Source organism: Pantoea sp. Mb-10 (genome assembly GCF_021272205.1).
In the GTDB taxonomy this organism is placed as follows: Bacteria; Pseudomonadota; Gammaproteobacteria; order Enterobacterales; family Enterobacteriaceae; genus Pantoea.
On record NZ_JAJSDX010000003.1, the window covers coordinates 114,264 to 171,934 of the forward strand.

Annotated in this window: 49 protein-coding genes and 1 other RNA gene (1 of these 50 only partly in view); 15 read left to right on the forward strand and 35 right to left on the reverse strand. The window is 57.2% G+C overall.

Annotation, left to right across the window (positions count from 1 at the left end; all coding sequences use genetic code 11):
• Together ptsP and rppH are read right to left on the reverse strand one after the other, a co-directional pair.
• Positions 1 to 1,970 carry the 5' portion of a phosphoenolpyruvate--protein phosphotransferase gene (ptsP, locus tag LU196_RS06600; protein WP_232758735.1) on the reverse strand. 277 nt of this gene lie to the left of the window's left edge, so the window shows 1,970 of its 2,247 coding nt (coding positions 1-1,970); its start codon is at positions 1,968 to 1,970; its stop codon lies beyond the left edge, outside the window.
• Positions 1,971 to 1,982: 12 nt separating this feature from the next.
• A complete protein-coding gene (gene rppH, locus LU196_RS06605; RefSeq protein WP_232758733.1) occupies positions 1,983 to 2,513 on the reverse strand; it encodes an RNA pyrophosphohydrolase in 531 nt (176 codons plus the stop codon).
• A gap of 683 nt (positions 2,514 to 3,196) precedes the next feature.
• On the opposite strand from rppH, the gene mutH reads away from it, so the two are divergent.
• The 4 genes from mutH to LU196_RS06625 all read left to right on the forward strand — a co-directional run bounded on the left by mutH (position 3,197) and on the right by LU196_RS06625 (position 6,216).
• Positions 3,197 to 3,883, forward strand: a complete 687-nt coding sequence (gene mutH / locus LU196_RS06610; protein ID WP_232758732.1) for a DNA mismatch repair endonuclease MutH — start codon at positions 3,197 to 3,199, stop codon at positions 3,881 to 3,883.
• A 103-nt stretch (positions 3,884 to 3,986) separates the two neighbouring features.
• Positions 3,987 to 4,700 (forward strand): TerC family protein, encoded by a 714-nt coding sequence (locus LU196_RS06615; RefSeq protein ID WP_232758730.1) that lies wholly within the window; start codon positions 3,987 to 3,989, stop codon positions 4,698 to 4,700.
• A gap of 116 nt (positions 4,701 to 4,816) precedes the next feature.
• The gene (locus tag LU196_RS06620; protein ID WP_232758728.1) at positions 4,817 to 5,035 is read left to right on the forward strand and encodes a YgdI/YgdR family lipoprotein; all 219 of its coding nucleotides are present in this window, start codon (positions 4,817 to 4,819) and stop codon (positions 5,033 to 5,035) included.
• A gap of 140 nt (positions 5,036 to 5,175) precedes the next feature.
• Complete coding sequence (locus LU196_RS06625; RefSeq protein ID WP_232758727.1) at positions 5,176 to 6,216, forward strand: NADP(H)-dependent aldo-keto reductase; 1,041 nt, start codon at positions 5,176 to 5,178, stop codon at positions 6,214 to 6,216.
• 65 nt (positions 6,217 to 6,281) lie between these two features.
• Here LU196_RS06625 and lplT read toward each other — a convergent pair whose 3' ends face one another.
• The 4 genes from lplT to LU196_RS06645 form a co-directional block, all read right to left on the reverse strand.
• Positions 6,282 to 7,472, reverse strand: a complete 1,191-nt coding sequence (lplT, locus tag LU196_RS06630; protein ID WP_232758725.1) for a lysophospholipid transporter LplT — start codon at positions 7,470 to 7,472, stop codon at positions 6,282 to 6,284.
• Positions 7,469 to 9,619 (reverse strand): bifunctional acyl-ACP--phospholipid O-acyltransferase/long-chain-fatty-acid--ACP ligase, encoded by a 2,151-nt coding sequence (aas, locus tag LU196_RS06635; RefSeq protein WP_232758723.1) that lies wholly within the window; start codon positions 9,617 to 9,619, stop codon positions 7,469 to 7,471. Before aas ends, lplT begins: the two co-directional genes overlap by 4 nt.
• Before the next feature lie 401 nt (positions 9,620 to 10,020).
• Positions 10,021 to 11,751, reverse strand: a complete 1,731-nt coding sequence (locus tag LU196_RS06640) for a penicillin-binding transpeptidase domain-containing protein (RefSeq protein WP_232758721.1) — start codon at positions 11,749 to 11,751, stop codon at positions 10,021 to 10,023.
• Positions 11,752 to 12,024: 273 nt separating this feature from the next.
• A complete protein-coding gene (locus LU196_RS06645; RefSeq protein ID WP_232758719.1) occupies positions 12,025 to 14,298 on the reverse strand; it encodes a molybdopterin-dependent oxidoreductase in 2,274 nt (757 codons plus the stop codon).
• Positions 14,299 to 14,491: 193 nt separating this feature from the next.
• On the opposite strand from LU196_RS06645, the gene galR reads away from it, so the two are divergent.
• On the forward strand, positions 14,492 to 15,496 hold the full coding sequence (galR, locus tag LU196_RS06650; RefSeq protein WP_232758718.1) for an HTH-type transcriptional regulator GalR: 1,005 nt from the start codon (positions 14,492 to 14,494) through the stop codon (positions 15,494 to 15,496).
• A gap of 1,431 nt (positions 15,497 to 16,927) precedes the next feature.
• Here galR and LU196_RS06655 read toward each other — a convergent pair.
• On the reverse strand, positions 16,928 to 17,383 hold the full coding sequence (locus LU196_RS06655) for a GNAT family N-acetyltransferase (RefSeq protein WP_232758717.1): 456 nt from the start codon (positions 17,381 to 17,383) through the stop codon (positions 16,928 to 16,930).
• Positions 17,380 to 18,633 carry a diaminopimelate decarboxylase gene (gene lysA, locus LU196_RS06660; RefSeq protein WP_232758716.1) on the reverse strand — a complete coding sequence of 418 codons (1,254 nt, stop codon included), beginning with the start codon at positions 18,631 to 18,633 and terminating at the stop codon, positions 17,380 to 17,382. Before lysA ends, LU196_RS06655 begins: the two co-directional genes overlap by 4 nt.
• Before the next feature lie 110 nt (positions 18,634 to 18,743).
• Here lysA and LU196_RS06665 point away from each other — a divergent pair, with 110 nt between their 5' ends.
• The gene (locus LU196_RS06665) at positions 18,744 to 19,664 is read left to right on the forward strand and encodes a LysR family transcriptional regulator (RefSeq protein ID WP_232758715.1); all 921 of its coding nucleotides are present in this window, start codon (positions 18,744 to 18,746) and stop codon (positions 19,662 to 19,664) included.
• Here LU196_RS06665 and LU196_RS06670 read toward each other — a convergent pair.
• Complete coding sequence (locus LU196_RS06670) at positions 19,661 to 20,824, reverse strand: MFS transporter (protein WP_232758713.1); 1,164 nt, start codon at positions 20,822 to 20,824, stop codon at positions 19,661 to 19,663. The two genes, LU196_RS06665 and LU196_RS06670, sit on opposite strands and share 4 nt — an antisense overlap.
• 286 nt (positions 20,825 to 21,110) lie before the next feature.
• On the opposite strand from LU196_RS06670, the gene LU196_RS06675 reads away from it, so the two are divergent.
• A complete protein-coding gene (locus LU196_RS06675; RefSeq protein WP_232758711.1) occupies positions 21,111 to 21,737 on the forward strand; it encodes a serine protease in 627 nt (208 codons plus the stop codon).
• A 43-nt stretch (positions 21,738 to 21,780) separates the two neighbouring features.
• Here the strand turns inward: LU196_RS06675 and lysS are convergent, their stop codons facing one another.
• From lysS to xerD, 5 genes are all read right to left on the reverse strand, one after another.
• A complete protein-coding gene (lysS, locus tag LU196_RS06680) occupies positions 21,781 to 23,301 on the reverse strand; it encodes a lysine--tRNA ligase (protein WP_232758709.1) in 1,521 nt (506 codons plus the stop codon).
• A 9-nt stretch (positions 23,302 to 23,310) separates the two neighbouring features.
• A protein-coding gene (prfB, locus tag LU196_RS06685) for a peptide chain release factor 2 (RefSeq protein ID WP_232758707.1) occupies positions 23,311 to 24,409 on the reverse strand; the annotation gives its coding sequence in 2 pieces (ribosomal slippage) (positions 23,311 to 24,333 and positions 24,335 to 24,409; 1,098 coding nt in all).
• Between the two features lie 132 nt (positions 24,410 to 24,541).
• The gene (recJ, locus tag LU196_RS06690; RefSeq protein WP_232758911.1) at positions 24,542 to 26,266 is read right to left on the reverse strand and encodes a single-stranded-DNA-specific exonuclease RecJ; all 1,725 of its coding nucleotides are present in this window, start codon (positions 26,264 to 26,266) and stop codon (positions 24,542 to 24,544) included.
• A gap of 9 nt (positions 26,267 to 26,275) precedes the next feature.
• Positions 26,276 to 26,989, reverse strand: a complete 714-nt coding sequence (dsbC, locus tag LU196_RS06695) for a bifunctional protein-disulfide isomerase/oxidoreductase DsbC (protein WP_232758705.1) — start codon at positions 26,987 to 26,989, stop codon at positions 26,276 to 26,278.
• Positions 26,990 to 27,012: 23 nt separating this feature from the next.
• On the reverse strand, positions 27,013 to 27,939 hold the full coding sequence (gene xerD / locus LU196_RS06700; protein ID WP_232758703.1) for a site-specific tyrosine recombinase XerD: 927 nt from the start codon (positions 27,937 to 27,939) through the stop codon (positions 27,013 to 27,015).
• 68 nt (positions 27,940 to 28,007) lie between these two features.
• On the opposite strand from xerD, the gene fldB reads away from it, so the two are divergent.
• Positions 28,008 to 28,526 (forward strand): flavodoxin FldB, encoded by a 519-nt coding sequence (gene fldB, locus LU196_RS06705; protein WP_232758702.1) that lies wholly within the window; start codon positions 28,008 to 28,010, stop codon positions 28,524 to 28,526.
• On the opposite strand, the gene LU196_RS06710 is transcribed toward fldB, so the two are convergent.
• Together LU196_RS06710 and sdhE are read right to left on the reverse strand one after the other, a co-directional pair.
• On the reverse strand, positions 28,523 to 28,882 hold the full coding sequence (locus tag LU196_RS06710) for a protein YgfX (RefSeq protein ID WP_232758701.1): 360 nt from the start codon (positions 28,880 to 28,882) through the stop codon (positions 28,523 to 28,525). The genes fldB and LU196_RS06710 overlap by 4 nt on opposite strands.
• A gap of 34 nt (positions 28,883 to 28,916) precedes the next feature.
• On the reverse strand, positions 28,917 to 29,183 hold the full coding sequence (gene sdhE, locus LU196_RS06715; RefSeq protein WP_232758700.1) for an FAD assembly factor SdhE: 267 nt from the start codon (positions 29,181 to 29,183) through the stop codon (positions 28,917 to 28,919).
• A gap of 228 nt (positions 29,184 to 29,411) precedes the next feature.
• Between sdhE and ygfZ the strand changes: the two genes are divergently transcribed.
• The gene (gene ygfZ, locus LU196_RS06720) at positions 29,412 to 30,395 is read left to right on the forward strand and encodes a tRNA-modifying protein YgfZ (RefSeq protein WP_232758699.1); all 984 of its coding nucleotides are present in this window, start codon (positions 29,412 to 29,414) and stop codon (positions 30,393 to 30,395) included.
• A gap of 31 nt (positions 30,396 to 30,426) precedes the next feature.
• On the opposite strand, the gene LU196_RS06725 is transcribed toward ygfZ, so the two are convergent.
• Positions 30,427 to 31,080 carry a hemolysin III family protein gene (locus LU196_RS06725; RefSeq protein WP_232758698.1) on the reverse strand — a complete coding sequence of 218 codons (654 nt, stop codon included), beginning with the start codon at positions 31,078 to 31,080 and terminating at the stop codon, positions 30,427 to 30,429.
• A 160-nt stretch (positions 31,081 to 31,240) separates the two neighbouring features.
• Between LU196_RS06725 and LU196_RS06730 the strand changes: the two genes are divergently transcribed.
• Positions 31,241 to 31,972: a MurR/RpiR family transcriptional regulator gene (locus LU196_RS06730; protein WP_232758696.1), complete on the forward strand. Its 732-nt coding sequence runs from the start codon at positions 31,241 to 31,243 to the stop codon at positions 31,970 to 31,972.
• Between the two features lie 135 nt (positions 31,973 to 32,107).
• Positions 32,108 to 33,535 (forward strand): 6-phospho-beta-glucosidase, encoded by a 1,428-nt coding sequence (locus LU196_RS06735; protein ID WP_232758910.1) that lies wholly within the window; start codon positions 32,108 to 32,110, stop codon positions 33,533 to 33,535.
• 43 nt (positions 33,536 to 33,578) lie between these two features.
• Here LU196_RS06735 and LU196_RS06740 read toward each other — a convergent pair whose 3' ends face one another.
• The 8 genes from LU196_RS06740 to LU196_RS06775 all read right to left on the reverse strand — a co-directional run bounded on the left by LU196_RS06740 (position 33,579) and on the right by LU196_RS06775 (position 43,675).
• Positions 33,579 to 34,322 carry an SDR family oxidoreductase gene (locus LU196_RS06740; RefSeq protein WP_232758908.1) on the reverse strand — a complete coding sequence of 248 codons (744 nt, stop codon included), beginning with the start codon at positions 34,320 to 34,322 and terminating at the stop codon, positions 33,579 to 33,581.
• Between the two features lie 75 nt (positions 34,323 to 34,397).
• Entirely contained in the window at positions 34,398 to 37,271 is a 2,874-nt protein-coding gene (gcvP, locus tag LU196_RS06745) for an aminomethyl-transferring glycine dehydrogenase (protein ID WP_232758694.1), read from the reverse strand.
• A 96-nt stretch (positions 37,272 to 37,367) separates the two neighbouring features.
• The gene (gene gcvH, locus LU196_RS06750; RefSeq protein ID WP_232758692.1) at positions 37,368 to 37,754 is read right to left on the reverse strand and encodes a glycine cleavage system protein GcvH; all 387 of its coding nucleotides are present in this window, start codon (positions 37,752 to 37,754) and stop codon (positions 37,368 to 37,370) included.
• Positions 37,755 to 37,773: 19 nt separating this feature from the next.
• Entirely contained in the window at positions 37,774 to 38,871 is a 1,098-nt protein-coding gene (gcvT, locus tag LU196_RS06755) for a glycine cleavage system aminomethyltransferase GcvT (RefSeq protein ID WP_232758690.1), read from the reverse strand.
• Between the two features lie 453 nt (positions 38,872 to 39,324).
• Entirely contained in the window at positions 39,325 to 40,527 is a 1,203-nt protein-coding gene (gene ubiI, locus LU196_RS06760) for an FAD-dependent 2-octaprenylphenol hydroxylase (RefSeq protein ID WP_232758689.1), read from the reverse strand.
• Positions 40,528 to 40,547: 20 nt separating this feature from the next.
• Positions 40,548 to 41,726: a 2-octaprenyl-6-methoxyphenyl hydroxylase gene (gene ubiH, locus LU196_RS06765; RefSeq protein WP_232758687.1), complete on the reverse strand. Its 1,179-nt coding sequence runs from the start codon at positions 41,724 to 41,726 to the stop codon at positions 40,548 to 40,550.
• Entirely contained in the window at positions 41,723 to 43,045 is a 1,323-nt protein-coding gene (gene pepP / locus LU196_RS06770; protein ID WP_232758686.1) for a Xaa-Pro aminopeptidase, read from the reverse strand. The genes ubiH and pepP overlap by 4 nt, the downstream gene beginning before the upstream one ends.
• 48 nt (positions 43,046 to 43,093) lie before the next feature.
• On the reverse strand, positions 43,094 to 43,675 hold the full coding sequence (locus LU196_RS06775) for a YecA family protein (RefSeq protein ID WP_232758685.1): 582 nt from the start codon (positions 43,673 to 43,675) through the stop codon (positions 43,094 to 43,096).
• A 170-nt stretch (positions 43,676 to 43,845) separates the two neighbouring features.
• On the opposite strand from LU196_RS06775, the gene zapA reads away from it, so the two are divergent.
• The 3 genes from zapA (at position 43,846) to LU196_RS06790 (ending at position 45,074) form a co-directional block, all read left to right on the forward strand.
• Positions 43,846 to 44,175 carry a cell division protein ZapA gene (zapA, locus tag LU196_RS06780; RefSeq protein ID WP_232758684.1) on the forward strand — a complete coding sequence of 110 codons (330 nt, stop codon included), beginning with the start codon at positions 43,846 to 43,848 and terminating at the stop codon, positions 44,173 to 44,175.
• Between the two features lie 38 nt (positions 44,176 to 44,213).
• Positions 44,214 to 44,397: non-coding RNA, 6S RNA (gene ssrS / locus LU196_RS06785), on the forward strand.
• 71 nt (positions 44,398 to 44,468) lie between these two features.
• Positions 44,469 to 45,074 carry a 5-formyltetrahydrofolate cyclo-ligase gene (locus LU196_RS06790; RefSeq protein ID WP_232758683.1) on the forward strand — a complete coding sequence of 202 codons (606 nt, stop codon included), beginning with the start codon at positions 44,469 to 44,471 and terminating at the stop codon, positions 45,072 to 45,074.
• 27 nt (positions 45,075 to 45,101) lie between these two features.
• On the opposite strand, the gene serA is transcribed toward LU196_RS06790, so the two are convergent.
• Positions 45,102 to 46,340 (reverse strand): phosphoglycerate dehydrogenase, encoded by a 1,239-nt coding sequence (serA, locus tag LU196_RS06795; RefSeq protein WP_232758682.1) that lies wholly within the window; start codon positions 46,338 to 46,340, stop codon positions 45,102 to 45,104.
• A 290-nt stretch (positions 46,341 to 46,630) separates the two neighbouring features.
• The gene (gene rpiA / locus LU196_RS06800) at positions 46,631 to 47,290 is read right to left on the reverse strand and encodes a ribose-5-phosphate isomerase RpiA (RefSeq protein ID WP_232758680.1); all 660 of its coding nucleotides are present in this window, start codon (positions 47,288 to 47,290) and stop codon (positions 46,631 to 46,633) included.
• Positions 47,291 to 47,469: 179 nt separating this feature from the next.
• Between rpiA and LU196_RS06805 the strand changes: the two genes are divergently transcribed.
• Positions 47,470 to 48,375 carry a LysR family transcriptional regulator ArgP gene (locus LU196_RS06805; RefSeq protein ID WP_232758678.1) on the forward strand — a complete coding sequence of 302 codons (906 nt, stop codon included), beginning with the start codon at positions 47,470 to 47,472 and terminating at the stop codon, positions 48,373 to 48,375.
• A 69-nt stretch (positions 48,376 to 48,444) separates the two neighbouring features.
• Here LU196_RS06805 and LU196_RS06810 read toward each other — a convergent pair whose 3' ends face one another.
• The 8 genes from LU196_RS06810 to tkt all read right to left on the reverse strand — a co-directional run bounded on the left by LU196_RS06810 (position 48,445) and on the right by tkt (position 57,634).
• Positions 48,445 to 49,173, reverse strand: coding sequence for an oxidative stress defense protein (locus LU196_RS06810; RefSeq protein WP_232758676.1), 729 nt, complete (start codon positions 49,171 to 49,173; stop codon positions 48,445 to 48,447).
• Positions 49,174 to 49,328: 155 nt separating this feature from the next.
• Positions 49,329 to 50,030, reverse strand: coding sequence for an IclR family transcriptional regulator (locus tag LU196_RS06815; RefSeq protein WP_232758675.1), 702 nt, complete (start codon positions 50,028 to 50,030; stop codon positions 49,329 to 49,331).
• Positions 50,031 to 50,074: 44 nt separating this feature from the next.
• On the reverse strand, positions 50,075 to 50,704 hold the full coding sequence (gene argO, locus LU196_RS06820) for an arginine exporter ArgO (RefSeq protein ID WP_232758673.1): 630 nt from the start codon (positions 50,702 to 50,704) through the stop codon (positions 50,075 to 50,077).
• Between the two features lie 128 nt (positions 50,705 to 50,832).
• Positions 50,833 to 51,708, reverse strand: coding sequence for a small-conductance mechanosensitive channel MscS (gene mscS / locus LU196_RS06825; protein ID WP_232758672.1), 876 nt, complete (start codon positions 51,706 to 51,708; stop codon positions 50,833 to 50,835).
• Between the two features lie 188 nt (positions 51,709 to 51,896).
• On the reverse strand, positions 51,897 to 52,976 hold the full coding sequence (gene fbaA, locus LU196_RS06830) for a class II fructose-bisphosphate aldolase (RefSeq protein ID WP_232758671.1): 1,080 nt from the start codon (positions 52,974 to 52,976) through the stop codon (positions 51,897 to 51,899).
• 101 nt (positions 52,977 to 53,077) lie between these two features.
• Entirely contained in the window at positions 53,078 to 54,241 is a 1,164-nt protein-coding gene (pgk, locus tag LU196_RS06835) for a phosphoglycerate kinase (RefSeq protein ID WP_232758670.1), read from the reverse strand.
• Positions 54,242 to 54,292: 51 nt separating this feature from the next.
• Positions 54,293 to 55,312: an erythrose-4-phosphate dehydrogenase gene (epd, locus tag LU196_RS06840; protein WP_232758669.1), complete on the reverse strand. Its 1,020-nt coding sequence runs from the start codon at positions 55,310 to 55,312 to the stop codon at positions 54,293 to 54,295.
• 330 nt (positions 55,313 to 55,642) lie between these two features.
• Positions 55,643 to 57,634, reverse strand: coding sequence for a transketolase (tkt, locus tag LU196_RS06845; protein ID WP_232758668.1), 1,992 nt, complete (start codon positions 57,632 to 57,634; stop codon positions 55,643 to 55,645).
• Positions 57,635 to 57,671 lie beyond the last annotated feature (37 nt).

A 57,671-nucleotide genomic window follows, 5' to 3' on the forward strand; every position in this document is an offset into this window, starting at 1 on the left:
TCGAGAGCAATGCTTTGCAGCGCGCGCAGCATGGCGGGATGGAGCGGATCGTAAAGATTTGCCACGCGCGTGTTATTGCGATCGACCGCCAGCAGATATTGGGTTAAGTCATTGGTGCCGACCGAAATAAAGTCAACGCGTGCGGCCAGATGCGGGATCATAAACAGCATGGACGGCACTTCAATCATCACACCAATGCGTGGCTGCGGGATGGCATAGCCGAGCATGTCTTCCACCTCCCGTCCGGCACGATCGATCAGGCGACGCGCGTCGTCGATCTCATCGATATGGCTGATCATGGGCAGCAGAATACTGAGGTTGCCGGAGGCGGCATTCGCACGCAGCATGGCGCGCACCTGCACAAGAAAAATTTCTGGCTGATCGAGCGTAAGGCGGATGCCGCGCCAGCCCAGACACGGGTTTTCTTCACTGATGGGCATATACGGCAGCTGCTTGTCGGCACCGATGTCCAGCGTGCGCAGCGTCACCGGCTTGTTATAGAACAGCTGTAGCATGCCCTGGTACTGCGCAACCTGCTCTTCCTCAGAAGGAAAGCCGTTTTGCAGCATGAAAGGAATTTCGGTGCGATAAAGGCCGATGCCGTCCACCCAGCTGTCCAGCGCCTGCTCATGCTCGGGGCTTAAGCCTGCATTCAACATCACCTGCACACGCTGGCCGCTTTTCAGTTCCCCAGGCTGCTCGACCACGCCTTCGGCCATTTTGCTCAGTGCATTCTCTTCACTGATAAGACGCTGGTACTCTTGAACTAAAACCGGTTCGGGATCGATTAATACTTCGCCGCGATAGCCATCGACAATCAGCAAACGTTTATTGAGCTGCGCCGGTAAAATATCGGCGCCCATGACGGTGGGGATCCCCATGGCGCGCGTCAGAATGGCGGCGTGCGAGTTGGCGGCACCGTCGCGGACCACGATGCCGGCTAAGCGCTCCTGCGGCACTTCCGCCAGCGAGGTCGCGGTAAGTTCATCGGCCACCAGCACAAAGCGCTCGGGCCAGGCATTGGTGCCCACCAGCGTATCGTCGAGGTGAAACAGCAGGCGCTGCCCCAGCACACGGAGATCGCCCGCGCGCTCGCGCAGGTACTGATCCTGCAAATTGGCAAACTGTTCAGCGAACTTTTCAATGACCGTCTTAACTGCCCATTCCGCCACCGATCCGCGGTCGATCTCCGCAAAGAGATCTTTTTTGAGCCGCGCATCGGTAAGCAAATGCGAGTAGAGATCGAAAATTGCCGCACTCTCTTTTTGCACGCTGGCCGCAAAGCGCTTGCTAAAGCGGCGAAATTCATTTGCCGCTTCACTCATCGCCAGGCTCAGGCGCTCGCGCTCGCGCTGCACATCCAGCGTGGAGGCTGCGGTAACCTGATCAAGCTGTGGCTGAATTTGATCGACCCAGCCGGGCGCCACGGCCACGCCTGGCGCAGCCGCGATCGCTTTAACGCGCGTTTGACGAAACTGGCCAAACAACTGACCCAGCTGGGACTGCGACAGCAATCCCGCCATCTGCGTGGCAAGCGTGACCAGAAAAGACTCTTCGCTCTCGTCGAATTGACGATGTTCCCGCTGTTGCACCACCAGCACGCCCAGCAGCTGGCGACGGCTGATGATCGGAACACCGAGGAAGGAGCGATAGCGCTCTTCTTTAACGGCAGGAATATATTTGAAGCTGGGATGGCTCTGCGCATCGGCCAGGTTGATAGGCTCAGCAAGGCGGCCTACTAATCCCACGATGCCCTGATCGAATGCCAGTGTGACGGTGCGACCGCGCGGTTTTTTTAACCCGCGCGTGGCCATCAGGTAATAGCAACGGCGGTCGTGATCGGCCAGATAAACCGAGCAGACCTCCGTTTCCATCGCCAGGCAGATTTCATTCACCAGAATGTCGAGCGCTTCATTCAGGCGCGGTGCGCTCGCCACTTTCTCTACAATTTCGCGCAACTGAGTGAGCATAAAGGGCGTGGCCTATCCTCTTTTACGTCGATGGGCGGCGTGATTATTGCGCTGCCCCGCACTCTCCTGCATAGACATTACCACGCCAGCAAACTCCTTCATGACGCGACGATAAACATCACGCTTGAACGAGACCACTTGACGTACCGGATACCAAAAGCTGACCCAGCGCCAGCCATCGAACTCCGGCGTGCTGCTGTGTTGCACGTTGATATCCGCATCACTGCACATCAATTGCAGAAGAAACCACTTCTGTTTCTGGCCGATACACACCGGCTTTGTATCCCAACGCACCAAACGTTTTGGCAATTTGTAACGTAACCAGTTACGGGTCGAAGCAAGTATACGAACATCTTTGCGGTGCAAACCCACTTCTTCAAACAGCTCACGGTACATGGCCTGTTCAGCGGTTTCACCCGGATTGATGCCTCCTTGAGGAAATTGCCAGGAGTGCTGTCCAAAGCGCCTGGCCCATAACACTTGTCCCTGCCTGTTACAGATTACGATACCCACATTTGGGCGGTAGCCATCATCATCGATCACTGGACTACCTCAAAGCTAAATTTGAATGGCTTGATTGTTTCACACTCCTTACAGACGGTAAACCACTGGATATCAGGGGAGTTAGCCTATTAACAGTGGGATAACTCACAGAATGTTGCCAACTTATAAACAGCCCAAGGCTTTTAAGGTCGATCTTATTCACCTTTTCTGTGGATAGCTATGTGTAGAACACGGGAATGCATTGAATAACCGCTTCGGAAAATTCTCATTGAGAACTATCATGACACAAAAAAAACCATTATTTGTCATATAAATAAATAAAAATCTCATCACCATTTTTACTCACACCTTCTGCGAACAGCCGCTTGCCCTACGCAAGCGGCTAAATAGTAACCAGCGTCGTATTTATCCACAGAGAATGTCCTAAACCTGGTCAAAAAAAGGAAAAAAAGCGCGCAGGTCGATAAAGTCAAGGCTGTAAATGGAAACAGGGGTCACTTCTGTGTGCGGTTATCCCACCTTTCTGTGGATAACTGCGTGTAAGATCCTGTTCATTGTCGATGACAAGCTGGGATAACCCCGCCTTACTGCATCTGCCTTGCAGACAATTCCCCAAAAAAAGCATGCCGAATCATGCTATTATCAGCTTCATTCTTGTAGGCTCAGTGTGGAAAACTGTCCCATCACCACGCTGTATGATATTTAACCAGGCCAGTATCACCATGAATAGCTCACCTTCCCTGCCCACCGCGCCGCATCATGAGGAAGAACTGTTGCAGCGCGCCCATCAGTTAGCTGGCCAGACGTTATCTGCCCTGGCTATGCAGTTGGGCCTGCCGGTTCCCGCCGATCTCAAACGCGATAAAGGGTGGGTGGGCACGCTACTGGAACTGCACTTGGGTGCCAGTGCAGGCAGCAAGGCCGAGCAGGATTTCGCGCATCTCGGCATTGAGTTAAAGACCATACCGGTGGATGCCCAAGGTAAACCGCTGGAAACCACATTTGTGTGCGTGGCGCCGTTAACGGGCAACAGCGGTGTCACATGGGAAACCAGCCATGTGCGACACAAGCTGGCGCGCGTATTGTGGATTCCCGTAGAGGGCGATCGCGCATTGCCGCTGGCCGAGCGCCGTGTGGGCTCGCCGCTGCTGTGGCAGCCCAGCCAGGAAGAGGAGCAACAGCTGCGCGAAGATTGGGAAGAGCTGATGGACATGATTGTGTTGGGAAAAGTCGAGCGCATCACCGCGCGGCACGGCACCTGGCTGCAGCTTCGTCCTAAAGCAGCGAACAGCAAGGCGCTCACCGAAGCTATTGGCGAGCAGGGTGAACCCATTCTGACCTTACCGCGCGGCTTTTATCTCAAGAAAACCTTTACTGGTCCCCTGCTAGCGCGCCACTTTCTTCTCTAACACACCCGCTTTGCCACACCGCTTCACGCGCAGCGCACCGCTGCAAGTTGCTGCGCGACGTGTATAATCGCCGTTTAACTTTCGTTTAGGAATGAACTCTCACATGTTTGACTGGATTGCAGATCCCAACGCCTGGCTGGCACTGGGAACGTTGACCATTCTGGAAGTGGTTCTGGGCATTGATAATATTATCTTCCTGTCGCTGGTGGTGGCCAAGCTGCCTAAACATCAGCAAAGCAGCGCACGCCGTATTGGCCTGATGGGTGCCATGCTGATGCGTCTCGCCCTGCTGGCCTCTATTGCCTGGGTGGTACGCCTGACCAATCCGCTGTTTTCCCTCATGGACCACGCGTTTTCGGTGCGCGACTTGATTTTGCTGTTTGGCGGGCTGTTCCTGCTGTGGAAATCCAGCATGGAGATTCATGAAACGATAGAGGGCGGCGAAGAGGAGCACAAAACCAACGTGCACTCTTTCTTCGGGGCCATCGTCCAGATCATGCTGCTCGATATTATTTTCAGTCTCGACTCCGTGATTACGGCGGTGGGCCTATCGGATCACCTGTTTATCATGATGGCGGCGGTGGTCATCGCAGTGCTCATGATGATGTTTGCCGCTCGGGTCATTGGCGAATTTGTTGATCGCCATCCCTCGGTCAAAATGCTGGCACTGGCATTTTTAATTTTGGTGGGATTCACGCTCATTTTGGAAAGTTTCGGGGTGCATGTACCAAAAGGTTACATTTATTTTGCCATGTTCTTCTCAATGGCAGTGGAGTGCCTCAACCTGATGCGCGGCAAGAAAAACGCGGCCTCGTAATGTCAAGGGCGGCACGTGCTCGCCCACTGATTTTCGGAATCATGCGATTACCCCTCGCGGCAAAACGATTTATTACTACACTTTTGCTGATGATGTCGCGACGAGGGAGCTCAAGCATGAAGGGGTTAGTGGGTGTAGCAGGTGTCATACTGACAGCGCTGTTAATGAGTGGGTGTAGCAGCGATTATGTCATGGCGACCAAAGATGGACGCATGATCATGAGCGAGGGCAAGCCCACCATCGATAAAGAGACCGGCCTGGTAGAATATACCGATGAGCAAGGCCACGTTATGCAGATTAACGGTGACGAGGTCTCAACCATCATTGAACGTTAAGTGCCGAAATACCTTGCCTGCGCCATTTTTCCCGCGTGCAGGCGATTTCCTCCACGCTTTCCCCTTTCGTCCGCGCTGCTTCACAGGCTATAGTCCTGCATGACACACCATTCTTTTTCATAATAAAAAGGAAGCCGGCAATGCATTATCACCGTATCCCCCACAGCACGCTGGAAGTCAGCCAGCTGGGGTTAGGAACAATGACGTTTGGTGAGCAGAATAGCGAAGCCGACGCGCATGCACAGCTTGATTACGCGGTAAGCAGCGGCATCAACCTGATTGATACCGCAGAAATGTATCCCGTGCCGCCGCGCCCGGAAACCCAGGGGTTAACCGAACAGTACATTGGCAGCTGGCTGAAAAAGCGCGGCAGTCGCGACAAAATTATCCTGGCAAGCAAAATTGCCGGGCCCGTGCGCGGCTCGGACGCATCGATTCGCCCTCACCAGGCACTGGATCGCAAAAACATCCGTGAAGCGCTGGACGCCAGTCTCAAGCGCCTTAACACCGACTACCTCGACCTTTATCAGCTGCATTGGCCGCAGCGCCAAACCAATTACTTCGGTAAGCTCGGTTATCAGTACACCGATGCCAATGCAAGCGTCACGCTGCTGGAGACGCTGGAAGCCCTGACCGAACAGGTACGCGCCGGGAAAATCCGCTACATTGGCGTCTCGAACGAAACGGCCTGGGGCGTGATGCGCTATTTGCAGCTGGCAGAAAAGCACGAGCTGCCACGCATCGTAACGATTCAAAACCCCTACAGCCTGCTGAACCGCAGCTTTGAAGTGGGCTTAGCTGAGATCAGCCAGCACGAAGGCGTAGAGCTGCTGGCATACTCCAGCCTCGCGTTTGGTACGCTGAGCGGCAAATACCTCAACGGCGCGCAGCCAGCCGGCGCGCGCAACACGCTGTTCAGCCGCTTCACGCGCTACAGCGGCGAACAGTCACAGCAGGCGATCGCCGCCTATGTGGCGCTGGCCAATCAGCACGGTCTGGATCCGTCACAGATGGCGCTGGCCTATGTGCGCCAGCAGCCTTTTGTGGCCAGCACGCTATTGGGCGCCACCACGCTGGAGCAGCTGAAAATTAACGTGGAGAGCTTTAACCTCACGCTGAACGCTGAAGTGCTTGAAGCACTGGAAGCGATCCACCGCCAGTACACCTATCCGGCACCGTAACCATGACAAAAAAACGCCGCGCGGCGACTGCCGGGCGGCGTTTTTTTATGTCGGATAGAGAAGTATTAGCGCCGCGCTTTCCACCACAGCACGGCAATCGCCAAACTAAACAGCACGCCGAATCCGATGCCGGTTGCCACCGCTGGCGCGCCGAGTTTGATCGCCAGAGTATACACGCCCAGCATTACCAGCATGGCAATATTTTCCGCGAAGTTTTGTACCGCAATGGCGCTTCCTGCGCCGATGCTGGCTTGACTGCGCGCCTGCAGCAGCGCGTTGAGCGGAACCACAAAAAATCCGCCCAATGCCCCAATCAGCATCAGGATCAGGTAGGCAGACAGCAGACTGTGCTGCAGCGAAAACGCCGCCACCATTACGCCAATCAGCACGCCCGCAGGCATGCAGCGGCGCACCTTCTCCAGCGAGACCCACTTTGCCGCTGCGCCAGCGCCTAATACGATGCCAATCGCGACCATGGCATTGAGCGTGGTCGGTGTTTTATTGTCGCTGATGCCCAACGCTACCGGTACCCACAGCACCAGCAGAAAGCGCAGCGTCACGCCCGCGCCCCAGAACAAGCTGGTGCCCAGCAACGAGAAGCGGGTTTCGCCGTTGCGCCACAGCTGCTGCACCGACGCGGCAAAGGTGCGCAACAGCATGCCCATCTGCCAGCGTTGCCCTGGACGCGCCGCGGGCAATTTGGGAATAAAGATATTCGCCGTAACGGCCAACGCGTAAGTCAACGCACACACGATCAGTGCCGCCAGCAGATTCCAGTCGGCCAGCAGACCGCCCACTACCGAGCCCAGCAAGATGGCCGCAATCGTCGACGACTCCATCAGGCCATTGGCTTTCACCAGTCGCTCGCCGTGAGTGATCTCGGTAAGAATACCGTATTTGGCGGGCGAATAAGCCGCCGCGCCCACGCCCACCAGCGTATAGCCGAGAAACGGACTGAAGCCAAAGCAGATCGTTAACGCCCCCAGCAGCTTCAGGCCGTTTGCCAGCATCATCACCCGGCCTTTGGCTATGCTGTCGGCAATCTGCCCCACAAAGGGTGCCAGCAGAATGTAAGTGGCCACAAACATCATCTGCATGATGGGCTGGCTCCAGTCGGGATAGAACTGGTTTTTCAGCACCGCCAGCGTGACAAACAGCAGCGCATTGTCACCAAACGCCGAGAAAAACTGCGCCACGATCACCGCCAGCATGCTGCGCGATAAGAGTGCGTTGTCGCGTGGGGAGGTCAGGCTCATGCTGACTCCTCTTCCGCCAGCTGTTTCAGGCGGACGTAGTCAGGTTTACCGCTGCCCAACATCGGCAGCGCCGTCATCACACGAATATCGCGCGGTACCGCCAGCTCAGGCGCACCGCTGGCGCGCGCGGCGCTCAGCAGCTGCTCGCGGGTCAAGGCGCTATCGGTGGTAAACAGCACCAGCGCTTCGCCGCGCTGCCCATCCGGCCGCAGCGATGCGGCGTGCTGTTTCTCACCCGAGGCACGCAGCGCAATCTGCTCTACGCTCTCAAGCGACACCATTTCGCCCGCAATCTTGGCAAAGCGTTTTGCCCGCCCCTGAATCTGACAGAAACCGCTCTCATCAAAGCTGACGATATCACCGGTGTCATACCAGCCGGGCTCCATTTCGCCTTCACCGTTGTCTGCCACCGGCGGCTCCAGCACGCCCGGATTGTCCACGCGTAAATAACCGTTCATCACGTTCGGGCCGCGCAATTGCAGGCGACCGCCCTGCTCAATGCCCGGGACGGCAATCAGGCGCGAATCCATCCCCGGCAAAATGCGTCCCACGGTGTGAGATTTGGCCGCCATCGGCACGTTGATCGCCACCACGGGCGCGCACTCGGTGACGCCGTAGCCTTCCAGAATACGGATGCCATACTTTTCCATGTAAATCTGGCGCGTGCCTTCCTGCAGCTTTTCAGCCCCCGCGACCACGTAGCGCAAGCGGGCAAAATCGTAGGGATTGGCGAAGCGCGCATAGTTCCCCAGAAACGTCGAGGTGCCAAACAGCACGGTACAGTTACGGTCATACACCAGCTCCGGCACAATGCGATAGTGCAGCGGGCTGGGATACAAAAACACCTGCGCGCCTGTCATCAGTGGCGTGAACAGCCCCACCGTTAGCCCAAACGCATGGAACAGCGGCAGCGCAGACATAAAGCGATCGCGCGGGGTGAAGTCGGCCACGGTGCGGATTTGCTCAACGTTCGCCAGCAGACTCTTATGCGAATGCACCACCCCCTTGGGCTGACCTTCCGAACCCGACGTAAACAGCACCATGGCCGCCGCCTCCGGCGGCTGCTCAACCTGGGCACGGCGTGGCATCAGCAGATGCGCCAGAATCCACAGCTTGTCGCTGAGCGTGACGGTGTCTTTTAAATCTTCCAGGTAAATCCAGCGCACCTCGGTCAATCCCTGCGGCAGATGCCACAGATTGCCTTTTTCGAGAAACTGGCGTGAGGTAAACACGGTTTTCACCTGCGAAGCGGTGAGCGCCGCGCGCATGCCGTTGATGCCCGCGGTGTAGTTAAGCATCGCCGGCACGCGGCCGCGCAGCGAAGCACCTAAAATGGCCGCCGCCGTGACCGTGGCGTTGGGCAGCAGCAGGCCAATGTACTCTCCCTGCTGGCTATAGCGCTCCAGAATGCGGCCAACGCCCAGCGCTTTTTTCAGCAGCCCGGTATAGCTATCCGCTTTGAGGTTCACATCTTCGATACAGAGTTTAGTCAGCCCGTAGCGCTGGCGCGCGTTGAGAAAGGCGTCATAGAGCGTTTCACGCGGGCGCACCGCCATGCGCGCTTCCATCATGATGTGATGTAAGTGCTCGCCAGCTAACTGGCGGCGATCGCGCGCGCGTTTGGCTTCGGGCATGGGAATGTGCGTGGCAGGCAGCACGCTCAGGGTAATGCGGGGAAACAGACGCCGTTTAAAAACGCCCCCCAAGCGACCAAAGGGCGTGAACTCCGCCCCTTCAATGCGCATGGGTACCACGGTGGCCCCCGACTTCGCTGCCACAAAGCCCGCGCCGCTGTAGACTTTCATCAGCGAGCCGGTCACCGTAATACGGCCTTCCGGGAAGATCACCACCGGACGACCGCTGTTAACGGTGCGCACCAGATATTTAATCGACATCGGCTTAGTGGGGTCCAGCGGCACGAAATCAATAAACGGTTTCAGCAGCCGCATAAACCACTGTTCGCTGATGGAGGAGTAGACCGCGAACACCGGCTTAATGGGCAGAAACAGCGCCAGCAGCGCGCCATCAAGAAACGAGGTGTGGTTAGGCGTAATCAGCACCCTGGATTTGTGCAGTGCCGTGAGATCGCCACGCAACTCTACGCGCCATACCAGGCGACACAGGAATCGCAGAACAGTGAGTAACATGCCAGCTCCTTAGCAGCGGAGAAAAAGGGCTCTTACGATGCAGGATCTGGCGATGCCCGACAAGTAAAGAATCAGGGAAAGCGTGATTGTGCTCAGGTTGGGCGGATGCGCAGGAAGCCGGGGCGTTTCGCGATGCGCCTGCGCAGGGGAAAGGTTGCCAGAGCGGGCGGCGCGCGGGCAAAAAAAACCCACGCATCCGCGTGGGTTGGTGCAAGCGATCAGGATGGATACCTTTTAACGGGTATTGCTGCCGCAGCAGCTGATCTTCACACCGATCAATACCTCTGGGACCGCTATCGTCTCGCAAGCGCGCCGTGGATGACAGCGGCAAAACGCAACCGATTGACGCAAAATGCAACGAGGTGTGTAGCGTGCTGCGGTGATGTTACATCCTGATAATCTTAGGATTTATCCGAAGGTGGCTTACTGTAAATCGCATCAGGCGCAATGTTCATGTGTTTAAGCACCGGCCCCATAATGTTGCCAAATATTGGCGCGGCCACCGATCCGCCAAAGTGGTCGCCTGCGGTAGGATGGTTAATCATCACCACCAGCGCCACTTCGGGATGGCTGGCTGGCGCGATGCCCGCGGTGTAGTTCACATAGCCCCCGTCATATTTTCCGCTGGTGCCCATTTTTTCTGCCGTACCGGTTTTGGTTGCCAGCCGATAACCCGGCACCGCGGCTTTAACCCCGGTGCCGCCTGGCAGGACATCGCTCTCCAGCATGTGCACCACCGTCTGCACCACCTGCGGATTAGCCACCTGTTTGCCCAGCACCGGCGGCGTCACTTTGGTGATAGAAAGCGGACGATAAACGCCATAAGACCCTAGCGTGGCGTATTCGCGCGCAATTTGTAGCGGCGTGACGCGCAGGCCATAGCCAAATGAAAACGTGGCGCGTTCAATATCAGCCCAGCGCTCGCGGTGCAGGGGGAAGTAGCCCACGCTCTCGCCGGTGAGCCCCAACCCGGTTGGCTTGCCCAGTCCAAACGCCTGATAGGTGTTGACCAACGCTTCTGCGGGCATGGCCAGCGCAATATGCGATACGCCGATATCGCTCGATTTTTGCAGAATGCCGGTCATGGTCAGCCGTGGCCAGTGACCTACGTCGCGGATCAGGTGGCCGTTAACGCTATAAGGCGTGGTATCGATCACCGAATCAGGGCGAACCAGATGACGCTCCAGCCCTTCCATCACCACCAGCGGTTTAACCGTTGAGCCCGGCTCGTAGCTGTCATTGATTGCCGCATTGCGCATTTGCGCGGGCGTGGCGTGATCGAAATTATTCGGGTTAAAAGAGGGATAAGAGGCCATCGCCAAAATCTCACCGGTATCGATTTTCACCAACACGGCGGCGCCGGAGTCCGCTTTGTTCAGCAGCACGCCGTCACGCAGTTTGCTGTAAAGCGTGAACTGATCGAACTTATCAATGCTGAGCTGCACCGTGGGCGGCTGCTTGGGCGGCTCGTAATCGATCATCGCGATAATGTTACCTTCGCCGTCCTGACGGTAGACCTCTTTGCCCGGCTCGCCCTGCAACACGCGATCAAAGCCTTTTTCCAGGCCATTGAGCCCTTGGCTATCCGCGCCCACAATACCGATCAGCGGCGCGGCGGCCTCGCTCATGGGATAAAAACGGCTGTCGTTGTAAACCGAGCTGATGCCTTTGAGGTGCAGCTTGGCGATATCTTTGGCGATGCCCAGCTCAATTTTTCGTCCCAGATAAAGAAAGCGCTTTTTTGGATTCGCGGTGATTTGGGCGCGGATCTCTTCAGGCCGCAGATTAAGCGCCGCCGCGAGGTAGGCCCATTTTTCACTGTTGAAATCCGGATTAGCTTCCAGCACGCGCTGCGGGTCAGCAATGATATCGCGCGCCGGGACGCTTAGCGCCAGCGCCTGGCCATCACGATCCAGCAATGTGCCACGGCTGGTGGGCAAGGTCACGGTGCGCAGCGATCGCTGGTCAGCCTCGTGTTCCAGCATGGGATGATTAATTAATTGCAAATCGCCCACGCGCGCCAGCAGCAGGCCCATACAGCCAAAAACGCCAAGGCAGATCAGGCGAAAACGAAACGGGTTAAACGGCGCTTTAATCTGGTCTTTGCCCAGAAATTTTTTAATCGGAGGCATGGCAATCCGCTGCGATAAAAGGGAGATCCTGACTGAATATTCGCTGTTATAAAGAAAGGCACTGCGTTATGACAGGAAAACTGTGTTTCGATTCGTTAGCGAAACGTGCGCATAAAAAAAACCTGCGCATCTGCGCAGGTCGGTGTAATCAAGAAATTTTTTGATGTTCACCCATCAATACCTCTGGGACCTTGACTCTAGCAAGGTCCAGACCGCGGCGACCATCGTTCAAACGCAACAGTTACCCGCAAAATGTAACCAGCGGTGAGATTGTTATGCAGGTTTGCAACCGGCATGTTTTTTAATCTCCACCAGGCAGCTCATGGCATTGGGGCCTTGCGTCAGCGACGACGTGCCGATATCCAGCGTTAGCACGTTGGGGTTGCCCGCGCGATCCCACGGCTGCCACTCACCGCCAAAGCCGGGATCAAACCAGGCGCCCGTTGACATCACCACCACGCCGGGCGTTAGGCCATCCGTGAGGCGCACACCGGCCAGCATACGGCCCCGCGCGTTGCTCACCTCAATTTCATCGCCGTCGGCGATGCCGCGTGCGTCGGCATCCTGCGGATGCATGTACAGCGTCTCGTGGCCGGCGGTTTTATTCGCCTGCACGCTGGGCGTGGCGTCGAGCTGGCTGTGCAGACGATCCGAGGGCTGAATGGAGATCATGTGCAGCGGATAGGTTTGACTCAGCGGCGCGCCCAGCCACTCCTGCGGCTCGCGCCACTCAGGATGGCCGGCAAAGTCGTCCAGCTGGTAATCGGCGATGGTCTGGCAGAACAGTTCAATTTTGCCGCTGGCGGTCTGGATAGGATGCGCCTCGGGATCGGCGCGGAAGTCGTCCATAAAGACGAAGGGTTTACCGCCCTGCGGAATCTCGACGAATCCGCGCTGCCAGAACGCGTCAAACTCCGGGAAATCAATGCCTTTACGCGCATGCGCGACGGCGCACTGCTGGTAGAGGTGCGCAATCCACTGCATTTCATTGCGCCCTTCCGTGAAGGCGTCGCGGTAGCCAAGGCGGTCAGCCAGATCGGCAAAGATATCAAAGTCGTTGCGCGCCTGATGCTGCGGTTTAATCGCCTGGTGCATCGCCAGCACAAAGCGATCGCGCGATGATCCGCCGATATCATTGCGTTCCAGCGTGGTGGTGGCGGGCAGCACAATATCCGCCATACGCGCGGCGGGCGTCCAGACGATATCTTGCACCACCACGGTATCGGGCCGCTGCCAGCCTTCAACTAAGCGATTCAGCTGCTGATGGTGATGGAACGGATTGCCGCCGGCCCAATGCACCAGATGAATATCGGGATAGTGCAGCGTTTCGCCCTGGAAGCGATAAGGCTGGCCCGGATTCAGCAGCATGTCGCTGATACGCGCCACCGGAATCGACAGATTGCCCGGGTTGGGGCCGGTGCCCATGAGCGGCGCGGGCCCTTCCTGGCGCGGATTGCCCACGCTGTTCATTGAACCATGACCGAAGGAGAAGCCACCGCCCGGCAGGCCAGGCTGCCCGAGCATGGCGGAGAGCGCGATCATCATCCAGTAAGGCTGCTCGCCTCGATGCGCGCGCTGCACCGAATACGAACAGGTGACAAAGCTGCGTTTCCCGATAAGCTGCTGCGCCAGCCGCGCGATGCGCGCCGCCGGGATGCCGGTGATGGCGCTGGCCCACTCGGCGGTTTTGGCCAGCCCGTCCGCTTCCCCGGACAAATAGGCGCGCAGCTGCGGCCAGCCTGTGCAGTGGCTGGCAAGAAATGCCTCATCCACCGCCTGCCGACGCAGCACTTCGTAGCCCAATGCCAGCATCAGCGCCACATCGGTATTCGGGCGGATAGGAATCCATTCTGCATTGACAAATTCAGGGCAATCGTCGCGCAGCGGGCTGATGTTGACGACGGGCGTTCCTTTGGCGCTGAGCTGCTCCAGCGCCGGTTTCAGCGTATGCTGCCCGGCGCCGCCGGAGGCCACTTGGGCGTTTTTCAGCGCCAGCCCGCCGAATGCCACCACGATCTCGGCATGCTCAATCACTTCCGGCCAGTCCGTGACGCGTCCGGTCAGCGGCATATAGGTGCCAATCACATACGGCAGGAAAAACTGCGCCGCCCCCCAGCTGTAATTTCCCTGCTGGTCAACGCCGCCGCCGCCCTGGAAATAGAAGCGACGCACCAGCGTGCGCGCATGGTTTACGCGCCCGGCTGAGGACCAGCCATAAGAGCCGGTAAAAATGCCCGACGCGCCGTAGCGATCGCGCACGCGCCGGTTCTCTTCGGCCACCAGATCCAGCGCGGTATCCCAATCCACCGCCACGAAGTCTTCACGTCCGCGCAGGCTGCGATCGCTGTTTTCCCGCGATTTGAGCCACGATCGCCGCACCATCGGCTGGCGTATACGTTTATCCGAATAGACCAGCTCTGGCAGCGTATTGAGCATGGGCGAAGGGTCGGCGTCGGCAAAAAAGGGCTCGCAGCCAATCAGGCGATCGTGTTCCGTCACGGCGGTGAATGCACCCCAATGCGCCAGGTGCGGTACGCGTTTTTTCATGATGTGATCCGGCAGGCAGGTGTGATGATGGCTGGCAGCATAGCATGCGCAGGCGCTGCGGCTAAAGCCCACGCGAATCCCCTTATTTTCCGTGCTTTTGCGACAGCGCTGACATTCTCGCATCTTGCTACAGGTACTGTTTTCCGTAACACTGAGCAGATGTGTAAACGTTTACCCGGATACCTGTTATCGCATGGCTACCATTAAGGATGTTGCCCGCATGGCCGGGGTGTCGGTTGCCACCGTATCCCGCGTTATCAATAATTCGCCCAAGGCCAGTGAGAGCTCTCGCCTCGCGGTTAATCAGGCGATGGAGCAGTTGCAGTATCACCCCAATGCCAACGCCCGTGCGCTTGCTCAGCAATCCACTGAAACCCTGGGGCTGGTGGTGGGCGACGTGTCTGATCCCTTTTTTGGCGCGATGGTAAAAGCGGTGGATGAAGTGGCCGGACAAACCGGTAACTTTTTGCTGATTGGTAACGGTTACCATAATGAGCAAAAAGAGCGCCAGGCGATTGAGCAGCTGATGCGCCATCGCTGTGCGGCGCTGGTGGTGCACACCAAAAAAGTCCCGGATGCCGATCTGGAAGTGCTGATGAAACAGGTGCCCGGCATGGTGTTGTTGAACCGGTTACTGAAAGGATTCGAGTCGCGCTGTATTGCCCTGGACGACCGCTACGGTGCCTGGCTTGCCACGCGCCATTTGATTCAACAGGGCCATACGCAGATCGCCTTTCTCTGCTCAACGCACACCATTTCGGATGCCGAAGATCGCCTGCAGGGTTATTACGATGCGCTGAAAGAGCACGGTTTACCGTGCAATGACCGCCTGGTTGCATGGGGCGAACCGGATGAAGTGGGCGGCGAACAGGCCATGACCGAACTGCTGGGACGGGGAAAACCCTTTACCGCCGTGGCCTGCTACAACGACTCCATGGCCGCCGGTGCGCTGGCGGTACTGAGCGACAACGGCATTCGCGTGCCGGAGGAGATGTCGCTGATCGGCTTCGATGATGTGCTGGTGTCGCGCTACGTGCGTCCGCGCTTAACCACTATCCGCTATCCCATCGTGACCATGGCGCAGCAGGCGGCGCAGCTGGCGCTGGCGCTGGCGAACGGCACGCCGCTGCCGGAAGTCACGAACATGTTCAGCCCGACGCTGGTGCGTCGGCACTCCGTTGGGGGAGCAGGGCTTTGAGCGGGTTCCGGCCCGCTATGCCGGTTTTTTACTGAACCCTGAGCGGGTTCCGGCCGCTCAGTCGGCATTGCTCTGAGCGGGTTCCGCCCGCTAACCTTGCGGGAGTTTCAGCCACCCCGCTGCGGCGTACGGGCAAAGGGCCGGTTCTGAGCGGGTTCCGGCCCGCAAAGCCGGTTTTTACTGAACCCTGAGCGGGTTCCGGCCCGCAAAGCCGGTTTTTTACTGAACCCTGAGCGGGTTCCGCCCGCTAACCTTGCGGGAGTTTCAGCCACCCCGCTGCGGCGTACGGGCAAAGGGCCGATGGGCGCGGCCCTTTGCAATCCGCGCCCTGCGCCAGCCTCCGCTGTTCCCTCACTCCGCCGCGCCAGCCTCACGGACCGCGCGGATTCGCCATCCCTGGCTCATTCCGCGCTCTCAGCGGCATCCCTGCCGCTTCGTCCTGGCCGTCACGCTCCGTTCGGCGCTCCGGATGGCGCTCACAAACCTCGCCTGTGGGTATCTTTTCTGTTTTTTCTGTGTGGTGTTGTCTGGGAAGCCGTAAATGGGTCTGCGAAGACAGTGGCTGGCTGGAAAGACAGAAGACAGAAGACAGAAGGTTTCTGGTGAACACCGCGCGGACGGGATGTGACTACCCGTCTTTCAGATATGCAGTGACGGTAAAAGATATAACAACAAAGAAGGGTTTTGCTCAACGCAGCGCGGTCCGGATGCGACTTAAAAGTCTTAAAAGCACGCGACATTGGCTAAAAAAACAAAATAAAAAAGGGTTTTGCTTAAAGCAGCACAGCCTGAACGCACCTTAAAAATCTTCCCGCCGCGCGGCGGCGGCGAAAAAATCGTGGCTTGCAGCGGGGGTGTGAAGCGCCATCCCCACTCGCTGAACGACTGAAGGCTTCCAGGGCGAGCGGCATGGATGCCGCGAGAGGCGGCGTTGAGCAGGAGCGAATCGACGCCGGTCCGTCAGGAAGGCTGAGGGAGTGAAGGCACCGCGCAGCGGCGAGCGGGGCTGGCGCAGGGCCGGGGAGTGCAGAGGGCGCGGCCTGGCGCCCTCTGCTCGGTCGCCGCAGCGCGGCAAAGGCACCTGCCATTGCCATGGCGAACGAAAGTCGCTCCGTGCCAGCGAAAAGGCACCGCAGCCGCTGCCTGGCGCCCTCTGCTCGGTCGCCGCAACGCGGCAAAGGCACCTGCCATTGCTATGGCGAACGAAAATTGCACCGTGCTAACGGAAAAGCACCTGCCGCTGCCTGCGGCGAACAAAAGTCGCTCCGTGCCAGCGAAAAGGCACGTCAGCCGCTGCCTGCGGCTAAAACCCCGCCACAGTCTGTGGCAAAGCACCTGCCGCTGCCTGCGGCTAAAGCTCCGCCACAGCCCGTGGCAAAGCACCTGCCGCTGCCTGCGGCTAAAGCTCCGCCACAGCCCGTGGCCCCCCTGCTATCGCAGCGAGCGAGAATAAACATTGACGTCGATATCGGGGAACTCAATCGCCTTACAGGCATACTCCCAGCCGAAGCGCTCGTAATAGCCGCCGAACGTTGACCACAGCCAGAGTTTTTCGTGGCCGCGGGCGCGGGCGTAATCGATAACATGCTGCTGCAGCGCTTCGCTCAATCCGTTGCCGCGCGCGGGCGGATCAACATAGAGCGCGGCGACCCACGGCCAGAGATCCTGGCGGCTGATCAAATCGCAGCGCCAAAATCCCACCGTACCGAGTGGCGTGTCATTTTCATTCAGTGCGACAAACGTCACCGGAAACTCAGCCCCGTTCAAACTGCTGCGCACAATGCTGTCGTAAAATTCCCGCGCGGTGCCTGCGCCAAACGCCTGCCACAGCCAGTCGGTTATGTGGCTGGCATGATGCGGCACGTCACTGAGTGGAACAATCTTCACATTAACTCCAGCGCCAGCAGCTCCTGAATGGTCTGTGCACGGCGAATCTCGCGCGCCTGGCCGTTTTCAAACAGCACTTCCGGGATCAGCGGACGGCTGTTGTAGTTGGATGACATGGATGCGCCGTAGGCGCCGGTATCGTGAAATACCAGATAATCACCCACCTGAGCGGCAGGCAAGGCGCGCGTTTCCACTTTGCCCCCTTCCTGCTGCGTAAAGACGTCGCCTGACTCACACAGCGGACCTGCCACCACGGACTCAACGCGCGCATCGCCTAACGCGCGTCCGTCAGCGGGTAACACCGAAATATGGTGATAGCTGCCGTACATGGCAGGACGCATCAGATCGCTGAAACCGGCATCCACCAGAACAAAGTGCCGACTGCCCATGTCCTTGACCGCGCGCACCTGCGACACCAGCACGCCTGACTCGGCCACCAGAAAACGACCGGGCTCAATTTCAAGCTTCACTGCATGGCCCAAATGGGCGGCGATGCGCTCGCGCGCCTGATTCCACAGGCCGTAATAGTGCTGGGTATCAATGGCTTCTTCCCCGGAGTGATAAGGGATAGAGAGGCCGCCGCCAGCGGAAATCGCCGTGAGATCCTGGCCCACGCTCAGGACCTGATCCACCATCGCGTCACATACCTGCTGCAGGTGACCATAATCCACGCCGGAGCCAATGTGCATATGCAGGCCCACCAGCGTTAATCCGTGCTGCTGAATGGCGGCCAACGCCTGCGGCAAATCGCTGTGCCAGATGCCGTGCTTGCTGTTTTCACCGCCGGTATTGGTTTTCTGGCTGTGACCGTGACCGAATCCCGGATTGACGCGCAGCCAAACGCGATGCCCCGACGACACGGCACCCAGCTGATGCAGCATGTCGATCGAGCCGGCATTCACCGGTACCTGTAGCTCGACAATGCGCGCCAGCGTCGGCGTATCCAGCACATCGGCGGTAAACACAATGTCTTCGCCGTTCGGCGCAAAGCCTGCCGCCAGCGCGCGCTCAAGTTCGCCCAGCGAAACGGAATCCACTTTCACACCCGCCGCGCGCATCAGGCGCAAAATGTGAATATTAGAGCACGCTTTTTGCGCAAAACGCACCACATCAAAGGCGCTGAGTTGCGCGATACGCTGTGCGATAACGTCAGCGTCATAGGCCCAAAATGGACCGCTGTAGCGCTGCGCCAGCGGCAGTAAGTTGGCGGCATTCAGCGCCGTTTCGGTGGTATTCAGTGGACGTGGCATCGGGATTCTCCTGAGTCGATGCTGACATTTAGCCACAGCTCAGCAATGCAGAAAAATATCTGTTTTAGCGGCAGCTATGCAAATATGATATGGGCACTGCGGAGGACGCGATGGCAAAAATTAACTGGCGACATATCGAAATTTTTCACGCGGTGATGACCAGCGGCAACCTGACGCAGGCGGCTACGCTGCTGCATACGTCGCAGCCCACCGTCAGCCGCGAGCTGGCACGGCTAGAGCAGCAGCTTGGGCTGACGCTGTTTGAGCGGATACGCGGCCGGCTGCACCCGACGGTACAGGGATTGCGGTTATATGAAGAGGTGCAGCGGTCGTGGTACGGCCTGGATCGCATCATGGACGCCGCCGAGGGATTACGCCAATTTCGCCAGGGCGAGCTGTCGATTGCCTGTCTGCCGGTTTTTTCCCAGTCGCTGCTGCCCACGCTGCTGCAGCCGTTTATGCAGCGCTACCCTCAGGTCAGCCTGAATATCATTCCGCAGGAATCCCCGCTGTTAGAGGAGTGGCTCTCAGCGCAGCGCTACGATCTCGGCCTGACAGAAACGCAGCACGCGCCGGCCGGCACGCAACGCCAGCCGCTGCTGACCTGCGACGAAGTGTGCGTACTGCCCCCGCAGCATCCGCTGTGTCAGCGCAGCGTGCTGACGCCGCAGGATTTCGCCGAGGAAAATTACGTCAGCCTGTCGCGTCAAGATGGCTATCGGCAACTGCTGGACGCCCTGTTTCATGAGCATGATGTGGAGCGGCGACTGGCGCTGGAGACGCACAGCGCCGCCTCGGTGTGCGCAATGGTACGCGCCGGGGTGGGCATTTCGATTGTGAACCCGCTGACGGCGCTGGACTATGCCGACAGCGGCGTGGTGCTGCGTCGCTTCAGTATCAGCGTGCCGTTCACCGTCAGCCTGGTGCGTCCGCAGCACCGTCCGGCTTCTGCGCTGGTGGATCACTTTTGCGATCACCTGCAACAGCAGGTGGCCACGTTTCCTGGGCGCCTTGCCGAGCGCCTGGGTTAAGCGCGCACCGCCTCGCCCTGCCCGCGCGAGCGGCGGAAGGTGATCATACAGACGATCAGGCCCAACGCGGCCAGCACGGCGGCGGCCACCGGCACGGCAGTCAGGCCATAGCCCTGCGCTATCACTGCGCCGCCGACCCACGCGCCTAAGGCGTTGCCGACGTTAAACGCAGAAATATTCAAGGTTGACACCAAATTAGGCGCGTCTTTACCGTGACGCACCACGTTGATCTGCAGGCCAGGCACGGTGGCGAACGTCGCCATCGCCCACAGGAACAGCGTGATCTCCGCCAGCCACAGCGCATGGCTGGTCCAGCTAAACAGCAGCGAGAAAATGGCGATCAGCGTGAAGCTGAGCATCAGGCTAAACGCGACCTTCCAGTCCGCCAGTTTGCCGCCCAGAATATTGCCCACCGTTAAGCCTGCGCCGATCAGGAACAGCGTCCAGCTCACGCCGCGATCGCTGATCCCGGTGACCTGCAACAGCAGCGGCGCAATATAGCTGAACAGCGCGAACATTGCCGCCGCAAAGCACACGGTCATCAGCAGGGAGAGCCACAGTTTGCCGTTGGCCAGCGCGCCGATCTCGCGGGCCAGGTGAACCGGTTTCTCGTCTCGCTGCGTGGGCAGACTGACAATCAGCGCGATGAAAGCCAGTATCCCGATAATCGCCACGCCCCAAAAGGTCGCGCGCCAGCCGTAGAGTTGTCCAAACCACGTGCCCAGCGGCACGCCAAGCACGTTCGCCAGCGTTAGCCCGGTGAACATCAGCGCGACCGCAGAAGCCTGGCGTCCCGGCGCCACCAAACTGGACGCCACTACCGCGCCAATGCCGAAGAAGGCGCCGTGACACAGCGCCGTGACCACGCGCGCCAGCATCAGCAGGTTATAACTGTAGGCCAGCGCGCACAGCACATTGCCGACGATAAAAATCGACATCAGCAGAATCAGGGTACGTTTGCGCGGCAGTTTGGCAGTCAGCAGCGCCATGATGGGCGCACCGATCGCTACCCCGAGCGCATAGCCGCTAATGAGCCAGCCCGCCGACGGGATCGTCACCTGTAAATCACCGGCCACCTCAGGCAGTAGCCCCATAATGACAAACTCCGTGGTGCCGATCGCGAACGCGCTCAGCGCCAGTGCCAGTAGTGCAACAGGCATAACTTTCTCCCAGAAACAGTGCAGGTGGGCCGTGCGGTAAAGCGCAGCACGGTTGTCACATCGTATTGTTAAAATTTGATCTGTATCACATCGCGATTAAAGCACAGGCGGGAAAAAGCCACCACGTCTGCGGCGGCAAAGCAGTATTGCCGCTGCCGCAATAATAGGGTAAGAAGCGGAACGCGTGATGTTTTGCTTAACTTAAATGCGTAAAGGATATTAATGCATTGCCGATACTCCACAAGATTGCCGCCTCAGGCGATCTCATTAAGGGGAGAGAGACACTATGCGATGGCGTATGACGCTGGCCGTGCTCAGTCTGAGCGGCTGCTCGGTTGGACATTACGAGTACAGCAGAGAAGCAGCACAACGCGTGGACATGACCGTGACCGGTATTCCTACCGTACTGGGCATCGGTACGCTGGGTACCACCATTCCCCTAACGCCGGAATACAGCCTGACGGCGGCACACGTCGCAAAATTTTCTCTGTACCGCGTCAAAGCCTGGCATCCCGAATGCGATATCGCCGTGGTTTACCATAAAAACAGCGTGCCTCGCCTGCCGCCGACGTTCCGCAATAGCCACATCGGCGACCGCGTGAATCTCTACGGCTATAGCTTTATCTCCGCAATGCCCGTGGCCTCAAGCGGCAAAAATCTTACCAATACCCAGTTGGCAAACAGCTGGAATAAGCCGGATTGCGTGGTGGTAGCGGCGGATGCAGGCGTGGTGAAAGGCATGTCAGGCGGGGCGGTCTATAACGCCAGTGATGATACGCTGGCCGGCGTTATCGTCGGTTACAGCAGTGAAATTGAGGATAACAAAAGCGGTAAAACGCTGTTTCGCAATGTGGCGCTGTATGTGCCCTACGCGCGTTTTCAGGCATGGCTCACGGACGTCGTGAAATCGTGATGCAGTCGGTGCCGACAGCGTTGCGCCGTCGGCACCGCAGAGATTACTTACCGGTCGGACGCAGCGCCGGGAAGAGGATCACATCGCGGATGGTGTGGCTGTTAGTAAACAGCATCACCAGGCGATCGATACCAATACCCAAACCCGCCGTTGGTGGCAGGCCGTGCTCCAGCGCGGTAACGTAATCTTCATCGTAGAACATCGCTTCGTCGTCGCCCGCATCTTTAGCATTTACCTGCTGCAGGAAACGTTCAGCCTGATCTTCCGCATCGTTCAGCTCTGAGAAGCCGTTACCGATTTCACGGCCACCGATAAAGAACTCAAAGCGATCGGTGATCTCCGGATTCTCATCGTTGCGGCGCGCCAGCGGCGAGACTTCCGCAGGGTATTCGGTAATGAAGGTCGGCTGAATCAGGTGCGCTTCGGCAGTCTCTTCAAAAATCTCCGTGACCACGCGCCCCAGTCCCCAGCTTTTTTCCACTTTGATGTGCAGTGAATGTGCGATCGCCACGGCTTTGTCGAAGTCATCCAGGTCGCTGAGATCGGTTTCCGGACGGTATTTTTTGATCGCTTCACGCATGGTGAGCTTCTCAAACGGCTTGCCGAAATCAAACGTATGCTCGCCGTAAGGGACTTCGGTGGTGCCAAGCACGTCCTGCGCCAGCGTCCGGAACAGGCTTTCCGTCAGCTCAATCAGATCTTTGTAATCCGCGTAGGCCATATAGAGTTCCATCATGGTGAACTCAGGGTTATGGCGCGGCGAAATGCCTTCGTTACGGAAGTTACGGTTGATCTCAAACACGCGATCGAAGCCGCCTACTACCAGACGCTTCAGGTAAAGCTCCGGCGCGATACGCAGGTACATATCGATGTCGAGCGCGTTGTGATGCGTGATAAACGGACGCGCAGAGGCGCCGCCGGGAATCACCTGCATCATCGGCGTTTCCACTTCCATAAAGTCGCGATTTACCATGAACTGGCGGATGCCGGCCATGATTTTGGAGCGCACCTGGAAGGTATGACGTGATGCGTCGTTGGCGATGAGATCCAGATAGCGCTGGCGATAGCGGGTTTCCTGATCGGCCAGGCCGTGGAATTTATCCGGCAGCGGACGCAGCGCTTTAGTCAGCAGACGCAGCTCAGAGATGTGAATGGATAACTCACCGGTTTTGGTTTTAAACAAGGTACCGCGCGCGCCGAGAATGTCACCCAAATCCCACTTTTTGAACTGCTCGTTGTAGACGCCCTCAGGCAGGTCGTCACGAGAAACGTAGATCTGGATCTGACCGCCCACGTCCTGCAGGGTAGCGAACGACGCTTTCCCCATGATGCGGCGCGTCATCATACGACCGGCCACGCTGACTTCTACGCCCAGCGCTTCCAGCTCTTCGTTGCTTTTTTCGTCATAGCTGGCGTGCAGCTTGTCGGAGGTGGTGTCGCGACGGAAATCGTTAGGAAACGCCACGCCCTTTTCACGCAGCGCGCTGAGTTTTTCGCGACGCGCTTTCAGTTCGTTGTTTAACTCAAGGGCGGCATCAGCGCTCTGCGGGTGTTGTTCAGACATGTCGGTTCCTTATAGCCCTGCTTTTAAACTTGCTTCAATAAAGCGATCCAGATCGCCATCCAGCACCGCTTGGGTATTGCGGGTTTCTACGCCGGTGCGCAGATCTTTGATGCGCGAATCGTCCAGAACATAGGAGCGAATCTGGCTGCCCCAGCCGATATCCGACTTGTTCTCTTCGGCGGCCTGTTTGTCCGCATTTTTCTTCTGCATCTCATATTCATACAGCTTGGCGCGCAGCTGTTTGAAGGCTTGATCTTTGTTTTTGTGCTGAGAACGGTCGTTCTGGCACTGCACCACAATGTTGGTCGGCAAGTGGGTAATACGCACCGCTGACTCGGTTTTGTTAACGTGCTGGCCGCCAGCACCCGACGCACGATACACGTCGATGCGCAGGTCGGCAGGGTTGATATCGATGTCGATATTGTCGTCCACTTCCGGATAGATAAATACGGAGCTGAACGAGGTATGGCGACGGCCGCCTGAGTCGAACGGGCTTTTACGTACCAGACGATGCACGCCGGTTTCGGTGCGCAGCCAGCCAAAAGCGTAATCGCCAATCACCTTGATGGTGGCCGATTTTGTGCCCGCCACTTCGCCTTCGGACTCTTCGATGATTTCCGTTTTAAAACCTTTGTCTTCGGCCCAGCGCAGGTACATACGCAGCAGCATGCTGGCCCAGTCTTGCGCCTCGGTGCCGCCCGATCCCGCCTGGATATCCATGTAGCAGTCGGCGCTGTCGTACTCACCGGAGAACATGCGACGGAATTCCAGATCGCCCAGCTTCACCTCCAGCGCATCCAACTCAGCCACGGCTTCGTTGAAGGTCTCTTCGTCGTCGGCTTCAACCGCCAGCTCCAGCAGGCCCTGCACATCTTCCAGCCCCTGGAACATCTGATCCAGCGTCTGCACGATGGCTTCCAGCGATGCGCGCTCTTTGCCCAGCGCCTGCGCGCGCTCGGGTTCGTTCCAGACGTCCGGCTGCTCCAGCTCGGCGTTTACTTCTTCAAGACGTTCTTTCTTGGCATCGTAGTCAAAGATACCCCCTAAGAACGCCGCTGCGCTCGCTGAGGTCCTGAATACGATTTTTGACCGGATTAATTTCAAACATGGCTTTTCAGTCTTTTTTTGGCGATTCGGTGAGAAGGGAAAATTAACGCGCTAGTTTACCCGAAAGCACGATTGCTGTGTAGCTTTGCTCGCCGCCTGGCGTTCGAGGCGTCAGGCGGCGAGGGTCTGCGATTCACGCGGGCCAGAGATGATCGATAATCAACTGCACTGAGCGGTTACCGCGATATTCATTGATATCCAATTTATAGGCCAGCTGCACCTGACGCACGCTGCTGTCTGGCCATAACGTCGTGTCGACGTTAAAGGCGATGCCGTCCAACAGCGGCCCACCGCCTAGCGGCTCCACCATCACCTTAAGATGACGTTCACCCACCAGCTTTTGCTGGAGCAGTTTAAACTGCCCGTCGAAAACGGGTTCAGGAAACGCCTGCCCCCACGGCCCCGCCTCGCGCAGCATTTCTGCCGTGTGCAGCGTAAACTCCTGCGCGTGCAGTGCACCGTCAGACCAGATCACACCCTGCAGCGCTTCGCCGTCGAGCCACTCTTCCACCAGCGCGGCAAAATGTTCGCGGAACCTGTCGTATTTCTCGGTCTCCAACGACAATCCGGCGGCCATGGCGTGACCGCCAAATTTGATCATCAATCCCGGATACAGCGTATCGAGCCGCTCCAGCGCGTCGCGCAGGTGCAAGCCCGGTATCGAACGTCCTGAGCCTTTCAGCGTGCCATCGCCTGCGGGCGCAAAGGCAATCACCGGACGGTGAAAGCGCTCTTTCAGGCGCGAGGCGAGGATGCCGACCACGCCCTGATGCCAGTCAGGATGGTAGAATGCCAGGCCCAGCGGCAGGTCGCTGTGCTGCCGCTCCAGCGCATTGCACAGTGCAAGCGCTTCGCTTTTCATGCCTTGCTCAATCTCTTTGCGCGTTTGGTTCAACGCATCCAGTTCGCTCGCCAACATGCGCGCTTGCGCAATATCTTCTGTTAGCAGCAGGGCGACGCCCACTGACATATCATCCAGGCGACCGGCGGCGTTGAGGCGCGGCCCCACGGCAAAACCGAGATCGCTGGCCGCCAGCTGGCGCGCGTCGCGGTTGGCAATCTCCAGCAACGCGCGGATCCCCGCGCGGCATTTCCCGGCGCGGATACGGCTGAGCCCTTGCCAAACCAGAATACGGTTGTTGGCATCCAGCGGCACCACATCTGCCACCGTGCCGAGCGCCACCAAATCCAACAGCTCGGCCAGATTCGGTTCACTTCTGCCATCGGCAAACCAACCGTGCTGGCGCAGGTGCGCACGCAGCGCCAACATTAAGTAAAAGGCCACGCCCACGCCCGCCAGCGCGCGCGAAGGAAAGGCGCTGTCGCTGAGGTTGGGGTTAACAATGGCTTCCGCTTCCGGCAGCGTCTCGCCGGGCAGGTGGTGATCGGTGACTAATACCGGAATCCCGTGCTGGTGCGCCGTTTCAACACCCGCGTGTGACGAGATGCCATTGTCCACGGTGAGGATCATTTCGGCGCCGCGCGCGCGCGCCTGCTCGACCACATCCGGGCTCAGGCCATAGCCGTCTTCAAAACGGTTTGGCACCAGATAATCGACGTTCCCGCCCATGCTGCGCAGCGCCAGCACGGTCAGAGCGGTGCTGGTGGCACCGTCGGCATCGAAATCGCCCACCACGACAATGCGGCGTCCCGCGTTCAGCATGTCGTGTAGCAGCGTGACGGCGGCATCAATACCGCCTAAGGTTTGCCAGGGTAAAAGATGTTTGGCGCCGCGCTCAAGCTCTGCGGCGTCTTGTACACCACGTTGCAAATAAAGACGTCGCAGCAGCGGCGGGATATCAGCGGGTAAGCTGGCGTCGGCAGGCACCTCGCGCCGACGCAGTTCAACAGAATGCATCACCGTGGATTAACCGCCTCGCTTTTGATTATCAAGCACCTGTTTCAGCTCTTGCGGGCCTTGGTAGCCAGGGATCATGGTACCGGTGTCGGTGAGGATCGCCGGCGTGCCCTGAATACCGTAAAGAATACCCAGCTGATAGTGCTTATCGAGATTGATCTTGCAGCTGTCTGGCGCCGCCATCTGTGGCGTGTCGCCTTTCATCGCCGCATCAAAAGCTTTGTTGCGGTTGGCGCTGCACCAAATGGCCTTCATCGCTTTTTCCACCTGACCGTGCAACCCTTCGCGCGGGAAGGCCAGATAGCGCACGGTAATCCCCAATGCGTTGTAGTCGGCGATCTGCTCGTGCAGCTTGCGGCAGTAGCCGCAGGTGATATCGGTGAAGACGGTGATCACATGCTGCTCTTTTGGCGCTTTATAGACGATCATTTCCGGCGCCAGCGCGCTGACTTTGCCCTCCAGGAGCTTATTGGTGACGTTCACCGGCTGCGCGCCGCTGACGTCGTACAGCGGGCCCTGAATCATGTGCTTGCCATCTTCCGTGACGTACAGCACGCCGCTTTCTGTTAATACCGTTTTGATGCCGGGCAGCGGCGAGGGCTGAATTTCCGCCTGCTGCAAGCCGACCTTTTTCAACGTTTGCTGAATCGCACTGTCATCGGCATGGGTCAGACCGGAAAAAGCGCTGACCAGTAATGCCAGCATCGCTGTCTGTTTCTTCATGGCTAATCCTTTTCGCTGTGCCATCAGGCACGCGGATGATGCTGTTGATGTAATTGACGCAGGCGCTCCGTGGCAACGTGCGTATAAATTTGCGTGGTGGAAAGATCGCTGTGGCCCAACAGCATTTGTACGACGCGCAGATCCGCCCCATGGTTCAATAAATGGGTCGCAAAGGCGTGACGCAGCACGTGCGGTGAGAGCTTTTCACTGTCGATGCCGGCCAACACCGCATAATGCTTGATGCGGTGCCAGAACGTCTGCCGCGTCATTTGCTGCGCGCGCTGGCTGGGAAACATCACATCCAACGTTTGGCCGTTGAGTAACCACGGGCGGCCATGCTCCAGATACTGCTCCAGCCAATACACCGCTTCTTCACCTAACGGCACAAGCCGCTCTTTGTTGCCTTTGCCGATCACGCGCACGACGCCCTGACGCAAGCTGATGTCGCTGATGGTCAAGCCTACCAGCTCGGAGACGCGCAGGCCCGTCGCGTACAGCAGCTCCAGCATCGCTTTGTCGCGCAGCTCAAGCGGGATGTCCGTGCTGGGCGCCTGCAGCAAACGCTCCACCTGGCTTTCGGTAAGATCTTTCGGCAACCGCTGAGGCAGCTTAGGTGCAGAGAGCAGCGCGCTGGGATCGTCGCTACGATGTTTTTCGCGGTAGAGATACTGAAACAGGCGACGCATCGCGCTGAGCGTGCGCGCTGAGCTCGTGGCTTTATAGCCACCCTCAATGCGTTCAGCAAGGAACTGTTGCAGATCAATCGCTTCTACCGTAAGGAGCGTGCGTTGATGGTGCGCTAACCACCCCGCGAGCGTGTGCAAATCCTGACGATAGGAGGCCAGCGTATTTTGCGCCAGATTCCGCTCGATCCACAGCGCGTCCAGAAATTGTTCAATCAGATCGCTATCCTGCACGCTTTCCCCTTGCTTATGTGAATTCGTGCTCATTATGCCTGAAACTCACGGGCTTCTGATACAATTGCGCCAAACGAGGTTTTTATCTGAGCATTAATTGCATGAATATCGGTCTGTTTTACGGTTCAAGCACCTGTTATACCGAGATGACGGCGGAGAAAATCCGCGATTTTATTGGTGAAGATCTGGTCACGCTGCATAACCTAAAAGATGACGATCCTGCGCTGATGGCGCAGTACGATCTGCTGATTTTAGGGATCCCTACGTGGGATTTTGGCGAGCTTCAGGAAGACTGGGAAGCCGTGTGGCATACCCTGTCAGGGTTGAACCTCCAAGGCAAAATTGTCGCGCTTTATGGTCAGGGCGATCAGATTGAATACGCAGAGTGGTTTCTCGACGCGCTCGGCATGTTACACGATCTGCTCCAGCCCATGGGTGTACAGTTTGTAGGCTACTGGCCGCTGGAAGGCTACACCTTCACCAGTAAAAAACCGCTTACCGCAGACGGTACGCAGTTTGTGGGTCTGGCGCTGGATGACGTGAATCAGTTTGAACACAGCGATGCGCGTATTGAACAGTGGTGCGAGCAGATCTTAACGGAAACCGCCGCACGGCTTTAATGCCCGGCGGCGCGTGCCTGCATAAAAAAGCAGGCACGCAGCGAGCGCCATGCGCGCGGTGGCAAGTTATCCTGCATCAGCCATAGTTGCCAGCGTTCGCCTTGGGCGTTACGCAATACCAGCAGAACACCGCCTGCGAGCCAGATGGGTTGCCGCGCGTTGCTCCACGTTTTTCCCTGCCAGTGCCAGTGATTCTCCTCATCCAGCATCAACCGACCGCAGCGTCGCCGCAGGCGGCGCTCGTTGTACCCACATTCGATCATCATCGCCAGGATGAGTAAGGTTTTCGCGCTGGCCCAAAGCGTGGGCCAGGGAAGTAACTGCATGCCGAGTGCGGTGGCCAAAAACAGCGTCACATTTAGCGCGCGGGCGCGCGATGACGCCAGGAGATCACATTGCCACCGGACCGCGTTCACGATTACGCTGCTGAATTAACTTCACCATACGCTTAAGCTCGGGATCGGCGGGCTCGCCGTGATTCATCATCCAGTTAAACAGATCAGGATCGTCACTTTTTAACAGGGCGATAAACACCTTTTTGTCGGTGTCGCTCAGCGAATCATACTCATACTTAAAGAACGGCATGATGGAAACATCCAGCTCCAACATACCGCGGCGGCATGCCCACTGAACGCGCGATTTATCATGAATATCCATGTGCTCTCTCCATGGCGGGTAACGAAGGCGCACAGTGTACTCTCTTTTTTTACCGGCTGCAGGCGCGGCTTGTCACGATGAGAGACGGCTCGCAGCGCCATCCTTGAGAGGGCAGCTCGTCAGCGCGATTTGTGCGTAAGACGCCGCAAACAGGTTGCATTGGCGCCCTGCTCTTTTAACATTAACAGCACTTTCCTTACGCTAACCCTTATTAATCAGGATGAACATATGCCGATTTTCACCCTTCCGCCTCGCCAGCCTGCTGCCTCTTCGCGCCTGCCTCTGACGCTGATGTCGCTGGATGAATGGGCGCTGGTTTCGGTACACGGCAAAGACAGCACGGCCTATTTACAGGGACAGCTGACGCTGGATGTCGCTGCCATGGACGCCAGCCAGCATCGCCCGGCGGCACACTGCGATGCAAAAGGCAAAATGTGGAGCAACCTGCGTCTGTTTCATCGCGGCGAAGGTTACGCGTATCTGGTGCGACGCAATCTCCGCGAGCAGCAGCTGACCGAGCTGAAAAAATACGCGGTGTTTTCAAAAGTTACTCTGGTCGCTGACGACGACGCCGTGACGCTGGGCGTAGCAGGCTACCAGGCGCGCGCGGCGCTGGCGAATCTGTTTACCACCTTGCCGGATGCGGAAACGCCGGTGGTCCAGCAGGGCGACAGCACGCTGTTATGGTTTGCGCAGCCCGCCGAACGCTTTTTGCTTGTCACCTCGCCCGCCCAGGCTGAAACGCTGAAAACGTCGCTGGCGGGTGAAGCCCAGTTTAATGACAGCACGCAATGGCTGGCGCTGGATATCGAAGCGGGCATTCCGGTGATTGAGACCGCCACGGCGGCGCAGCTCATTCCACAGGCCACCAATTTGCAGGCGCTGGACGCCATCAGTTTTAAAAAAGGCTGCTATACGGGCCAGGAGATGGTGGCGCGCGCGAAGTTTCGCGGTGCCAATAAGCGTGCACTTTATTGGCTAGCGGGTCGCGCCAGCACCGTTCCGCTGGCGGGCGAGGCGCTCGAACTGCAAATGGGTGACAAATGGCGTCGGACCGGCACCGTGCTGTGCGGTGTGCAGTTGGATGACGGCAGCGTGTGGGTACAAGTGGTGATGAATAACGACCTTGAAGCCGATAGCGTCCTGCGCGCGGTGGGTGATGAAGGCGGCGCGTTGACGATTCAACCGCTGCCCTACACGCTGGAAGACTAAGTTGCCAGGGCGGTATGGCTACCGCCCTGCTTTATATCACGTAGAAATAGATCGCGCAGAAGTGCAGCGCACAACCGCCCAGAACAAAGCCATGCCAGATAGCGTGACCGTAAGGGATGCGGCGTGAAGCATAGAAGATCACCCCCAGCGAGTAGACGACGCCGCCTGCGGCCAATAGCCATACGCCACCGGCGGAAAGCCGCGTCGCCAGCTGATAAATCACCACCAGCGACAGCCATCCCATACTGAGGTAAGTGATCAGCGAGATCGCCTCAAAGCGATGGCCAATCGTCAGCTTAAAAATGATGCCAGCCAGCGCCAGCGCCCAAATCACCGCCATCAACCCCTGCGCCAGCGGCGAGTTCAACCCCACCAGCAAGAAAGGCGTATAGGTGCCGGCAATCAGCAGATAGATCGCGCAATGGTCAAATTTTTTTAACCAGGGTTTGATTTTCGGATGAGGAATCGCGTGATAAAGCGTGGACGCCAGAAACAGCAGGATCATGCTGCCGCCATAGAGACTGTAGCTCGTCACCGCTGTTGCATCCGCGCGCATCTCGACCGCTTGGGTCAGCATTAGCACGAGCCCCAGAATGCCGAGCACGCAGCCAATACCGTGGCTAACGCTATTGGCAATCTCTTCCGCAAGCGAATAACCGGGCACGTTTTGACCGTTTTTTTCCATCAAGACATTCCTGAATGTGTACTTTTTACGTACAACAGCCTAACCGGGATAGATTTCAGAGTACACATGTAAGCTAAAATAATTGTGTGAAATCGTATGACAAATCCGCCTGGACCAATCTGCTACACTGAGCCCACGTTTCCTTGATGAGCCCCCACGCATGTTTTCACACAGCGATCTGTCCCGACTGAATGACCTTGAGATGCAGGTTTATCACTACATCATCAAACACCGGGAAAGTGTCAGCTATATGACGATTCGCGAGCTGGCCGCGCAGAGCGGGGTCTCCACCACCACCGTGTTACGTTTCTGTCGCAAAATGCAGTGTGATGGCTGGTCTGAGTTTCGCATTCGCTTCCGCCTGTCTCAGACCGTTACGCCCCCGGCGGTCATGCCTTCTGGCGTGAGCGATATGCTGCACTTTTTTAAAAGCATTAATAATGCGGAATTTGAACAGCACATCGCCCACGCGGCACACATGATTATGCAGGCTGAATCCATTTTCTTTATTGGCGCGGGCACGTCAGGCAGCTTAGGGAAATATGGCGCACGCTATCTCTCCAATAGCGGTAAATTTAGCCATCACATTGATGACCCCTATTACCCGGTGAGCAAAAGCGCCTATAAAAACGCATTAGCCATTATTCTTTCGGTGTCCGGTGAGACGGCGGAGATTTTGCGTTTTGCCCATCAATTTAGTTTGAATCAGTGCAAAATTATCTCCATCACCCACCACGATAGCTGCTCGCTGGCCAAAATGGCGGACTTCAATCTCTCCTACCATATGCCGCAGGTCAAAGTGGATAACCAGTTGGATATAACGTCACAGGTGCCGGTTCTTTATATTATCGAAGCGCTTGGCCGTTATATTTCTCACGCCATCTCGCAATAAAACATCCTGTTTTTCCCCTGTGACAGGTTACATTTTTAGCGCGCTGTTATAGCGTGACATTAATACATGCCTGGTTAAACTGCCTCGATATTCATTCAGCGAAATGCGTGTCGAGGAGATTTCATGCAGAAAGAGATGTCATTGCCCAAAGACTTTCTTTGGGGCGGTGCCGTAGCGGCACATCAAGTGGAAGGGGGATGGGATCAGGGCGGCAAAGGCGTCAGCATTGCCGATGTCCTCACCGGCGGCGCACACGGCGTCAGCCGCGTCATTACCGACGGCGTGCAGCCGGACAACCATTATCCCAATCACCAGGCCGTAGAGTTCTATGCACGCTACAAACAAGACGTGGCGCTGTTTGCCGAGATGGGCTTCAAATGTTTTCGCACGTCGATAGCCTGGACCCGCATTTTTCCCAACGGCGACGAGCATGAGCCTAACGAAGCCGGTCTGCAGTTTTACGACGATCTGTTCGATGAGTTACTGAAATACGGCATTGAACCCGTAATTACGCTCTCGCACTTCGAGATGCCGTATCACTTGGTGAAGAGCTACGGCGGCTGGGCCAACAGACAAGTGGTTGATTTCTTTGTGCGCTTTAGCGAAGTGGTGATGACGCGCTACCAGCATAAAGTGAAATATTGGATGACCTTCAATGAGATCAACAATCAGCGCAACTGGCAGTATCCGCTGTTTGGCTACTGCTGCTCCGGCGTGGTGTTCACCGATCATGCGCAGCCAGAGCAGCTGATGTATCAGGTGATGCATCACCAGTTTGTCGCTAGCGCAAAGGTGGTGAAGCGCGGGCATGAGATCAATCCGGCCTTCCAAATTGGCTGTATGATCGCCATGGTGCCGATCTATCCTTTCTCCTGCCATCCCGATGACGTGCTGCTGGCGCAGACAGCGATGCACCAGCGCTACGTGTTCAGCGACGTGCAAATGCGTGGCGCCTGGCCGACCTACGCGCTAAAAGAGTGGGCGCAAAAAGGGTACCACATCACCATGCACCCCGACGATGCGCAAACGCTACGCGAAGGCTGCTGCGACTATATCGGTTTTAGCTACTACATGAGCGCGGCGGTACACGCCCAGGCGAGTGGCGTCGAGGATCCGATCACCGGTTTTGACGGTGTGCTCCCTAATCCCCACGTTAAAGCCTCTGATTGGGGCTGGCAGATTGATCCCGTGGGTCTGCGCTATGTGCTGAACGATCTCTACGAACGCTATGAGAAGCCCTTGTTTATTGTCGAAAATGGCTTTGGCGCCATCGACAAGCCCAATGCCGATGGCGTTATCGAAGACGATTACCGTATAGATTATTTGCGCGCGCACATCGAAGAGATGAAAAAAGCGGTCACGCTGGATGGGGTAGCGCTGATGGGCTATACCCCTTGGGGTTGTATCGACTGCGTGTCATTTACCACCGGGCAATACAACAAACGCTACGGCTTCATTCATGTCGACAAGCACGATGACGGCAGCGGCACCTTTGCCCGCTCAAAAAAGAAAAGTTTTGCCTGGTATCAGCAGGTGATTGCCAGCAACGGCGCGGTGTTATAAACGACGCAGGCGTTGCCACGCTGCACAGCGTGGCAACGTGATGTTACCGCCCGCCAGCGGCATCAATAAAGGTGCCGGTCACATAGGAAGCGGCGTCGCTGACCAGCCAGCGTATTGCCGCAGCCACTTCTTCCGCCTGACCGCCCCGTCCCATGGGCAGCGCCGCGCCCAAGCGATCGACTCTGCCCGGCTCACCGCCATCGGCATGCATCTCGGTGTAAATGAGGCCTGGCCGCACGCTATTGACGCGAATCCCTTCCGCCGCCACCTCCAGCGATAAGCCGCGGGTTAGCGTATCCATTGCCCCTTTCGAGGCGGCGTAATCCACATATTCATTGGGCGCCCCAAGGCGTGATGCCGCCGAGGAAACATTTACGATTGCGCCGCCCTGCCCGTTGAGACGCGTGCTCATGCGCTTCACGGCTTCGCGACAGCAGAGAAACGTTCCTGTGACGTTAGTCGCAAACACCCGCTGAATACGCGCAGCATCGAGCTCCTCAACGCGACACTGCTTAAACAGGATGCCCGCGTTGTTAACCAGTACGGTTAGCGTGTCTGGCTCGCGATCCAGGCGCGCGAACATGCGCACCACCTGCGCTTCGTCGGCAATGTCCGCCTGAACGACAAAGGCACTGCCGCCCTGCGCTTCAATGTCTGCGACCACCTGACGCGCCTCGCTTTCACGCTGGCGAAAATTTACCGCGACGCGGTATCCCGCCTGCGCGAGCAGCAGTGCCGTCGCCCGACCAATTCCCCGGCTGCCGCCGGTAACAAGTGCTAACGCCATCATCACTTCTCCCATAAAAAAGGGCCGATTGCTCGGCCCTGAATGTAGCATGTGATCAGATATCTGATCGCGGCATTACTGATAGTCGCTCATCGGCACGCAGGCGCAGAACACGTTTCTGTCGCCGAATACATCGTCCAAACGCTTCACCGTAGGCCAATATTTGTTGGCGCTGCCTGCCGGGAACACCGCCAGTTCACGGGTGTAAGGATGGTTCCATTCACCCACTATCTCTTTCTGCGTGTGAGGCGCATTCACCAGAGGATTGTCGTCCGCAGGCCATTCGCCCTTAGCCACGCGATCAATCTCCATGCGGATGGCCAGCATGGCATCAATGAAGCGATCCAATTCAATCTTGCTCTCGGATTCAGTGGGCTCCACCATCAGCGTACCGGCTACCGGGAAGGACATAGTTGGCGCGTGGAAACCATAGTCGATCAGGCGCTTCGCGACGTCCAACTCACTGATACCGGTTTGCTCTTTCAGCGGGCGCATATCCAGAATACATTCGTGCGCCACGCGCCCATCACGTCCGGCGTAGAGAATGGGATAGGCGGATTTCAGGCGGCTGGCAATGTAGTTGGCGTTAAGAATCGCTACCGAGCTCGCCTGCTTGAGCCCTTCCGCGCCCATCATGCGAATATACATCCAGCTGATAGGAAGAATCGATGCGCTGCCAAACGGGGCGGCTGAAACCGCGCCCTGCTGCGTCAGCATACCGTCAATCTGCACTACGCTGTGCCCGGGCACAAAGGGCGCCAGGTGAGCCTTAACGCCAATCGGTCCCATGCCCGGACCGCCACCGCCATGCGGGATGCAGAACGTTTTGTGCAGATTGAGGTGCGAGACGTCTGCACCAATATATCCTGGCGTCGTGATACCGACCTGAGCATTCATGTTGGCACCATCAAGGTAAACCTGGCCGCCGTACTGGTGCACAATCTGGCACACTTCGCGGATCGTTTCTTCATACACGCCATGGGTTGAGGGATAGGTCACCATGATGCACGACAGCGCGTCGCCCGCCTGCGCGGCTTTGTCACGCAGGTCGTTGAGATCAATATTTCCCTGCTTGTCACAGGCGACAACCACGACCGTCATACCGGCCATCTGCGCCGAGGCGGGGTTGGTGCCATGCGCAGAGCTCGGGATCAGGCAAAGATTGCGGCCCGCCTCGTTGCGGCTTTCATGGTAGCGGCGAATCGCCAGCAGACCCGCATATTCCCCCTGCGCACCGGAATTGGGCTGCATGCAGAGCGCATCGTATCCCGTTAGCTGCACCAGCCACTGCGAGAGCTGACCGATCATCTGCAGATACCCTGTCGCCTGCTCGGCCGGACAAAACGGGTGTAACTCAGCAAATTCAGGCCAGGTGATCGGAATCATTTCTGCGGCTGCGTTAAGCTTCATGGTACACGAGCCCAGCGGGATCATGGCCTGATTCAGCGCCAGGTCCTTTTTCTCCAGGCTGTGCATATAGCGCATCATTTCGGTTTCGCTGTGATGGCGATTAAATACCGGATGCGTCAGGAAAGCGCTTTCGCGCTGCATGCCCGCGGGAATCGCGCCGTTTTGATGGGTCAACGCAGCATCCAGCACGTCAATGTCCTGACGGTGATCGTCGCCCAGCAGAATGGCAAAGAGCGCCAGCACATCGTCACGCGTGGTGGTCTCGTCCAGCGTAATGCCGACGCCGTTAAGCACATCGCTACGCAGGTTGACACCAAAGCTCAAGGCGCGATTCAGCACCGCGGCTTTATCTGCAACCTCTACGGTTAAGGTATCGAACCAGCTGGCGTGGCGCAGTTTTAGGCCACCGTTTTGCAGGCCCGCAGCCAGAATACTGGTAAGACGATGGATGCGCGAGGCGATACGCTTTAGGCCCTCGGGACCGTGGAACACCGCATAGAGACCGGCGATATTAGCCAGTAGCACCTGTGACGTACAGATGTTGGAGTTCGCCTTCTCACGGCGGATATGCTGTTCACGGGTTTGCATAGCCATACGCAGCGCGGTGTCGCCTGCGGCGTCGCGTGAAACCCCAATGATACGCCCAGGCATTGAACGTTTGTGCTCATCGCGGCTGGCAAAGAAGGCCGCGTGCGGGCCGCCATACCCCATAGGCACGCCAAAACGCTGTGCCGAACCGAAGACGATATCCGCGCCCTGTTTGCCCGGTGCTTCCAGCTGCACCAGCGCCATAAAGTCCGCCGCCACGCTTACCACCACCTTGCGGTTTTTAAGCTCGGTCATCAGCGCGCGGTAGTCGTGAACCTCACCGCCGGTGCCGACCTGCTGCAGCAGTACGCCAAACAGTTCGTGATGATCTAACGCTTTCTCTGCGTCATCAACGATCAGGTCGAAGCCAAACGTTTCGGCACGCGTGCGCACCACATCCAACGTTTGCGGGTGCACATCGGCTGCGACGAAAAAGGTGTTGGCGTGCTTTACCTTGCTGATGCGCTTTGCCATTGCCATGGCTTCTGCCGCGGCGGTGGCCTCATCCAGCAGCGACGCCGACGCAATATCGAGACCGGTAAGATCCAGCGTCAGCGTCTGAAAGTTCAGCAGCGCCTCAAGGCGTCCCTGTGAAACTTCCGGTTGATAGGGAGTATATGCCGTATACCAGCCCGGATTTTCCAGCATGTTACGCAGGATCACCGGCGGGGTGATCACGGCGCTATAGCCCATGCCGATCCACGATTTATAGCGCTGATTTTGGCTGGCAATCGCCTTCAGCTCGGCCAGGGCTTGCTGCTCGGTCGCCGCATCGCCCACCGCAGGCGGACCCGGTAACTGAATATCGGCGGGAACAATGGCGTTAATCAATGAAGCCAGCGAACTGGCCCCAATCGCCTCCAGCATCGTGGCTTGCTGCGCGGGAGTAGGACCGATATGGCGCTCAATAAACGCACCGTTGTGTTCGAGCTGGCTGAGAGTCTGGGTCATGTGCTGGAAATCCTGAATCGGGCTGGAGAAAAACGGCTTTAAATCAGTCAGATAAAAAAGAAGGCGCCGCAAAAGGGCACCTTCAGAAACGACTGATTACTCATCGATGGCGGCTTTATAGGCATCCGCATCCAACATCGCATCAAGCTCAGACTCATCGCTGGCTTTAATACGGAACAACCAACCGTTGCCGTAGGGCTCGCTGTTGACCTGCTCAGGGGCGTCGGTCAGCGCGTCATTCACCGCGATAATCTCCCCGCTCAGCGGCGCGTAGATATCCGATGCGGCTTTCACCGACTCTGCGACCGCGCAGTCGTCACCGGCGGTGAAAGTGGCGCCCACCTCCGGCAGATCCACAAACACCATGTCGCCCAGCAGTTCCTGTGCGTGTTCGGTGATGCCCACGGTATAGGTGCCATCTGCCTCTTTACGCACCCACTCATGGCTGTCACGGTATTTCAATTCATTAGGCACATTGCTCATCGCCATTTCTCCTGAAAAATTACTGAGCGACCGGTTTACCGGCGCGAACGAAAACGGGTTTGGTCACGTTAACGGGCATTTCGCGGTTGCGAATTTCTACAATCGCTTGCTCGCCAATACCTGCTGGCACGCGTGCCAGCGCAATACTGCATCCCAGCGTCGGGGAAAACGATCCGCTGGTAATAATCCCTTGCTGCGCCTGCCCCTGCGCATCGGTGAAGCGGACCGGCAGGCCGTTACGCAACACGCCTTTCTCCGTCATGATCAGCCCAACCAGCTTCTCGGTGCCTTTTTTACGCTGGGCTTCCAGCGCCTCACGGCCGATAAAAGCGCGCTCCGCAGGCTCCCAGCTCAGGGTCCAGCCCATATTAGCGGCCAAGGGAGAGACGCTTTCATCCATCTCCTGACCATATAAGTTCATGCCTGCTTCCAGACGCAGCGTATCGCGGGCACCCAGTCCCGCAGGTTTGATACCCGCAGCCAGAAGCTGTTGCCAGACGTCAGCCGCCTGCTCCGCAGGCAGCGCGATTTCATAGCCAGCTTCTCCGGTGTAGCCGGTGGTGGCGATAAAGAACGCCCCAGACTGCACGCCAAAGAACGGTTTCATCCCTTCTACCGCCACGCGCTGCGCGTCGGAAAAAATTGTCTGTGCTTTTTGCTGAGCCTGTGGCCCCTGAACCGCTATCAGCGCGAGATCGCCGCGCTCTTTCAGTTCCACACCATAGGCTTCGGCATGCTGCGCGATCCACGCTAAGTCTTTTTCACGCGTGGCGGAGTTCACTACCAAGCGGAAGAAATCTTCAGCCATGAAATAGACGATCAAATCGTCGATGACGCCCGCTGAAGCATTGAGCATTGCGCTGTAGAGTGCTTTACCCGGCTGCGTCAGTTTGGCGACGTCGTTAGCCAACAGATAGCGTAAAAATTCCCGCGTACGCGCGCCGTGCAAATCCACAATGGTCATGTGCGATACATCAAACATGCCGGCATCGGTGCGAACGGCGTGGTGCTCATCCATTTGGGAGCCATAGTGCAGTGGCATCATCCAGCCGTGGAAATCCACCATGCGCGCGCCACATGCATGATGCTGTTCATAAAGGGGCGTTTGCTGAGTCATAACCGTCCTGTATTAACGAATAAGTGTGCCGCACGCACGCCAAGAGCCGACGTACGCAAACGTTCTCTTTGGTCAGAAGTTACCACTGACGCGGCGATATAACCATAAGCAAAACGAGGGTGAAGCTTTGCCTCACACTGGGGTGCGGGCACACAGCATGCAGCACAATTCACTATATTTATGTGATTAACCACGCACAAAATAAGACATCACATGTTTATTGCAGCCAAATAATGGAACACGGATTCAATGAATGGAATTTGCCAGATTGAAAAAAAGCGTTTGTCATGAAAAAAAGTAATGCGAATTAAGGTGTGAAATTAGAATAAATCAAATGAGGCGCGATAGGCGTGCAGGAGCGCACCAATTCAGGGCAGACGGCGAGGGACATCGTGTGAAATGCGGAGCGGAAAGAGATAAAAACGGCGCTAACGCGCGCCGTTGAGAAGAAAACTAGCGAATCCAGTCAGGCAGATCGTTTAATCCCATCGCCTGTTTTAGCATCACCGGCTTGATGCCGGGCAACGTATCAGCCAACTTCAGGCCAACGTCACGCAATAATTTTTTCGCCGGGTGTGTGCCTGCAAACAGTTCACGGAAGCCCTGCATACCGGCAAGCATTTTCGCGGCGCTGTGTTTGCGGCTGCGCTCATAGCGACGCAGATAAAGGTGTTCACCGATATCTTTGCCCTGTTGATGCAGGCGACGAATTTCGCCAATCAACTCAGCCGCATCCATAAACCCAAGATTTACGCCCTGCCCTGCCAGAGGGTGAATGGTGTGCGCAGCGTCCCCAACCAGCGCCAGCCGATGCGCGGCAAAATTGCGCGCATAGCGTGCCATCAGTGGGAAAGTTTTACGCGCGCTCTCCACGTGACACAGGCCCAGGCGCATATCGAACGCGACGGAGAGTTGCTGGTTGAAAAGCGCGTCAGGCATGGACTGCATGCGTGCGGCTTCTTGCGGCGCCAGTGACCAGACGATGGAGCACAGATGGGGATCCTGCATTGGCAGGAAGGCGAGGATGCCATCGCCGTGGAAAACCTGTCGGGCAATGGCATCGTGCGGCATATCGGTGCGTACGTTCGCCACCAGTGCATGATGTTCGTAATCCCAAAAGGTTACCGGGATATCCGCTTTATCACGTAGCCAGGAATTTGCGCCGTCCGCTGCGACCAGTAGCCGCGCGGTCATCATGCTGCCGTCCTGAAGCGTCACAAAGGCTTCGTTGTCGCCAAAGGCCACCTGCTGCAACTGCGCCGGCGCCAATAATGTCACATCGCTACACTGGCTGGCGCGCTGCCACAGCGCACTGTGGATCACCTCATTCTCAACAATATGGCCAAGGTGAGATAATCCCTGCTGCTCATCGTCGAAACTGATTGAGCCGAAGCTATCCTGATCCCAGACTTCCATGCCGTGATACGCACTGGCGCGCAGGTTAAGCACACTCGACCAGACATCCAGTTTCTGCAGCAGGCGTTCGCTGGCGGCATTGATGGCAGAGACGCGAATGGAGGGCGCCGTGGTCGGATCAAACTGTGGCTCAGGCGTTTTTTCGAGCACGGCAACTTTCAATCCGCTTCCCTGAAGCCCACAGGCGACGGCTAATCCCACCATACCGCCGCCGGCGATTGCCACATCAAATGTTTGCATTGCTGCCCCTTTATTCATGCTTAACGCTTCACCCAGCCGAGCGTACGCGCAGCAAATGAGTTCCGCAGCCATGGCAGGTGATCCATCGCCACCAGCCCAAGATTTCTTCCCGCCACCAAGGGTGCATAGCGGTTAGCAAACACCCTCACCAAGCCATCCGTTACGCCGATGGTCGCGGCACGATCTGCCTCGCGACGCTGGGCGTAACGCTGCAGCACGCCATAGCTGCCCACGTCCAGCCGCTGACGATGCGCGCCTGCCAGCGTTTCCGCCAGCGACATCACATCACGCATCCCCAGATTAAACCCCTGCCCGGCGATGGGATGAAGCGTTTGCGATGCATTGCCTACCAGCGCCAAACGATGAGCAACCTGACGGTCAGCGGTTTGCAGCGCCAGCGGATAGGTTTCCCGTCGCCCGGTATGAATAAATCGTCCCAAACGCCAGCCAAAAGCGCGCTGCAAGGCCTGCAGGAACGTCTCATCGTCCCACTGTTTTATCGTGGATTCGGCCGCTGCAGGGTGGCACCAGACCAGCGACATGCGCTTGCCAGCCATAGGCAGCAGAGCCAGCGGGCCATGCTCGGTGAAACGTTCAAAAGCACGCCCCTGATGCGGCAGCTGCGGCGTAACGTTGGCGATAACGGCAATCTGCTGGTAATCATCACGCTGCCAGCGTACACCGCATGACGCAGCCAGCGGCGATCGTGTGCCGTTGGCGGCGACCAACAGCGCGCCGGTGAGGCGGTCGCCGCTGTGCAAGGTCACCTGCACATCTTCAATACTGCGCGCCACGTCAGCGACGTCATCCGGGCAGCGCAGCGTCACGCCTGGCGCTTTTTGCAGTCGCTGAAACAGTCGCTCACCAACATCATGCAGCTCCACCACCTGCCCCAGCGCGGACAGCTGGTAATCCTCCGCCTGCATCTGCACAACGCCGGCGTGACCGCGATCGGAGACGTGGATGTGCGCAATCGGCGTGGCACAGTCCGCCAGCGAGCGCCAGAGATCGATTGCAGCCAGTTGCTCGCAGGTACCTGCTGCGAGCGCGATAGCGCGGCTGTCGTAGCCCGGATGCGTGCGGTTACCCGGCTGGCTACGCTCAATGAGCGTAACGGGCAGTTGGCCCTGGGTCAGGTGTGATATTGCCAGCGCGAGCGTCGCACCGGTCATCCCACCTCCCGCGATAATGATACTCATGCTGAACGTGCCGCTGCCATTAAGGCCTCAATGGCTTCAGGATCTTTCACCACGCTGTCGGTGAGATTTTCGTTACCGTCAGCGGTAATCACGATGTCGTCTTCGATGCGAATCCCGATACCACGATACTGCGCCGGCACGTTGGCATCGGGCGCGATGTAAAGCCCGGGCTCTATGGTCAGCACCATGCCCGGCTCCAGTTTGCGATCGCGGCTTGGCGTGCCGTAGTGACCAACGTCATGCACATCCAGACCAAGCCAGTGGCCCAACCCGTGCATGAAGAAAGGACGATGCGCCTGCTCTTCAAACAGCGTATCGATGTTGCCGTCGAGAATCCCGAGATCCACCAGGCCGGTGATCATGATGCGCACCACTTCATCGTTAACATCATGAATGCTGATGCCCGGGCGGAACATAGAGAGCGCTTTGTACAGCGAGGCGAGCACGATGTCGTAAATTTCACGCTGCGGCGGCGTAAATTTACCGTTCACCGGGAACGTGCGGGTAATGTCACCGGCATAACCTTGAAACTCGCATCCTGCATCAATCAGGACCAGATCGCCGTCGCGCATTTCACTCTCATTTTCGGTGTAATGCAGAATGCACCCGTTCTCACCCGCGCCCACGATGGTGTTATAGGCAGGGAAGCGCGCACCGTGACGGGTGAACTCGTGCTGGATTTCACCCTCCAGCTGATATTCAAACATGCCCGGACGGCACACCTGCATGGCCCGCGTGTGCGCCAGCGCGCTGATCTTACCGGCACGGCGCAGCAGGTCGATTTCGGCCTCACTTTTGAACAAGCGCATGTCATGCACCCATGGACGCCAATCCGTGAGCGTAGGCGGTGCACTGAGGTGCTGCCGGAAACCCCGACGCAGTTTTTCCAGCGCGGCAAACACGAGCCGGTCTGCTTCAGCATCGGCGCCTTGCGCGTGATAAACCACATCCAGCCCGTTCAATAGCAAGTGAAGCTGTTCACCGATATCGTCCCAAGGCAGCGCACGATCGACGCCGAGCTTTGCTGGTGCGGCATCTTGTCCAAGACGGCGGCCAAACCAGATTTCAGCGGTGAGATCGCGTACGCGATTGAACAGCACGCTGTGGTTGTGCGTGTCATTGCTTTTGATCAGAACCAGCAGCGCCTGCGGCTCATTAAAGCCGGTGAAGTACCAGAAATCACTGTTTTGACGAAACGGATATTCCGAGTCGTTGCTGCGCGTCACTTCAGGTGCAGCAAAAATCAACGCGGCGCTGCCCGGTGCCATGCGTGCAATTAGCGCCTGGCGACGTTGCTGGAATTGTTCCAGTGAAATCATGGTGGCTCTCCCTGTTTAAGGCGGACGCAACGTCCGCCATGACGCGCATTAGTGTAGCGTAGGCTTAATCACTTCCGGTGCCGTTGGCGACTGAGGACGGGTAAAGGTATCGTGGCAGAGCAGCGCGGCGACGCGCACATACTCAATGACTTCCTCCAGCGACTGCGCCAGCTCTTCCTGATCTTCGTCTTCATCGTAGCCGAGTTGCGCAATGGTCCGCAGATCGTCAATCGCCTCGCCGGTCTCGCCGGTGACTTTATCGAGCTTTGGCTGCGTGACGCCCAGCCCAAGCAGGAAGTGGTTAACCCAACCTGCCAGCGCGTCGGCGCGGTCAAAGACGGTGATATCGTCCTCATCCGGCAGCAGCAGTTGGAACAGAAATTCCTCTTCTTCCAGCGTATTAGCGAGGCTATCATGCAGCGCCTCGAGGGGTTGCGACAGGCTCTGTGAAAAAGCCATGCCTTCATTCGTGAGATCGTGCACCAGGGTTTTCCAACTGGTATCCTGGTTGCCGCCACACAGAATGCCACACAGCAGTCCGTGCATTTCGGCTGGCGTCATGCCCACACCCTGCTGTGACAGAGCTGCGGCCAGCGCGTTGTAATCGGGCGTGGTGTTCTGTAAAGACATAGGCTTTGGTCGTCGTTGGCAGAATAAGTTCGTGTTATGCTACCACCAGGTGCCTCAGGGTTTCCAGAAAAGGGGTTGTAACTTCTTATACGGGTCTATATAGTTTCGCACCTCCCAAGCCATTGACAGGCAAAGGAGAGGCGAACGAAGTAAACAGTCAGGATGGTGGCATGTCTGCACAACCGGTAGATATTCAGATTTTTGGTCGTTCATTGAGAGTGAATTGTCCGCCTGAACAGCAAGATGCGCTGAATTCGGCTGCAGAGGATCTCAATCAACGGTTGCAAGATTTAAAAGTTCGCACTAGAGTCACAAATACAGAGCAACTGGTGTTCATTGCCGCTTTAAACATTTGTCATGAGCTAGCGCAGGAAAAAAGCAAGACGCGCGATTATGCAGCCAATATGGAACAACGTATTCGCATGCTGCAGCAGACCATCGAACAAGCGTTAGTTGAGCAAGGCCACATAACTGAACGCCAGGGCCCTAAATTCGAATAACACTTCATGGTGCTCTTCTGGAGTCACGGTGAAGTCAATTTTCTCTGAGATGTTTGCAAGCGGGCCAGTCCCCTGAGCCGATATTTCATACCAACAGAGTGTGACGCTCTGTAGCCTGTGAGCATGCTCGGTTCGTCCGAGAAGCCTGATGGTTGCGACGGCATACTCACCTTGAACCAAGGGTTCAAGGGTTACAGCCTGCGGCGGCATCTCGGAGATCTCCTTTCAGTTCCTCGTTGTAAACTCCCGGTATGGTATAGTGGCTGACAACAGCCGATTCTACCGGGGGCAGTATGTCATCACCCTCTCCTCTCGATCGTCACGCTATCCGTCAGCACGTGCGCCATTTGCGTCGTCACCTTACGCCTGAACAGCAGGAAAAGGCGGCGGAATCGCTCGCCGAGCGCGCTATTAATTTTTCGCCTGTTGCACAGGCACAGCACATCGCGCTGTTTTTATCCGTTGACGGTGAAATTAATACGCGTCCGCTGATTGCCCGCCTCTGGCAGCAAAAAAAGCAGGTCTATCTGCCGGTGCTTCACCCTTTCGCGCCGGGACACCTGCTGTTTTTACGCTATACGCCTGACACCCTGCTCACGCCCAACAAGCTGCGCATTCCTGAACCGGCACTGGATATCACGCAGATGGCGACGCTGGATCAGCTGGATGTGATGCTGGTACCGCTGGTAGCGTTCGACAGCCACGGTCAGCGTTTGGGGATGGGTGGCGGTTTTTACGATCGAACGCTGCAGAACTGGCAGCAGCACGGCGTGCTGCCTATCGGCGTTGCCCACGATTGCCAGCACATTGATGCAGTGCCCTCGGCCGACTGGGATGTGCCGTTGCCAGCGATTATCACGCCCGCCCGGCTCTGGCAGTGGGACGCTGAGGGAAACTAAAAGGGCGCCCAGGGGCGCCCAACGCGATCAATACAGCAGGCGAGCACGAATGGTGCCCGGAATCGCCTTCATCAGCTGCAACGCCTTGTCTGCCACATCCTGCTGCGCGTCGATGTCGATGACCACGTAGCCCATCTGCGGCGACGTTTGCAGATACTGCGCTGCGATGTTGATGCCCTGCTCGGCAAAAATCTGGTTAATCGCTGTCAGCACGCCCGGGCGGTTTTCATGGATATGCAGCAAGCGGCTGGCGCTGTCGGCATGCATCGGCAGAGACACTTCCGGGAAATTGACCGCAGAGAGCGTCGAGCCGTTATCGGAGTATTTGGCCAGTTTGCCCGACACTTCGAGCCCAATATTCTCCTGCGCTTCCTGCGTCGAACCGCCAATGTGCGGCGTTAAGATGACGTTATCAAATTCACACAGCGGTGAGTTGAACGGATCGCTGTTGGTCGCGGGTTCCACCGGGAAAACATCAATTGCCGCACCCGCCAGATGTTTGCGCTTGAGCGCATCACACAGCGCTGGAATATCAATCACGGTACCACGTGCCGCATTGATCAGCAGCGAACCCGGCTTCATCAGCGCCAACTCTTCCGCGCCCATCATGTTTTGCGTAGACGGCGTTTCTGGAACGTGCAGGCTGACCACATCGCTCATGTTGAGCAGGTCGGAAAGGTGGCGCACCTGAGTGGCATTGCCCAGCGGCAATTTGTTTTCAATATCGTAGAAGAACACGTGCATGCCAAGGCTTTCCGCCAGCACGCCCAGCTGCATGCCGATATGGCCATAGCCAATGATGCCCAGCTTCTTGCCGCGCGCCTCGAAAGAACCGTTAGCGACTTTGTTCCAGATCCCCCGATGCGCTTTCGCGTTGGCTTCAGGGATGCCGCGCAGCATCAGCAGCATTTCGCCAATCACTAATTCTGCCACCGAGCGGGTGTTAGAGAACGGCGCGTTAAACACAGGAACGCCACGTTTAGCGGCGGCATTAAGATCGACCTGATTAGTACCAATACAGAAACAGCCCACCGCAACCAGTTTCTCAGCGGCGGCAAAAATCTCTTCGGTCAGTTGAGTACGGGAACGGATACCAATGAAGTGCGCATCGCGGATGGAGGCTTTTAGCGACGCGGCATCCAGCGCCCCTTTGTGGAACTCGATGTTGGTGTAGCCCGCTGCGCGCAGGTTATCCAGTGCACTCTGGTGAACGCCTTCCACCAGCAGGAATTTAATCTTATCTTTTTCCAGTGATACCTTTGCCATTTCCCGACCCTTTTAGAATTCAACAAGGGCTACCATAAGATAGCCTTCTGTCAAAATATCAAAATTTTCGTGCGCGGCAATACAATCGATTGCCTCTGCGCCAGCACGCGCCCACGCTGAGACAGCACAAATCCGTACAAAATCGGGAGATGCCGCTGAGGGAGAGTACGAACCTGCTGTTGATGAATCATTTGTGACATAAGTCACCAAATTTCACGCACGTAAGAAAAGATATTTTTCATGCAGAAATAACCGGCGCCCGCGCGAGCGCCTTTGCCCGTCGCAGGCCATCAATAAGTAACGGTTTTTACCCCGTCCGGCGTACCAATCAGCGCCACGTCGGCCCCGCGAGCCGCAAACAGGCCCACCGTCACTACGCCAGGCAGATCGTTAATGGTGCGCTCAAGTGCAATTGGGTCCAGGATGCGCAGGTTATGCACGTCAAGAATGATGTTGCCGTTGTCCGTTACCACATTGTGGCGGTATTCCGGCTGGCCGCCGAGCTTCACCAACTCCCGCGCGACATAGGCGCGCGCCATTGGGATCACCTCAACCGGCAGCGGGAAACGCCCCAACACATCCACTTCTTTGGAGGCATCGGCAATGCAGACAAATTTCTTCGCCACCGCCGCGACAATCTTCTCACGCGTCAGCGCTGCGCCGCCGCCTTTGATCATCTGCATGTGCGGGTTAATTTCATCGGCACCGTCAACGTACACCGAGAGTTCATCCACGTTATTGAGATCAAACACGGGAATACCCAAGGACTGCAGCTTGACGGTAGACGCTTCAGAACTGGACACTGCGCCTTCAATCTGATCTTTTATTGTGCCGAGCGCATCAATGAAGTGCGCCGCCGTCGATCCCGTGCCAACGCCAACAATGGTACCGGGCTGCACGTACTGCAGCGCAGCCCACCCTACTGCTTTTTTCAGTTCATCCTGGGTCATGGTATGTTTAAAACCTGTGCGACAACGAAGGCGCGTAGTATAAAACAAGCGCTTGTGAAAAAGCGCGGCTGTTACGCCACGGATGTAAGTCTTTGGAATCCAGCCCGCAAAAAAGCCTCGGCCGCACCGATGGCCTTTTATGGCATAGTAACGTCCATCCTGAACGAGAGAGAACAACAATGAAACGCCCGGATTATCGAACGCTTCAGGCGCTGGATGCCGTTATTCGCGAGCGCGGTTTTGAACGTGCCGCGCAAAAGCTTTGCATCACGCAGTCTGCGGTTTCCCAGCGCATTAAGCAGCTGGAAAATTTATTTGGCCAACCGCTGCTGGTGCGTACCGTACCGCCCCGGCCCACCGAACAGGGGCAAAAGCTGTTGGCGCTACTGCATCAGGTTGAGCTGCTGGAAGAGGAGTGGCTGGGCGACGACAGCAGCGGCACCACGCCACTGCTGCTGTCACTGGCGGTAAACGCCGACAGTCTGGCGACCTGGCTGCTGCCCGCACTGAAGGATGTGTTGGCCGATTCCCCGGTGCGTTTGAATTTACAGGTTGAAGATGAAACCCGCACCCAGGAACGTCTGCGACGGGGAGAAGTGGTGGGCGCGGTGAGTATCCAGCCACAGCCGCTACCCAGCTGCCTGGTCGATCAACTTGGCGCGCTGGATTACCTGTTCTGCGCCTCACCTGATTTCGCCGCGCGCTACTTCCCCAACGGCGTGACGCGCTCAGCGCTGCTCAAAGCACCGGCGGTGGCATTCGATCATCTGGATGATATGCATCAGGCGTTCCTACAGCAGAACTTTGACCTGTCGCCGGGCAGCGTGCCCTGTCACATCGTCAATTCGTCTGAGGCGTTTGTACAGCTGGCGCGTCAGGGTTCCGTGTGCTGCATGATCCCACATCTGCAAATTGAACGGGAGCTGGCTCAGGGCGAACTGTTAGATCTTACGCCGGGCCTCTACCAACGGCGCATGCTTTACTGGCACCGCTTTGCGCCGGAAAGCCGCCTGATGCGCAGCGTGACCGATGCACTGATTGCGCACGGACACCGTGTGCTGCGTCAGGACGATGCGGCGGCGTAGTCACTCACGTCGCATAAAAAAGGGCGCGGCGGAAGGCCTCCCGCACGCGCCCTGGCGAACCTGATGCGCTTACTGCGCGTTCGGCTTGATCTCAAACACCACGTCCACCTGATCATCAAAGTGGATGCTTTGCTGCTCATACGTTTGCTGTGGCGTGGTTTCAGCCGACGCTGCCGTGGCTTTGTACATCCGCGCCATCGGCATCGGCTGATAGTTGGCGACGTGATAGCGGATGCTGTAGACCGGCCCTAATTTGGCGTTAAACTCTTCCGCCAGCGCACGCGCCTGCTGAGTCGCGTTAGCGATCGCCGCTTTACGCGCCTGATCTTTAAAGCTGTCCGCATTGGCCACGCCTAACTCAACAGAACGGATCTCATTCAATCCTGATTTCAGCGCGCCGTCTAACAGCTCATTGAGTTTGTCGAGCTGGCGTAACGTGACCTGCACCTGGCGCACGGCACGATAGCCTTTCAACACCGACTTGCCTTCTTTGGTGTAGTCATATTCAGGCTGCGTGCTTAAATTCGCCGCATCGATATCTTTCTTTTCAATGCCGTTTTTTTGCAGAAAATCGAAATATTGTGCCACGCGATCGTCCGCCTGCTTTTTGGCTTCCGCCGCATCTTTGGATGACACATTGACCACAATCGAGAGCGTTGCCATATCCGGACGCGCATCTACGCTTGCCTGGCCCGATGTCACAACGTGCGGTCCATTCGGTAATTCGTCCGCCAGAGCCATACCCGACAGCGTACCCGTGCCCATTACGGCGGCGAGCGCCAGTGCTTTGAGTTTCACGAAAATCCTCCTTGAGGGGTCAAATTGCAGTGCGCCACTATGGCGAAATACACGTGACAAAACCATGCGTTTGGTCTGAGTTTGTCCGCGCAGGAAAGTTCGACCAAGTCGCATTTTTCATTCCGATCCGGTGCAAATATTTGTGCACAGGGCCTTTAAACACACGATGTGGTCAGCCGCTGGGCCAGCGCCTGCAGTTGCTCCAACCGCCTTTGCAGATCGGCCTTCTCTGTTTCACGAATGCGGGCAAACGCCAGCGCGGCGCGGTTATGGTTAATTGGCTGTGCCATACTAATGCCCTCCTCCTCCCGTGGCCAAATCAGCACCTGGGTTTCGCGCTTACGCGCCAGCAGCGGCGCGATTTGTCGCCAGACCTCCGCACTGAAGCGCGGCTGTAATGCCGTATCCTCTTCTGCGGCCAACAGCGCGACACCAATCACTGACTGCCACGCCGGCAGCATATGGAAGCCCGCCAGCGCCCGACTGGTGCGACTTCGCTCACCGGGTTCGGAGTGCCAAATATAGATCACTTGATCCTCCCAGAGCACGCCCAGCGCCACCACGATATCGCGCGGTGCGTGCAGCTCCAGCTCCGGCAGTGCCTGGGCAAACAGGGATGAGCCACGAATAGCCTGCGCCGCCAGCGCATGAATGCCGGGTCCCGGCAAATAACGGCGCTGTTCGTCCTGAACGGTAAGACCAATGGACGCCATGCTCATTAACAACCGGTTGACTCGGGTGCTGTTCATCGCCATTTTGCGCGCCAGTTCACGGCAGCCCACTGCTTGATCGCAGGAGACCAAATACTGCAAACAGCGAATGCCATCAATGAGGCTTTGATTTGGTTGAGAAGACATAGTGAACTCTGATCTGCTCAAAATTCCATCTTAACCTCAGCCCTTCAAGATGCCAATGCAGCGATCCCCTGGCGCGCTAGCTGGAAAGCAATGAACCACATGATACCGCCCACCAGCAGGTTGATCATGCGCTGCGCCAGCGCGGTACGCAGACGCGGCGACAGCCATGCCGCCAGCAGCGCCAGTCCGAAAAACCACAGCACGGACGCGCTGATGGTGCCCAGCGCGAACCAGCGCCGCGCTGCCACGGAGGGTAACTGGCTTCCCAGACTGCCCAGCACCACGAAGGTGTCCAGATACACGTGCGGATTGAGCCAGGTCACGGCCAGCAGAGTCATGATGATGCGCCAGCGCCCCTGTTTCAGCGCGGCGTCCTGCGTTACTGCGGCACCGCCCTGCCACGCGTTGCGCAGCGCGCCCCATCCGTACCACAGTAAAAACGCCACGCCCGCCCAAGTGATCAGCATCAGCAACATCGGCGACTGATTGAGCAGCGCGCTACCGCCAAATATACCGCCACAAATCAGCACGATGTCGCTCAGCGAACATAACGCTGCCGTCATTAACGGGTAGTGGCGTTTGATACCTTGATTGAGCACGAACGCATTTTGCGGTCCTAGCGGTAGAATTAGCGCAGCACCAAGCGCAAGCCCTTGTAAATAAATAGAGATCATAAAATTAACCCGCACAGATGACAGTGCGGAGCAGTATAGAGAGCCGTAAATATTAGCGGAAATGAAAAAAACTAACTGGCGATTAGGAAAGGTGATGATAAGCGGGCACCCGGCGGTGCCCGCTGCGCTTACTCTGCGCGCGCCGGTTGCGGCTGCTCGCTTTTCACCTGATGCAGATGCACATCCATCTGCGGATAAGGGATGCCGATACCGTTAGCGTCCAGCGTACGCTTAAAGTTTTTCATTAAATCCCAGTACACATTCTGCAGGTCACCGCTCTTGCTCCAGCAGCGCACCACAAAGTTCAGCGAAGATGCCGCTAACTCATTAAGCCCGATCTGGATGCCCATCTCTTTCAGCACGCGCTCATCGGCTTCTACCACCTCTTGAAGCAGCGCAATGACCCGATCGACATCCGCGTCATACGCGACGCCGATGATGAACTCGTTACGACGAATAGGCTCGCGCGAGAAATTCACAATGTTGCCGGCAATGATTTTGCCGTTGGGCACCACCACGATCTTGCCGTCCGCGCTTTTCAGCGTGGTGGAAAAAATCTGCACGTTCTGCACCGTGCCCATCACGCCGCCCAAGTCAACAAATTCGCCGGTGCGGAAAGGACGGAATGTCACCAGCAGCACGCCTGCGGCGAGGTTAGAGAGCGATCCCTGCAGCGCCAGGCCTACGGCCAAGCCTGCGGCACCCAGTACGGCAATCACCGAGGCCGTCTGCACGCCGACACGGCCCAGTGCCGCAATAATGGTGAAGGCAATAATGCCATAGCGCACCAGCGCGGAGAGAAAGTCTGCTACCGTGGCGTCAATGTGCCGCGCGCGCAGTACACGGTTCACCGCGTTAGATATCACCCGCGCAATGATCATCCCCACGATGATAATGGCGATGGCCGCCACGATATTTACCGCATAGCTCAGAATCAATGCCTGATTACGAACCAGCCAGCCTCCGGCATTGTTGATGCCGTCCACGACATTTAAGTCTTCCATTTGTCAGCCCTGTTGTTGAGTTTCCCGCAGGAAAATGCAAAAACCGCCGGATTTAATCCGGCATTCCCGCTTACAAGGTTAAACAAAAATGGGGATGGGCGCCAAAATTCACCTGAATTAGCGGATTTTTACTAAAAAAACCCATAAAAAAAGGCCCTTTCGGGCCTTTTTTGTACTGTAACAGTTAATTACAGCACATCAACAGCGTTGAGCTCTTTGAATGCCTGCTCAAGACGTACCACCATCGAAGACTGCGCAGCACGCAGCCACACGCGTGGATCGTAGTATTTCTTGTTCGGGCTGTCTGGGCCATTTGGGTTGCCCAGCTGAGATTGCAGATACGCCTCGTTAGATTTGTAGTACTGCAGGATACCGTCCCAGGTTGCCCATTGGGTATCGGTATCGATGTTCATTTTGATCACGCCGTAGCTGATAGATTCTTCGATTTCTGCCGCGGAAGAACCTGAGCCACCGTGGAACACGAAGTCCAGCGCGTTATGCGGCAGGCTGTGCTTCTCTGCCACATATTTCTGAGAGTCGCGCAGAATGGTCGGAGTCAGCTTCACGTTGCCCGGCTTGTAAACGCCGTGCACGTTACCGAAGGACGCCGCGATGGTGAAGCGCGGGCTGATTTTGCTCAGCTCGGTGTAAGCGTAATCCACGTCTTCTGGCTGGGTGTAAAGCGCGGAAGCATCCATGTGGCTGTTGTCCACGCCATCTTCTTCACCGCCGGTGCAACCCAGCTCGATCTCCAGCGTCATGTCGATTTTCGCCATGCGCGCCAAATATTTTGAGGAGATCTCAATGTTCTCTTCCAGCGACTCTTCCGACAGGTCAATCATGTGGGAAGAGAACAGCGGCTTACCGGTTTTCTTGAAGTGCTCTTCACCGGCGTCCAGCAGGCCGTCGATCCACGGCAGCAGTTTTTTCGCGCAGTGGTCGGTATGCAGGATAACCGGCACGCCATACTGCTCGGCCATCAGGTGCACATGATGCGCACCGGCGATGGCGCCGAAAATGGCCGCGCCCTGCGGCTTGTCGGTTTTGAAACCTTTCCCGGCGATGAACGCAGCACCGCCGTTGGAGAACTGAACGATGACCGGCGCTTTTACTTTGGCCGCAGCTTCCAGTACCGCGTTGATGGAGTCCGAGCCCACGCAGTTCACTGCGGGCAGAGCGAATTTGTTCTCTTTCGCGACTTTAAAGATCTTCTGAACGTCATCACCAGTGACAACGCCGGGTTTTACGAAATCAAAAATTTTAGACATGGTTGTGTCCTGTTTCGTTACCGTTCATCCCCGGAGGGATTGGGATTTATTTGCCCCACGCGGGGCCAGTATTAAGGCAGCGCCAAAGCGTCACCCCCAGATTACTGCTTCGCACGCGCTTCCAGCATGGCAACGGCAGGCAGTGTTTTGCCTTCCACGAACTCCAGGAACGCACCGCCGCCGGTGGAGATATAGGAGATCTTGTCTTCAATGCCGAACAGATCGATAGCAGCCAGCGTATCGCCGCCGCCGGCCACGGAAAATGCGTCGCTGTCGGCAATGGCATTGGCTACGATTTCGGTGCCTTTGCGGAAGTTAGGGAATTCAAACACGCCCACTGGGCCGTTCCACAGAATGGTTTTCGCCTCTTTCAGCAGTTTGGCCATGTTCTGTGCGGTTTCATCGCCGAAGTCCATAATCTCTTCGTTATCCGCGACTTCTGAAACCTTTTTCACGGTTGCCGGAGCAGTTTCAGAGAATTCCGTGCCCACGCGTGAGTCAACCGGTACGGGAATACCGTGCTCATCGCGCAGTTTCTTCGCGGCTTCGACGAAGTCTGGCTCGTACAGCGATTTGCCGACGTTGTTGTCGATGGCCACGAAGGTATTGGCGATGCCGCCGCCCACAATCACGGTGTCCGCGATGTTCACCAGCGACTGCAGCACGTCAAACTTAGTCGAGACTTTTGAACCGCCCACCACGGCCACCAGCGGACGCTCAGGGTTGCTCATGACTTTGCCCAGCGCTTCCAGCTCGGCAGAGAGCAGCGGACCTGCGCACGCGATAGGCGCGAATTTGCCCACGCCGTGCGTTGAAGCCTGAGCACGGTGCGCGGTACCGAACGCATCCATCACAAAGACGTCGCACAGCGCGGCATATTTCTTGGCCAGCGTCTCGTCGTCTTTCTTCTCGCCTTTGTTGAAGCGCACATTTTCTAGCACAACCAGTTCACCGGTGCCCACGTCGACGCCGTCCAGGTAGTCTTTCGCCAGCGTCACGTTGGTGCCATTCAGCTTCTCTTTCAGGTAGTTCACAACCGGCAGCAGGGAAAACTCTTCGTTGTATTCACCTTCGGTCGGACGACCCAGGTGAGAGGTAACCATCACTTTCGCGCCCTGTTTCAACGCTGCTTCGATGGTGGGCAGAGAAGCACGGATACGTGCGTCTGACGTCACTTTCCCTTCTTTGACTGGCACGTTGAGATCGGCACGGATCAGAACGCGTTTACCAGCAAGATCCAGATCGGTCATCTTAATTACAGACATGGTGAACCCTCTCGTTGATTCTCATAAGTTTTGCCAGACGCAGTCTGCGTCTTACCTGAAACCGCTTGCGGCCATTGCTAACGTGGTGTCGATCATACGGTTAGCAAAGCCCCATTCGTTATCACACCACACCAGGGTTTTGATCAGGTGGTGACCGCTAACCCGCGTTTGCGTGCCGTCTACGATGGCACTGTGCGGATCGTGGTTAAAATCTACTGAGACTAACGGTAATTCCGTATAGTCAACTATACCATGAAATGCCCCTTCTGAGGCGCTTTGCAGCAAGGCGTTGACCTCGCACGCCTTCACGGCATCACGTACCGATACGCTAAGATCAATGGCCGTCACGTTGATCGTGGGCACGCGTACCGCAATCGCTTCAAAGCGATCGTTGAATTTCGGAAAAATACGGGTAATTCCGGCCGCCAGCCGCGTATCCACCGGAATGATCGACTGACTGGCGGCGCGCGTGCGCCGCAAATCGCTGTGATACGCGTCGATCACCTGCTGATCGTGCATGGCGGAGTGAATGGTAGTGACGGTGCCCGACTCAATGCCAAAGGCGTCGTCCAGCAGCTTGATGATCGGAATAATGCAGTTGGTGGTGCAGGACGCATTCGACACCACGCGATCTTCCGGCCGCAGCGCATCCTGATTAACGCCAAACACTACAGTCGCGTCCAAATCGTGGCCACCGGGATGCGAAAACAGCACCTTTTTGGCGCCCGCCTGCAGATGGGCTTCGCCATCGGCGCGGCTGCCGTAAACGCCGGTGCAGTCCAATACGATATCCACATTGAGCGCCTGCCACGGCAAGTCAGCGATGTCTGCCTGATGCAAAATACGTATCGTATCATCGCCCACAAACAGCAGATCGCGCTCCTGGCGCACATCAAAGGCAAAGCGGCCGTGGCTGGTATCGTACTTGAGCAAATGCGCCATACCGGCGGCGTCCGCCAGCTCGTTGATCGCCACCACGCTGATTTCCGCGCGGCGTCCGGTTTCATACAGCGCGCGTAACACATTGCGTCCGATACGCCCAAAGCCATTAATCGCGATACGAAGGGTCATCTCACTTCCTGCAAACGTACCCAAAAAAACGTGCCAAATACCTTGAGCGTTTCATTGCCTTTTGTACAGGGAATTCTTGCCGTCGCGCCCAGGCTCTTTATAGAGATGCCCAGAAGACTGAAACGGTTCAGCTACAATAAAGCATGCAAGGAATAACCGGAATGATTGCGATCAATTCTCCTGCCGAATATTGGATCTCCGTCACAAAATTACGTTTAAAAAATTATTACTGCAGGAATAATTGAACCGATTCAGGTGAGCGAAAAAAAAAGGCGCTCCGAAGAGCGCCCTTGATACAGGTTAAGAACGGCGACGCATCGCCATTACCTTTTACAGAATGGATTTCGCGGTTTTTACCACGTTTTCAACGGTGAAACCGAACTCTTTGAACAGCAGTTCCGCTGGCGCTGACTCACCAAAGGTGGTCATGCCCACCACCGCGCCATGCAGGCCGGTGTATTTCATCCAGTAGTCAGCAATCCCGGCTTCGATAGCCACGCGCGCGCCCACCGCTTTCGGCAGTACAGACTCGCGATAAGCCGCATCTTGCTTATCGAACGCGTCAGTAGACGGCATAGAGACCACGCGCACGTTGCGACCTTCCGCCGTGAGTTGCTCGTAAGCCGCCACCGCCAGCTCAACTTCAGAACCGGTGGCGATCAAAATCAGCTCCGGCGTGCCTTCGCATGATTTCAACACGTAACCGCCGCGCGCCACGTCGGCCAGCTGGGCCGGAGTACGATCCTGCTGGGCCAGGTTCTGGCGCGAGAAGATCAGCGCCGTTGGGCCATCCACGCGTTCAATCGCGTATTTCCACGCCACCGCCGACTCAACCTGGTCGCACGGACGCCACAGGCTCATGTTCGGCGTGGTGCGCAGGCTCGCCATCTGCTCTACCGGCTGGTGCGTTGGGCCATCTTCACCCAAGCCGATGGAGTCATGGGTGTAGACCATGATCTGACGAATCTTCATCAGCGCCGCCATACGCGCCGCGTTGCGTGCATATTCCACAAACATCAGGAAGGTGGCGGTGTACGGCAGGAAGCCACCGTGCAGCGCGATGCCGTTGGCAATGGCAGTCATGCCGAACTCACGTACGCCGTAATGGATGTAGTTACCCGCCGCATCTTCGTTGATCGGCTTGGAGCCTGACCACATGGTGAGGTTACTTGGCGCCAGGTCGGCGGAGCCGCCGAGATACTCCGGCAGCAGTTTGCCAAAGGCTTCAATGGCGTTTTGCGAGGCTTTACGGCTGGCAATTTTTGCCGGATTGGCCTGCAGCTGCTCAATGAACTTCTGCGATTCGCTGGCCCAGTTTGCCGGCAGCGCATGGTTCATACGGCGGGTAAATTCTGCCGCCAGCTCAGGATGGGCTGCCGCATAGGCCGCAAATTTTTCATCCCAGGCTTTCTCTTTGGCCTGACCGGCTTCTTTGGCATCCCACTGCGCGTAGATCTCAGATGGGATCTCAAACGGCGCGTGGTTCCAGCCCAGCTGTTTGCGGGTCAGCGCCACTTCATCGTCGCCCAGCGGTGCGCCGTGCGAATCATGGGTTCCGGCCTTATTCGGGGAACCAAAGCCAATCACGGTTTTGCACATCAGCAGCGACGGCTTATCGGTAACCGCTTTCGCCTCTTCCACCGCTTTTTTAATCGCGTCGGCGTTGTGACCATCCACACCGCGCACCACGTGCCAGCCGTAGGCTTCGAAGCGGGCTGCGGTATCATCGGTGAACCAGCCGTCAATGTGGCCGTCGATAGAAATGCCGTTGTCGTCGTAGAAGGCAACCAGTTTGCCCAGCTTCAGCGTACCTGCGATAGAGCACACTTCATGGGAAATGCCTTCCATCATGCAGCCATCACCCATGAACACGTAAGTGTGGTGATCGACGATGTCGTGACCCGGACGGTTAAACTGCGCGGCCAGCGTGCGTTCCGCAATCGCGAAGCCCACCGCATTCGCAATGCCCTGCCCCAGTGGACCAGTGGTGGTTTCAACCCCGGCGGTATAGCCGTACTCAGGGTGGCCAGGGGTTTTTGAGTGCAGCTGGCGGAAATTCTTCAGCTCGCCAATCGGCAGATCGTAACCGGTCAGGTGCAGCAGGCTATAAATCAGCATTGAGCCGTGACCGTTGGACAGCACAAAGCGGTCGCGGTCTGCCCACAGCGGGTTAGTTGGATTGTGGTTCAGGAAGTCACGCCACAGCACTTCAGCGATGTCCGCCATGCCCATAGGGGCACCCGGATGTCCCGATTTCGCTTTCTGTACTGCATCCATACTTAACGCGCGAATGGCGTTAGCAAGCTCTTGACGAGAGGGCATTTTCTACTCCAGATCGGATTAATGCTTCACCGCGCTT

Excerpts from the sequence above, each read along its gene's own strand:
- LU196_RS06740 (WP_232758908.1), bottom strand. The coding sequence starts at position 34,322 with ATGGCGTTAGCACTTGTTACCGGCGGCAGCCGGGGAATTGGTCGGGCG.
- zapA (WP_232758684.1), top strand. The coding sequence starts at position 43,846 with ATGTCTGCACAACCGGTAGATATTCAGATTTTTGGTCGTTCATTGAGA.
- gcvH (WP_232758692.1), bottom strand. The coding sequence starts at position 37,754 with ATGAGCAATGTGCCTAATGAATTGAAATACCGTGACAGCCATGAGTGG.
- gcvP (WP_232758694.1), bottom strand. The coding sequence starts at position 37,271 with ATGACCCAGACTCTCAGCCAGCTCGAACACAACGGTGCGTTTATTGAG.
- dsbC (WP_232758705.1), bottom strand. The coding sequence starts at position 26,989 with ATGAAGAAACAGACAGCGATGCTGGCATTACTGGTCAGCGCTTTTTCC.
- tkt (WP_232758668.1), bottom strand. The coding sequence starts at position 57,634 with ATGCCCTCTCGTCAAGAGCTTGCTAACGCCATTCGCGCGTTAAGTATG.
- LU196_RS06725 (WP_232758698.1), bottom strand. The coding sequence starts at position 31,080 with ATGGAAAAAAACGGTCAAAACGTGCCCGGTTATTCGCTTGCGGAAGAG.
- LU196_RS06625 (WP_232758727.1), top strand. The coding sequence starts at position 5,176 with ATGCATTATCACCGTATCCCCCACAGCACGCTGGAAGTCAGCCAGCTG.
- LU196_RS06670 (WP_232758713.1), bottom strand. The coding sequence starts at position 20,824 with ATGCCTGTTGCACTACTGGCACTGGCGCTGAGCGCGTTCGCGATCGGC.
- serA (WP_232758682.1), bottom strand. The coding sequence starts at position 46,340 with ATGGCAAAGGTATCACTGGAAAAAGATAAGATTAAATTCCTGCTGGTG.
- mscS (WP_232758672.1), bottom strand. The coding sequence starts at position 51,708 with ATGGAAGACTTAAATGTCGTGGACGGCATCAACAATGCCGGAGGCTGG.
- argO (WP_232758673.1), bottom strand. The coding sequence starts at position 50,704 with ATGATCTCTATTTATTTACAAGGGCTTGCGCTTGGTGCTGCGCTAATT.
- LU196_RS06805 (WP_232758678.1), top strand. The coding sequence starts at position 47,470 with ATGAAACGCCCGGATTATCGAACGCTTCAGGCGCTGGATGCCGTTATT.
- pepP (WP_232758686.1), bottom strand. The coding sequence starts at position 43,045 with ATGATTTCACTGGAACAATTCCAGCAACGTCGCCAGGCGCTAATTGCA.
- recJ (WP_232758911.1), bottom strand. The coding sequence starts at position 26,266 with ATGCATTCTGTTGAACTGCGTCGGCGCGAGGTGCCTGCCGACGCCAGC.
- LU196_RS06665 (WP_232758715.1), top strand. The coding sequence starts at position 18,744 with ATGGCAAAAATTAACTGGCGACATATCGAAATTTTTCACGCGGTGATG.
- LU196_RS06640 (WP_232758721.1), bottom strand. The coding sequence starts at position 11,751 with ATGCCTCCGATTAAAAAATTTCTGGGCAAAGACCAGATTAAAGCGCCG.
- epd (WP_232758669.1), bottom strand. The coding sequence starts at position 55,312 with ATGACCCTTCGTATCGCGATTAATGGCTTTGGGCGTATCGGACGCAAT.
- LU196_RS06620 (WP_232758728.1), top strand. The coding sequence starts at position 4,817 with ATGAAGGGGTTAGTGGGTGTAGCAGGTGTCATACTGACAGCGCTGTTA.
- LU196_RS06775 (WP_232758685.1), bottom strand. The coding sequence starts at position 43,675 with ATGTCTTTACAGAACACCACGCCCGATTACAACGCGCTGGCCGCAGCT.
- fldB (WP_232758702.1), top strand. The coding sequence starts at position 28,008 with ATGAATATCGGTCTGTTTTACGGTTCAAGCACCTGTTATACCGAGATG.
- xerD (WP_232758703.1), bottom strand. The coding sequence starts at position 27,939 with ATGAGCACGAATTCACATAAGCAAGGGGAAAGCGTGCAGGATAGCGAT.
- mutH (WP_232758732.1), top strand. The coding sequence starts at position 3,197 with ATGAATAGCTCACCTTCCCTGCCCACCGCGCCGCATCATGAGGAAGAA.
- ygfZ (WP_232758699.1), top strand. The coding sequence starts at position 29,412 with ATGCCGATTTTCACCCTTCCGCCTCGCCAGCCTGCTGCCTCTTCGCGC.
- LU196_RS06645 (WP_232758719.1), bottom strand. The coding sequence starts at position 14,298 with ATGAAAAAACGCGTACCGCACCTGGCGCATTGGGGTGCATTCACCGCC.
- ubiI (WP_232758689.1), bottom strand. The coding sequence starts at position 40,527 with ATGCAAACATTTGATGTGGCAATCGCCGGCGGCGGTATGGTGGGATTA.
- sdhE (WP_232758700.1), bottom strand. The coding sequence starts at position 29,183 with ATGGATATTCATGATAAATCGCGCGTTCAGTGGGCATGCCGCCGCGGT.
- fbaA (WP_232758671.1), bottom strand. The coding sequence starts at position 52,976 with ATGTCTAAAATTTTTGATTTCGTAAAACCCGGCGTTGTCACTGGTGAT.
- galR (WP_232758718.1), top strand. The coding sequence starts at position 14,492 with ATGGCTACCATTAAGGATGTTGCCCGCATGGCCGGGGTGTCGGTTGCC.
- ubiH (WP_232758687.1), bottom strand. The coding sequence starts at position 41,726 with ATGAGTATCATTATCGCGGGAGGTGGGATGACCGGTGCGACGCTCGCG.
- LU196_RS06615 (WP_232758730.1), top strand. The coding sequence starts at position 3,987 with ATGTTTGACTGGATTGCAGATCCCAACGCCTGGCTGGCACTGGGAACG.
- LU196_RS06730 (WP_232758696.1), top strand. The coding sequence starts at position 31,241 with ATGTTTTCACACAGCGATCTGTCCCGACTGAATGACCTTGAGATGCAG.
- lplT (WP_232758725.1), bottom strand. The coding sequence starts at position 7,472 with ATGAGCCTGACCTCCCCACGCGACAACGCACTCTTATCGCGCAGCATG.
- gcvT (WP_232758690.1), bottom strand. The coding sequence starts at position 38,871 with ATGACTCAGCAAACGCCCCTTTATGAACAGCATCATGCATGTGGCGCG.
- pgk (WP_232758670.1), bottom strand. The coding sequence starts at position 54,241 with ATGTCTGTAATTAAGATGACCGATCTGGATCTTGCTGGTAAACGCGTT.
- lysS (WP_232758709.1), bottom strand. The coding sequence starts at position 23,301 with ATGTCTGAACAACACCCGCAGAGCGCTGATGCCGCCCTTGAGTTAAAC.
- lysA (WP_232758716.1), bottom strand. The coding sequence starts at position 18,633 with ATGCCACGTCCACTGAATACCACCGAAACGGCGCTGAATGCCGCCAAC.
- aas (WP_232758723.1), bottom strand. The coding sequence starts at position 9,619 with ATGTTACTCACTGTTCTGCGATTCCTGTGTCGCCTGGTATGGCGCGTA.
- LU196_RS06790 (WP_232758683.1), top strand. The coding sequence starts at position 44,469 with ATGTCATCACCCTCTCCTCTCGATCGTCACGCTATCCGTCAGCACGTG.
- rpiA (WP_232758680.1), bottom strand. The coding sequence starts at position 47,290 with ATGACCCAGGATGAACTGAAAAAAGCAGTAGGGTGGGCTGCGCTGCAG.
- LU196_RS06815 (WP_232758675.1), bottom strand. The coding sequence starts at position 50,030 with ATGTCTTCTCAACCAAATCAAAGCCTCATTGATGGCATTCGCTGTTTG.
- LU196_RS06735 (WP_232758910.1), top strand. The coding sequence starts at position 32,108 with ATGTCATTGCCCAAAGACTTTCTTTGGGGCGGTGCCGTAGCGGCACAT.
- LU196_RS06675 (WP_232758711.1), top strand. The coding sequence starts at position 21,111 with ATGCGATGGCGTATGACGCTGGCCGTGCTCAGTCTGAGCGGCTGCTCG.